Source organism: Thalassospira sp. CA1, assembly GCF_059052855.1.
In genome coordinates, this window is sequence record NZ_JBZCIA010000008.1 from 115,343 (window position 1) to 173,013 (window position 57,671).

General features: G+C 56.2%; 48 protein-coding genes (2 of these 48 running past the window's edge). 18 read left to right on the plus strand and 30 right to left on the minus strand.

Features of this window, described 5'->3' with window-relative positions:
- From AC5Q5A_RS14360 to AC5Q5A_RS14375, 4 genes are all read left to right on the plus strand, one after another.
- Positions 1 to 298 carry the end of a methyl-accepting chemotaxis protein gene (locus AC5Q5A_RS14360; RefSeq protein ID WP_493895698.1) on the plus strand. It extends 1,868 nt beyond the left edge of the window, so the window shows 298 of its 2,166 coding nt (coding positions 1,869-2,166); its start codon lies off the left edge, out of view; the stop codon is at positions 296 to 298.
- Between the two features lie 314 nt (positions 299 to 612).
- Positions 613 to 2,103 (plus strand): SulP family inorganic anion transporter, encoded by a 1,491-nt coding sequence (locus AC5Q5A_RS14365; protein WP_064780378.1) that lies wholly within the window; start codon positions 613 to 615, stop codon positions 2,101 to 2,103.
- A 25-nt stretch (positions 2,104 to 2,128) separates the two neighbouring features.
- Positions 2,129 to 2,983: a universal stress protein gene (locus tag AC5Q5A_RS14370; RefSeq protein WP_493895699.1), complete on the plus strand. Its 855-nt coding sequence runs from the start codon at positions 2,129 to 2,131 to the stop codon at positions 2,981 to 2,983.
- Between the two features lie 202 nt (positions 2,984 to 3,185).
- Positions 3,186 to 4,193 carry an alpha/beta hydrolase family protein gene (locus AC5Q5A_RS14375; RefSeq protein WP_493895700.1) on the plus strand — a complete coding sequence of 336 codons (1,008 nt, stop codon included), beginning with the start codon at positions 3,186 to 3,188 and terminating at the stop codon, positions 4,191 to 4,193.
- On the opposite strand, the gene AC5Q5A_RS14380 is transcribed toward AC5Q5A_RS14375, so the two are convergent.
- The 6 genes from AC5Q5A_RS14380 to AC5Q5A_RS14405 form a co-directional block, all read right to left on the minus strand.
- Complete coding sequence (locus AC5Q5A_RS14380) at positions 4,153 to 5,286, minus strand: helix-turn-helix domain-containing protein (protein ID WP_493895701.1); 1,134 nt, start codon at positions 5,284 to 5,286, stop codon at positions 4,153 to 4,155. The two genes, AC5Q5A_RS14375 and AC5Q5A_RS14380, sit on opposite strands and share 41 nt — an antisense overlap.
- 139 nt (positions 5,287 to 5,425) lie before the next feature.
- On the minus strand, positions 5,426 to 6,022 hold the full coding sequence (locus tag AC5Q5A_RS14385) for a hypothetical protein (RefSeq protein WP_338176802.1): 597 nt from the start codon (positions 6,020 to 6,022) through the stop codon (positions 5,426 to 5,428).
- A gap of 400 nt (positions 6,023 to 6,422) precedes the next feature.
- Positions 6,423 to 7,394, minus strand: a complete 972-nt coding sequence (gene hslO, locus AC5Q5A_RS14390; RefSeq protein ID WP_475351871.1) for an Hsp33 family molecular chaperone HslO — start codon at positions 7,392 to 7,394, stop codon at positions 6,423 to 6,425.
- A gap of 163 nt (positions 7,395 to 7,557) precedes the next feature.
- Positions 7,558 to 8,475 carry an ornithine carbamoyltransferase gene (argF, locus tag AC5Q5A_RS14395; RefSeq protein WP_008889025.1) on the minus strand — a complete coding sequence of 306 codons (918 nt, stop codon included), beginning with the start codon at positions 8,473 to 8,475 and terminating at the stop codon, positions 7,558 to 7,560.
- Positions 8,476 to 8,508: 33 nt separating this feature from the next.
- Positions 8,509 to 9,666 carry an aspartate aminotransferase family protein gene (locus AC5Q5A_RS14400; protein WP_008889024.1) on the minus strand — a complete coding sequence of 386 codons (1,158 nt, stop codon included), beginning with the start codon at positions 9,664 to 9,666 and terminating at the stop codon, positions 8,509 to 8,511.
- Between the two features lie 231 nt (positions 9,667 to 9,897).
- Complete coding sequence (locus AC5Q5A_RS14405; protein ID WP_008889022.1) at positions 9,898 to 10,707, minus strand: ABC transporter permease; 810 nt, start codon at positions 10,705 to 10,707, stop codon at positions 9,898 to 9,900.
- A gap of 94 nt (positions 10,708 to 10,801) precedes the next feature.
- On the opposite strand from AC5Q5A_RS14405, the gene AC5Q5A_RS14410 reads away from it, so the two are divergent.
- The 4 genes from AC5Q5A_RS14410 to AC5Q5A_RS14425 all read left to right on the plus strand — a co-directional run bounded on the left by AC5Q5A_RS14410 (position 10,802) and on the right by AC5Q5A_RS14425 (position 13,476).
- A complete protein-coding gene (locus AC5Q5A_RS14410; RefSeq protein ID WP_493895702.1) occupies positions 10,802 to 11,509 on the plus strand; it encodes a regulatory protein RecX in 708 nt (235 codons plus the stop codon).
- 58 nt (positions 11,510 to 11,567) lie between these two features.
- A complete protein-coding gene (gene arsC, locus AC5Q5A_RS14415; RefSeq protein ID WP_417835312.1) occupies positions 11,568 to 11,903 on the plus strand; it encodes an arsenate reductase (glutaredoxin) in 336 nt (111 codons plus the stop codon).
- A 482-nt stretch (positions 11,904 to 12,385) separates the two neighbouring features.
- Positions 12,386 to 12,754 (plus strand): CidA/LrgA family protein, encoded by a 369-nt coding sequence (locus AC5Q5A_RS14420; RefSeq protein ID WP_063085876.1) that lies wholly within the window; start codon positions 12,386 to 12,388, stop codon positions 12,752 to 12,754.
- Entirely contained in the window at positions 12,751 to 13,476 is a 726-nt protein-coding gene (locus tag AC5Q5A_RS14425) for an LrgB family protein (RefSeq protein WP_063085879.1), read from the plus strand. Before AC5Q5A_RS14420 ends, AC5Q5A_RS14425 begins: the two co-directional genes overlap by 4 nt.
- Before the next feature lie 58 nt (positions 13,477 to 13,534).
- On the opposite strand, the gene AC5Q5A_RS14430 is transcribed toward AC5Q5A_RS14425, so the two are convergent.
- Entirely contained in the window at positions 13,535 to 14,005 is a 471-nt protein-coding gene (locus tag AC5Q5A_RS14430; RefSeq protein ID WP_493895703.1) for a hypothetical protein, read from the minus strand.
- A 126-nt stretch (positions 14,006 to 14,131) separates the two neighbouring features.
- Here AC5Q5A_RS14430 and AC5Q5A_RS14435 point away from each other — a divergent pair, with 126 nt between their 5' ends.
- Complete coding sequence (locus AC5Q5A_RS14435; RefSeq protein ID WP_493895704.1) at positions 14,132 to 14,590, plus strand: MarR family winged helix-turn-helix transcriptional regulator; 459 nt, start codon at positions 14,132 to 14,134, stop codon at positions 14,588 to 14,590.
- Between the two features lie 102 nt (positions 14,591 to 14,692).
- On the opposite strand, the gene AC5Q5A_RS14440 is transcribed toward AC5Q5A_RS14435, so the two are convergent.
- From AC5Q5A_RS14440 to AC5Q5A_RS14450, 3 genes are all read right to left on the minus strand, one after another.
- Entirely contained in the window at positions 14,693 to 16,396 is a 1,704-nt protein-coding gene (locus AC5Q5A_RS14440; protein ID WP_493895705.1) for a methyl-accepting chemotaxis protein, read from the minus strand.
- 446 nt (positions 16,397 to 16,842) lie between these two features.
- Positions 16,843 to 17,589 carry a tRNA pseudouridine(38-40) synthase TruA gene (truA, locus tag AC5Q5A_RS14445; protein ID WP_493895706.1) on the minus strand — a complete coding sequence of 249 codons (747 nt, stop codon included), beginning with the start codon at positions 17,587 to 17,589 and terminating at the stop codon, positions 16,843 to 16,845.
- Positions 17,590 to 17,701: 112 nt separating this feature from the next.
- Positions 17,702 to 18,922, minus strand: a complete 1,221-nt coding sequence (locus AC5Q5A_RS14450) for an argininosuccinate synthase (protein ID WP_493895707.1) — start codon at positions 18,920 to 18,922, stop codon at positions 17,702 to 17,704.
- Positions 18,923 to 19,140: 218 nt separating this feature from the next.
- Between AC5Q5A_RS14450 and AC5Q5A_RS14455 the strand changes: the two genes are divergently transcribed.
- The gene (locus AC5Q5A_RS14455) at positions 19,141 to 19,860 is read left to right on the plus strand and encodes a M48 family metallopeptidase (protein WP_063085888.1); all 720 of its coding nucleotides are present in this window, start codon (positions 19,141 to 19,143) and stop codon (positions 19,858 to 19,860) included.
- Positions 19,861 to 19,909: 49 nt separating this feature from the next.
- Positions 19,910 to 20,539, plus strand: a complete 630-nt coding sequence (locus AC5Q5A_RS14460) for a LysE family translocator (protein WP_493895708.1) — start codon at positions 19,910 to 19,912, stop codon at positions 20,537 to 20,539.
- An 83-nt stretch (positions 20,540 to 20,622) separates the two neighbouring features.
- On the opposite strand, the gene AC5Q5A_RS14465 is transcribed toward AC5Q5A_RS14460, so the two are convergent.
- Positions 20,623 to 21,528, minus strand: a complete 906-nt coding sequence (locus AC5Q5A_RS14465; protein ID WP_063085894.1) for a LysR family transcriptional regulator — start codon at positions 21,526 to 21,528, stop codon at positions 20,623 to 20,625.
- Between the two features lie 187 nt (positions 21,529 to 21,715).
- Here AC5Q5A_RS14465 and AC5Q5A_RS14470 point away from each other — a divergent pair, with 187 nt between their 5' ends.
- Genes AC5Q5A_RS14470 through argE form a run of 4 tightly spaced genes read left to right on the plus strand, consistent with a single transcriptional unit; the run spans position 21,716 to position 26,016 of the window.
- The gene (locus tag AC5Q5A_RS14470) at positions 21,716 to 22,705 is read left to right on the plus strand and encodes a Bug family tripartite tricarboxylate transporter substrate binding protein (protein WP_008889011.1); all 990 of its coding nucleotides are present in this window, start codon (positions 21,716 to 21,718) and stop codon (positions 22,703 to 22,705) included.
- A gap of 60 nt (positions 22,706 to 22,765) precedes the next feature.
- On the plus strand, positions 22,766 to 23,296 hold the full coding sequence (locus AC5Q5A_RS14475; RefSeq protein WP_493895709.1) for a tripartite tricarboxylate transporter TctB family protein: 531 nt from the start codon (positions 22,766 to 22,768) through the stop codon (positions 23,294 to 23,296).
- Between the two features lie 16 nt (positions 23,297 to 23,312).
- Entirely contained in the window at positions 23,313 to 24,815 is a 1,503-nt protein-coding gene (locus AC5Q5A_RS14480) for a tripartite tricarboxylate transporter permease (protein WP_493895710.1), read from the plus strand.
- A gap of 22 nt (positions 24,816 to 24,837) precedes the next feature.
- Positions 24,838 to 26,016: an acetylornithine deacetylase gene (argE, locus tag AC5Q5A_RS14485; RefSeq protein WP_493895711.1), complete on the plus strand. Its 1,179-nt coding sequence runs from the start codon at positions 24,838 to 24,840 to the stop codon at positions 26,014 to 26,016.
- 1,267 nt (positions 26,017 to 27,283) lie between these two features.
- On the opposite strand, the gene AC5Q5A_RS14490 is transcribed toward argE, so the two are convergent.
- Positions 27,284 to 29,164, minus strand: a complete 1,881-nt coding sequence (locus tag AC5Q5A_RS14490) for a transglycosylase domain-containing protein (protein ID WP_493895712.1) — start codon at positions 29,162 to 29,164, stop codon at positions 27,284 to 27,286.
- 302 nt (positions 29,165 to 29,466) lie between these two features.
- Positions 29,467 to 31,392 carry a transglycosylase domain-containing protein gene (locus tag AC5Q5A_RS14495; RefSeq protein ID WP_493895713.1) on the minus strand — a complete coding sequence of 642 codons (1,926 nt, stop codon included), beginning with the start codon at positions 31,390 to 31,392 and terminating at the stop codon, positions 29,467 to 29,469.
- A 394-nt stretch (positions 31,393 to 31,786) separates the two neighbouring features.
- Here AC5Q5A_RS14495 and AC5Q5A_RS14500 point away from each other — a divergent pair, with 394 nt between their 5' ends.
- Positions 31,787 to 32,989 carry an aminopeptidase P family protein gene (locus AC5Q5A_RS14500; protein WP_493895714.1) on the plus strand — a complete coding sequence of 401 codons (1,203 nt, stop codon included), beginning with the start codon at positions 31,787 to 31,789 and terminating at the stop codon, positions 32,987 to 32,989.
- A gap of 122 nt (positions 32,990 to 33,111) precedes the next feature.
- On the opposite strand, the gene rfbC is transcribed toward AC5Q5A_RS14500, so the two are convergent.
- The 14 genes from rfbC to AC5Q5A_RS14570 all read right to left on the minus strand — a co-directional run bounded on the left by rfbC (position 33,112) and on the right by AC5Q5A_RS14570 (position 51,790).
- Complete coding sequence (gene rfbC, locus AC5Q5A_RS14505) at positions 33,112 to 33,762, minus strand: dTDP-4-dehydrorhamnose 3,5-epimerase (protein ID WP_493895715.1); 651 nt, start codon at positions 33,760 to 33,762, stop codon at positions 33,112 to 33,114.
- Positions 33,763 to 33,768: 6 nt separating this feature from the next.
- On the minus strand, positions 33,769 to 34,962 hold the full coding sequence (locus AC5Q5A_RS14510; protein WP_493895716.1) for a hypothetical protein: 1,194 nt from the start codon (positions 34,960 to 34,962) through the stop codon (positions 33,769 to 33,771).
- 85 nt (positions 34,963 to 35,047) lie between these two features.
- Positions 35,048 to 36,253 carry a polysaccharide pyruvyl transferase family protein gene (locus AC5Q5A_RS14515; protein WP_493895717.1) on the minus strand — a complete coding sequence of 402 codons (1,206 nt, stop codon included), beginning with the start codon at positions 36,251 to 36,253 and terminating at the stop codon, positions 35,048 to 35,050.
- Between the two features lie 90 nt (positions 36,254 to 36,343).
- A complete protein-coding gene (galE, locus tag AC5Q5A_RS14520) occupies positions 36,344 to 37,339 on the minus strand; it encodes a UDP-glucose 4-epimerase GalE (protein ID WP_064780357.1) in 996 nt (331 codons plus the stop codon).
- Positions 37,340 to 37,447: 108 nt separating this feature from the next.
- Positions 37,448 to 38,638, minus strand: coding sequence for a polysaccharide pyruvyl transferase family protein (locus AC5Q5A_RS14525; protein WP_008888997.1), 1,191 nt, complete (start codon positions 38,636 to 38,638; stop codon positions 37,448 to 37,450).
- Between the two features lie 38 nt (positions 38,639 to 38,676).
- Positions 38,677 to 39,999: a glycosyltransferase family 4 protein gene (locus tag AC5Q5A_RS14530; protein WP_063085926.1), complete on the minus strand. Its 1,323-nt coding sequence runs from the start codon at positions 39,997 to 39,999 to the stop codon at positions 38,677 to 38,679.
- A complete protein-coding gene (locus AC5Q5A_RS14535) occupies positions 39,986 to 42,181 on the minus strand; it encodes a hypothetical protein (RefSeq protein WP_493895718.1) in 2,196 nt (731 codons plus the stop codon). Before AC5Q5A_RS14535 ends, AC5Q5A_RS14530 begins: the two co-directional genes overlap by 14 nt.
- Before the next feature lie 61 nt (positions 42,182 to 42,242).
- The gene (locus AC5Q5A_RS14540) at positions 42,243 to 43,037 is read right to left on the minus strand and encodes a hypothetical protein (RefSeq protein ID WP_493895719.1); all 795 of its coding nucleotides are present in this window, start codon (positions 43,035 to 43,037) and stop codon (positions 42,243 to 42,245) included.
- Between the two features lie 20 nt (positions 43,038 to 43,057).
- Entirely contained in the window at positions 43,058 to 44,323 is a 1,266-nt protein-coding gene (locus AC5Q5A_RS14545; protein ID WP_493895720.1) for a glycosyltransferase family 4 protein, read from the minus strand.
- Positions 44,320 to 45,165 (minus strand): class I SAM-dependent methyltransferase, encoded by an 846-nt coding sequence (locus tag AC5Q5A_RS14550; RefSeq protein WP_493895721.1) that lies wholly within the window; start codon positions 45,163 to 45,165, stop codon positions 44,320 to 44,322. The genes AC5Q5A_RS14545 and AC5Q5A_RS14550 overlap by 4 nt, the downstream gene beginning before the upstream one ends.
- Positions 45,162 to 47,399, minus strand: coding sequence for a glycosyltransferase family 2 protein (locus AC5Q5A_RS14555; RefSeq protein ID WP_493895722.1), 2,238 nt, complete (start codon positions 47,397 to 47,399; stop codon positions 45,162 to 45,164). The genes AC5Q5A_RS14550 and AC5Q5A_RS14555 overlap by 4 nt, the downstream gene beginning before the upstream one ends.
- Before the next feature lie 70 nt (positions 47,400 to 47,469).
- Positions 47,470 to 48,264, minus strand: a complete 795-nt coding sequence (locus AC5Q5A_RS14560; RefSeq protein ID WP_493895723.1) for a calcium-binding protein — start codon at positions 48,262 to 48,264, stop codon at positions 47,470 to 47,472.
- A 332-nt stretch (positions 48,265 to 48,596) separates the two neighbouring features.
- Positions 48,597 to 49,979, minus strand: a complete 1,383-nt coding sequence (locus AC5Q5A_RS14565; RefSeq protein ID WP_120223726.1) for an HlyD family type I secretion periplasmic adaptor subunit — start codon at positions 49,977 to 49,979, stop codon at positions 48,597 to 48,599.
- Positions 49,976 to 51,790 (minus strand): type I secretion system permease/ATPase, encoded by a 1,815-nt coding sequence (locus AC5Q5A_RS14570; protein WP_493895724.1) that lies wholly within the window; start codon positions 51,788 to 51,790, stop codon positions 49,976 to 49,978. Before AC5Q5A_RS14570 ends, AC5Q5A_RS14565 begins: the two co-directional genes overlap by 4 nt.
- A gap of 328 nt (positions 51,791 to 52,118) precedes the next feature.
- Here AC5Q5A_RS14570 and AC5Q5A_RS14575 point away from each other — a divergent pair, with 328 nt between their 5' ends.
- Together AC5Q5A_RS14575 and AC5Q5A_RS14580 are read left to right on the plus strand one after the other, a co-directional pair.
- Complete coding sequence (locus AC5Q5A_RS14575; RefSeq protein ID WP_287443561.1) at positions 52,119 to 52,619, plus strand: MarR family winged helix-turn-helix transcriptional regulator; 501 nt, start codon at positions 52,119 to 52,121, stop codon at positions 52,617 to 52,619.
- Positions 52,616 to 53,821, plus strand: a complete 1,206-nt coding sequence (locus tag AC5Q5A_RS14580) for a glycosyltransferase (protein WP_493895725.1) — start codon at positions 52,616 to 52,618, stop codon at positions 53,819 to 53,821. The genes AC5Q5A_RS14575 and AC5Q5A_RS14580 overlap by 4 nt, the downstream gene beginning before the upstream one ends.
- A gap of 117 nt (positions 53,822 to 53,938) precedes the next feature.
- On the opposite strand, the gene AC5Q5A_RS14585 is transcribed toward AC5Q5A_RS14580, so the two are convergent.
- The 3 genes in view from AC5Q5A_RS14585 to AC5Q5A_RS14595 are tightly spaced (at most 26 nt apart) and all read right to left on the minus strand, a layout consistent with a single transcriptional unit that may run on beyond the window.
- Positions 53,939 to 55,330, minus strand: a complete 1,392-nt coding sequence (locus AC5Q5A_RS14585; protein ID WP_493895726.1) for an amidase family protein — start codon at positions 55,328 to 55,330, stop codon at positions 53,939 to 53,941.
- A 26-nt stretch (positions 55,331 to 55,356) separates the two neighbouring features.
- Positions 55,357 to 56,262, minus strand: a complete 906-nt coding sequence (locus AC5Q5A_RS14590; protein WP_493895727.1) for a 2-hydroxyacid dehydrogenase — start codon at positions 56,260 to 56,262, stop codon at positions 55,357 to 55,359.
- Positions 56,259 to 57,671, minus strand: the 3' portion of a protein-coding gene (locus AC5Q5A_RS14595; RefSeq protein WP_493895728.1) for an ABC transporter ATP-binding protein. It continues 207 nt past the right edge of the window; only the last 1,413 of its 1,620 coding nucleotides appear in the window; the start codon falls outside the window, past its right edge — the gene reads right to left on this strand; its stop codon occupies positions 56,259 to 56,261. The genes AC5Q5A_RS14590 and AC5Q5A_RS14595 overlap by 4 nt, the downstream gene beginning before the upstream one ends.

Genomic DNA, 57,671 nt, shown 5'->3' on the forward strand with positions numbered 1-57,671 from the left:
CGACATTTCCGAGGTCATTGATGAAATCAACTCGATCTCGAACACAGTGGCTCAGGCTGTCACCCAGCAGGGTGAAGCCACCAGCAATATCGCGCTTCGCGCCCGCGACACCGCACAGGGCACACGCGAAGTCCTCGACAGCATCAATGGTGTTCAAAGTGCTGCCTGCAAAAGTGAAAACGCAACCCGCGATGTAACCAACGCAGCAGATGAGCTTTCCGTTCAGGCGGCAAATCTGCGCAGCGAGATCGACCTGTTCCTCGCAGCGATCCAGATCGACGAGCGCGCCACCGGCTAGCAACATCGGCAAAAGTTTTGTGGCCTCCGCCAAACTGCGCCTGCCGGGACTTCAGTGCCCGGCAGTTTTTTTATCCGTCCGGCGCTTGCCAAAATGCCTTGGCAAATCCGTGTCACGGTTGTGCCAATCTTTAAATTGGTATAGGTACAGCCTGCTGCGACGCAGCAACGAACGGGATGGTCTTGGGGAGACCTGTCGCTGAATTTCCGGCTGACGGATCATGAAGACCGCCTGATGACATTCCAGCCCGCGGGACAATTGATTGCCAGATCTGGCAATTGCGCGGTCGGGCTTGACCGAGACGGAGATTTTCTGTGAATAGCGATTTTCTGCCGCGTTTGCGGGCTGAATGGCTTGGCAACATTCGCGCCGATGTGCTTTCGGGCCTTGTCGTTGCGCTGGCCCTGATCCCAGAGGCGATTGCCTTTTCCATAATTGCCGGTGTTGACCCGAAGGTCGGGCTTTATGCCTCCTTCTCGATTGCCGTGATCACCGCCATCTTTGGCGGCCGTCCGGGCATGATTTCGGCGGCCACCGCAGCCACCGCCGTTCTGATGGGATCGCTTGTTCGTGAACACGGGCTGGATTACCTGCTGGCCGCGACCGTTCTGGCCGGTGTCATTCAAATGCTGGCCGGTGCGCTTCGTCTGGGGTCGCTGATGCGCTTTGTCTCCAAGTCGGTCATGACCGGCTTTGTCAACGCACTCGCTATCCTGATCTTCATGGCCCAGCTGCCTGAACTGACCAATGTCAGCCCCATGACCTATGTGATGGTCGCAGGCGGCCTAGCCATCATCTATCTGTTCCCGCGCATCACCAAGGTCATCCCCTCGCCGCTGATTTGCATCATCGTTCTGACCGGCTTGTCGTTCTTTATCGATGCCGATCTGCGCACCGTGGGCGATATGGGTGCTCTGCCCGATGCCTTCCCGGCGATCTATTTCCCGGATGTGCCGCTGAACCTTGATACCTTCCTGATCATCCTGCCTTATTCGGCGGCGGTCGCGGCGGTCGGTCTTCTGGAAAGTCTGATGACGGCCCAGATCGTTGATGATCTGACCGACACCACATCGAACCGCACGCGCGAATGCTACGGCCAGGGGATTGCCAACTTCTTTACCGGCTTTATCGGCGGTATGGCCGGTTGTGCGATGATTGGCCAGTCGGTGATCAACGTCAAATCGGGTGGCCGTTGCCGCCTGTCGACCTTCCTTGCCGGTATCTTCCTCCTGATCCTGATTGTGGTTCTGGGCGATCTGGTGGCGATCATTCCGATGGCCGCCCTTGTCGCGATCATGATCATGGTGTCGATCGGGACATTCAGCTGGTCCTCGATCAAGGACCTCAAGGATCATCCGCGCAGCTCCTCCATCGTCATGCTGGCCACCGTGATTACGGTTGTGGGTTCGCACAACCTGGCCATCGGTGTTCTGGTCGGTGTATTGCTTTCGGGTATTTTCTTTGCCTGGAAGATCGCGCAGATTTTCCGTGTTACCAGCACGCTTTCGCCTGACAGCACGCACCGCACCTATGAAGTGCGCGGCCAGATCTTCTTTGCCTCGGTCGAAGACTTCACCAAGGCGTTTGATTTCCGCGAAGCGCTCGACAAGGTCACGATTGATGTCAGCCACGCGCATATCTGGGACATTTCAAGTGTTGCAGCCCTTGATATGGTCGTGCTCAAATTCCGCCGTGAAGGGGCCGAAGTCGAGTTGATCGGTCTCAATGAAGCCAGCGAGACAATCGTCGATAAACTGGCCATCCACGACAAGCCCGGCGCGCTTGAACGCCTGATGGGCCACTAGGGAAACTGGGAAAGGAAGACGATCCATGACACATCTGATCGCACTGATCGATGGATCAGGCTATTCGCAAAGTGTATGCGACCTGACCCGCTGGGTGGCAGAACGCACCGACGCATCGGTCGAACTGATGCACGTGCTGGGCCGGCGCAACACCGATTCCGAACCGGCTGATCTTAGTGGCAGCCTCAAACTCGGTGCCCGTTCGGCGCTGCTCAAGGAGCTGGCCGATCTGGACGAGCAGAAAAACAAGCTCGAACTCAAGCGCGGTCGCTTGCTGCTTGAAGAAGCCAAAACCGGGCTTGAGGAAAAGGGTGTCGCCACCGTGACCACCAAGCTGCGCCATGGCGATCTGATCGAAACCATTGCCGAGTTCGAAGGTGATGCCGATCTGATCCTGGTCGGCAAACGCGGTGAGGCCGCCGATTTTGCCAAGCTGCATCTGGGCTCCAACCTTGAACGGGTTGTGCGCGCCGCCAAGAAACCGGTGCTTGTCGCGTCACGTGCGTTCAAGCCGATCAACAAATTCCTGATTGCCTTTGACGGCGGTGAAAGTGCAATGAAGGCCGTGCGCCACATTGCATCGGGCAAACTGTTTACCGGTCTGCCCTGCACATTGCTTTCGGTTGGCAAACCCAATGACACCTTGCAGGAAAAGCTTGATGACGCGGCAACCATCCTGCGCAAGGCGGGCTACGAGGTTGATGCAGGCTTTGCTTCGGGCGAACCCGAAGACGTGATCAAGGACAAGATCGAAGCGGAAAATATCGATCTTCTGGTCATGGGCGCCTATGGCCATTCGCGTATCCGCAACCTGATCATTGGCAGCACCACCACCGAAATGGTCCGCTCCTGCCATGTGCCGGTGATGATGTTCCGCTAGCACCATATTGATCCGCGATCAAAGACCAAGCCCCGGCCAACAGACCGGGGCTTTTTTTTGTGCCTGAAAGGTCCTTGATCGCGATCAAGGACGCCAACAGCCCCCCGACCGGTAAAACTCTTCGCACCCTTTCATTTGGTTCGAAGGATCAAGCATGTTGCGTTTTACCCTCACCACGCTGGCCATCTTGGCGGCTTTTGTCATGTCCACCCCATCTCACGGCGCGCCCTATGCCGTTGGTTTCATGGAAACCACCATCGCCGCAAGCGATGGGAACCGCGCATTGGTTGGTGCAATCTGGTATCCGACCAGCGACACAAACCCAGCCGTACCTGTTGGCGAAAATCCGGTCTTTTTCGGTCAGATGGTGCAGCCTGATGCCGAAATTCAGGGCGGACGCCATCCCCTGGTCGTGATGTCTCACGGGTTTGGTGGCAACTGGCGCAATCAGGGATGGCTTGCCACGGCACTCGCCCGGGCGGGTTATGTGGTCGCCGCGATCAATCACCCCGGCACCACCAGCCGCGATGTCACCGCCGAAGTCGGATCGGCTTTGTGGCTCCGTCCACGCGATATCAGCCACGTGATCACATCGCTGATCGATAATCCCACATGGAAACCCTCCATCGATCCGACCAACATCACGGTAATTGGTCATTCACTGGGCGGATGGACGGTGCTGGAGCTCGCCGGGGCGCGAATGGACATGGATCGGATGGATATGGAATGCCAAGCGCATCCTGAATTCGCCGCCTGTGATGGCCTCGCGGAACTTGAGGTTGGCCGCACAATGGAAGATCGCGAAAAGCTGGCCGCCGACCTTAAAGACCAACGGATCCGTGGCGCCATCTCGCTTGATCTTGGTCTTGCCCGTGGTTTTACCCCGGAAAGTCTGGCGGCCATCGACATCCCGGTTCTGGTCATTGCCGCCGGTGCGCCCAACCCCAAAATCCCCAAGGGCCTTGAATCAGGTTACCTGATCGAACATTTGCCGGCCGATTTAACCCGTTACCATGATCTGCCCGGTGCGGCGCATTTCAGCTTCCTGCCAGAATGCAAACCAAATGCCGCGATGCTGCTTGAACAGGACGTCCCGGGTGATGGCATTATCTGTCTGGATGGCGATGACGCAACGGATCGATCAGACCTGCATCGACAGACCATCGCCCTTATTCTCGACTTTCTGCGCTCTCTGAAAACAGCTTCCTGATTGGACCGAACGGTTGATCGGCGGGTAATTGATCAGGATTTGGGTCCGCGTCGCGATAAGCCCGCGGACCCATCCCGGTCACCCGGCCAAATTCGCGGTTAAAGTTCGATTTGGTCTGAAACCCGCAGTCAAACATGATTTCGGTCACCGGCTTTTCGGTCGTTCGCAGCAGCATCTGTGCCTCTGCCACGCGGTACTCATTGACGACCTGTGACACATTGCGCCCGAACCGGCGGTTAATCGCCCCGGAAATCTGCCGTGCCGGGATCACCACACGACGCGCCAACCGATCAAGTGTCAGATCAGGATCGCGATACAGGTGTTGCGCGTGCATGACCTCATCGATTGCGGCAAGGATGGCATCATCCGCGGCGATATCGTTGTTGTCTTGCGGGTCGTCTTTGTGCTGCGCAAGTACGGGTTCGGTCACGCTATCAGTCAGCTTCGTGGTCTGCGGACTAAGTCGCTCCAACCGGACCATCAGCAACGCCAACACCACCAGAACAACCAGCTGCGCAGAGCCGACGATTGTTGCGACGTTTGTGCCCTGGGTGATGCTGAAATCAAGGGCGATCAACCCGTCAACAAGCCCTGAGAAAATCAGCGCCCCGCCAACCACGGCAACAATGCCCCGAACCGATCCGACATCGCCCAGCCGTGCCTGGGCAAAACGGTCTTCGCCGCGGCTGGCCAAAATCATCAGCGCCATACCATATCCGGTAAATTGTACCGCAATCAGGAAATCAACCTGGATATGCCATTTCCGCCAGGTCAGACTGGCGATGAAAATCGCCAAAACCGGGATAACATGCAGCCACCGCGATCTGGTTTGCGACCGATCCTCAGAACCGAGTGCGGCGAAGCACATCCAGGCGATGGGCGGCAACATCGCGGCAAACAACGGGCGCAAGAAACGGAAAACCAGCAGATCAAATTGCCAGCGCAGCCCGACCATGATTACCAGTGCAAGACTGGCGGCAACGAAGATCCGCATGCTCCGCCCGACCTGCCCGGCTGGCCCGCGCAGGGTCAGGCGCACCAGCAAAATCGCCAGCAACAAGGCAACAACAAAGGGCAACGGGATTTCAAACATAAGGCTTGGCACAATCTGGCAATAGGCAATCGTAACCTGATGTTTGTCCCGCGTGTCGCAGGTACGCGCAACAAAAAAGGCCGCGATGACAGATCACCGCGGCCTTTGGGTTTTGTTTAAATCCCAAACGGGACGTCGATCACCGCAGCAGGAAACGGCCCAGATTGTTGTTGATCTGGCGTTCCATTTCGCGATCAAGATCCATCAAAAGGGCCGTGGTGGCGTCATAGACCGCCTGTTCGCGTTCGGCGACCGACATCGATTCCGAAAGCGTGCGTGACCGTTCCGCCATTGCCGTTACCTCACCCTTCTGCATGCCATTGGGGTCGAGCAGCTCAAGCTTGGCCGCGACCTTAAGATCGATCTTGTCGGACTGATCGTCGGTAAAGACACCCTTGATGCCCTTGGTGGTTTTAAGCGTGTTCGAGGTCACCGAGGCCTCGGTCACGCTATAACGCAGCATGTCATTGGTGCCGGCCGTCTGGATGCGGTCATCGGGCCAGTTCATCGCCATACGGCCCAGATTGAACGGCAGGGACGACTGGATCGATCCGTCCTCATTGTCCGACCAGGCCGCAACCTTTTCAATCGGACCAGCCGCAAAGACAATCGGATCAAGATGGCGCCATGTCACATCGGGATAGGTCGCAACCGGGCCGCTTGTGCAAGCCGCCATCAGCGCAAGTGCCGCCCCGGCAACAACGGCGCGCAGGCCCTTGATGGACATAACCGTCATGTCTTCGATCTCCTTTGATCAATCACACAGATAAAAAAACAACGCCACCATGGCGTACAAATTCTTAGGGTCGAGACGCGTTCACTTCACTGCCCGGTCACCCGGATTTGTGCGGATATGCGGAGCAAAATCGCAGGAAGATCCATATCTTTCAAGATTTTGCGACAAAATAGCCCGTGCAAATCCGGGTGACCCGAAGGGCAACTGATCTGAGAGAAAGCCTCTGTGTCAAAGCCCTTGACCGGGGATCACCCCGCTCTGCGGGCTTTTCCTAGTTTTTTCTCTCATATCAGTTGCCGGGTCAGCGATGTGAACGCGTCTCGACCCTAGGGTGACGTTGCTTGATGATTAAGGCAAGGCTGTGACGAACAATTAAGCCCCGAAGCCCCTGAAGCCGCTACTAGATTTTCGGCGATGCCGCTTCGGGATCATCCGCCTTGAGCTGGCGCAGCTCGGCTTCGTTAAAGCCATAACGCGTGTTGCAGAACTGGCAGGATACACCAACCTCGCCGGTATCGGCTTCGCGCATCGAGAGCAGCTCCTCAAGCGGATAGGTCACAAGCGCACCTTCGATCTTCTCGCGCGAACAACGGCATTTGAACTGAAGCTGGGTCTGTTCAAACACACGCGGTTCCTCGTCATGGAACAGGCGCCAGATAAGGTCATGGGCCGAAAGCGAGATATCAACCAGCTCGTTCTCGGTCGCACTCGCCATCAGGATGGTCGATCTGTTCCAGTCTTCAGATACCTTTTCGGCCTCTTCCGGGGTGCTCGCATCGCCCGATGCGCTGACCGGCATTTTTTGCAGGAACAGCCCACCGACCCACCAGTCATCTGCGGTCTCGCCGCGATGCACTTCAAGCTTGAACGATGTTTCAAGCTGTTCGGACTGGCGGAAATAGGCTTCTGCACATTGCGCCAGCGTCTCGCCCTCAAGCGATACAATCCCCTGATAGCGCTCATGCTCGTCGCCCTGATCGACCGTAAAGGCAATATGCCCACGTCCCATCAGTTTAAGAACCTGACCGCGCAGGGCATCCTCGCCGCCTTCTTCGGCTGCGATCATGGCTTTGAGGCGTTCTTCATCGACCCGAAGGCAGGCGCGCACATTGCCATCGCTATCGACATCGACCACCAGCATGCTGATCGGCCCGTCAGAGCTGGTCTGAAGGGTAAACAGGCCTTCATATTTCAGCGAGGACGACAACAGCACGGCAAGGCCGATGATCTCGGACAGCAGATGGTTGGCAAGCGCAGGATAGGTGTGCTGCCCGATGATGGTCTGCACCGTCGGGCCCAGGCGCGTGAAGCGGCCACGGATGTTGGAATGATCCAGCGTAAAGGGCTGGCAAAAATCGACAGCAATCTGCATTTTCAGCTTCCGCGTTTTTACGTGTTGCGGGGCGTATAACAACTGCACCCCCGCATTGTCGAGGTGCATAAGGCAAACACCTGACAGCATAGCAAAGGGCGGCCAATGCCGCCCTTCAAATTCGATATGGCTTATTTAGGGGCCATAACCCGGATGGCAAGCCTTACGACGGCAAACCATTCAGGCAATAAAGCAAAACACCCTTTTGCGCATGCAGGCGGTTTTCCGCCTCGTCAAACACAACCGACTGTGGCCCGTCAATCACCGCGTCGGTGACTTCTTCGTTCCGATGGGCTGGCAGACAATGCAAGAAGATCGCATCATCCTTGGCCTGTGCCATGGTGGTTTCATTGATCTGATAGGGCGAAAGGGCTTCCATCCGGGCGTCGTAATCTTCATCGCCCATCGAGACCCAGCAATCGGTGACCACCACATCGGCACCGGCCAGCGCACTGTCCATATCGGTCAGGCGCACTTTGCCGCCTTCGGCATTGGCGGTTTCAATCAGACCCTGATTGGGGCGATAGCCCGCCGGGCACGCCATATCCAACGCAAAGCCGAATTTCGGCGATGCATGAATGAACGATGCCGAAACGTTATTGCCATCGCCAACCCAGGCAAACTTGAGGCCTTCAAGCTTGCCCTTGTGTTCCTTGACGGTCATCAGATCGGCCATGATCTGGCACGGGTGGCTTTGATCGGTCAGGCCATTGATCACCGGCACGGTGGCATATTGCGCCAGCTCATGCAGTTTGGATTCATCGGTCGTTCGGATCATGATCGCATCGACAAAGCGCGACAGAACGCGCGCGGTATCGGCAATGGTTTCCCCACGGCCAAGCTGGCTGCTATCGGCATCAAGGGTCACCACGTCGCCGCCAAGCTGGCGCATGCCAACTTCAAACGACACGCGCGTACGGGTCGACGGCTTTTCAAAAATCAAGGCCAAGGTCTTGCCCGCAAGCGGTTTTACCCCGAACGGGGCCTTCCCAGCCTTCTCGGAGTCGCCAAGGGCCAGAATATCCTTAAGCTCGCTTGCCGACATTTTGTCGAGATCGAGAAAATGGCGAATATCAGTCATAGTCAAATTTCCTTCCGCGCCCTTATTTGCGCATTATTTACCAAGGGCGGCAGCGGCTGCGTCAATGGCAACCAGCGCTTCGTCAACATGGGTTTTGGTGATGTTAAGCGGCGGAATGATACGCACCACATTGTCGCCTGCCGGCACGGTCAAAAGATTGAACTCGCGCAGTTTGGCAACAACATCAACATTGGCCGGTTTGGTTTTCATCCCCAACAGCAGGCCCATGCCACGCACTTCTTCGATAAAGCCCGGATGCTTGCGTGCAATCACCTCAAGGCCATCAACAATCAGGCGGCTCATTTCCAGAACATGATCCATGAAACCGGGTTTCAGGACCTCATCCAGCACCGCATTGGCAGCCGCCGTTGCAAGCTGGTTACCACCAAAGGTCGTGCCATGCATGCCGGGCGTAAAAGCAGCGGCTGCCTTTTCATTGGCAAGCAACGCCCCGATCGGGAAGCCACCGCCAAGCCCCTTGGCCGAGGAAATGATATCCGGCTCCATGTCCGACCATTGATAGGCAAACAGTTTGCCGGTTCGGCCAATGCCGGTCTGAACCTCGTCAAACATCACCAGCATGCCGAATTCATCGGCCGCCTTGCGCACACCCTCAAGATAGCCTTCCGGCGCACGGCAAATGCCGCCTTCGCCCTGGATCGGCTCAAGGATGATACCGCCTGTATTGGGCGTAATCGCGTTGCGCAGTTCGTTCAGGTTGCCAAACGCCACCCGGTCAAAGCCATCAGGCATCGGACCGAAACCTTCGCGGTATTTCTCGCTATAGCCGGCTGTCAGGGTGCCAAGGGTCCTTCCATGAAACGCATTGGTCGCAACCAGAATGCGGTTCTTTTCAGGATGGCCCGACACATACTGATAGCGACGCAGCATCTTGATGCCAGCTTCATTCGCCTCGGCACCGGAGTTACAGAAAAACACCGTATCGGCAAAGCTGTTCTCAATCAGCCGCTTGGCCAGCTTTTCCTGACCCGGCATCTGATACAGGTTCGAGGTATGCCAAAGCTTGCCAACCTGTTCGGTCAGTTTCGCCACCAGATGCGGGTGCGAATGACCGAGCGTATTGACCGCGATCCCCGACCCGAAATCAAGGAATCGTCGGCCGTCCTGCGCATAGAGATAAGGTCCTTCACCTTTCTCAAAGGCCAGATTGGCCCGCGCGTAGGTCGGCATGACGGGAGTAATCACTTTCTTATTCCTCAATTCGGGTAAAATTCACATTCCTGACCGATTGGTCAAGCTCCAGCGGACTGCTGGGAAGCCGAGGAGTATCAAGAGATTCACCGACCCTGTCAACGCCGCAAAAGCACGTACGACACTGATTTAAAAATGGTCATCAAAATGAAAAAGGACGGCATCCGCATCAGAATACCGTCCTTTGTGATTTGGCAATCGGATCGGCGCTTAGGCCTTAAGCTTGTAGCCGGTTTTGATCATGCGATAGCACAGCAGCCAAAGGGCCGCATTGACCAGGGCAAGAACCACCACACCGGTCATGATCGTGCCATCCGAAATCCCGGTAAAGCCATAACGGAACCCGTCAATCATGTAGAAGAACGGGTTGAAATGCACCAGAACCTGACCGGCTTCCGGCAGGCTTTCCGCACTGTAAAACGTGCCCGACAGGAACGATAACGGGGTCACGACAAAGTTGGTCACGACTGCGATATGGTCAAACTTCTCGGCCCAGACACCACCCGCAATCCCCAGAAGCGACAGCATCAGGGATGCCGAAATCCCGAAATACAGGATCGCCCAGATATTGTGGATCGCGACATCGACAAAGAACGACATGAAGATCGCGGTAACCAGACCAACGATCATACCGCGCGTTACCGCGCCAAAGGCAAAACCGGCAACCATTTCGCCTGCCGACAGCGGCGGCATCAAAACATCGACGATATTGCCCTGTACCTTGGCAATCGTGATCGAGCTTGAGGAGTTGGCAAAGGCGTTTTGCACCATGGTCATCATGATCAGACCAGGGGCCAGGAAGGTGGCAAACGGAATGCCATTGACCATTTCAACCGCACGACCAAGGGCCAGCAGGAAAACAGCAAGAAACAGCAGGCTGGTGACAACCGGCGCACCGATGGTTTGCAAATGCACATTCAGGAACCGACGGACTTCTTTGGCATAAAGGGTCCAAAGTCCAAGCCAGTTCACAGCCCCCATATAACGCGGGGCAAGAGCACGTTGCTCTGACTCGTTCATGGAATTTCCTTCGGAAAAATGCAGACAATTGCGCGTAAAATAGGGAGAGTGGGGGCATACTTGCAAGGGTGTGAATTCATTCATAGTGTCAGTCATGCACGACAAACATCGCCAAAGCCCGGAAACCAGCGACTCTGCGCGCGAAAAAAAGCCCGCCGGAAATGCGCGTTTTTCCAACCAGTCCGGCAAAAAGTCGAAAACCCGCTCGCACGAACCCAAACGCCCGCGCAAGGTCACCCGCGACTATCTGATGAATTATGCCACCTGGTATCTCGAACGCTTTGCCGCCTCGCGCGCCCGGCTTGAAACACTGATGCGCGGTAAAATCCGCCTCTCGGTCGCCGAACATGGCACCGACCCGGACGAAGCCGTTGAGTGGATGAATTCTGTTTTGTCGGCGTGCGAAAAGGCCGGTTTCATTAATGACGATGCCTATGCCAAGGGCCGGGCAAGATCCCTTCTCAGGCGCGGCAAGGCACTTCGCGTCATTGCCGCCGATTTGTCATCGCGCGGCATTGCCAGTGATCAGGTCGATGCCGCACTGACCGAACTTCGCGCCGAGGCCGATGACGCCGCCTATGAAGAAGTGCGTGGCACGGACCCAAACATTGCCGCCGCCGCCGTCTATGCCCGTCGCCGTCGCCTTGGCCCGTGGCGTCGACCCGACATCCGCGACGAAAAACGCGAAAAGGATATGGCCGCCCTTGCCCGTCAGGGCTTTGGCTATGACACCGCCACCCGCATCATCAATAGCGAGATCGAAGAGCTCGAAGACCTGCTCTCGATGATCGACGGGATTTGATTGCATCCGCAAAGACCGCTATCAATGAACAAATCCATTTTGATACGGAGACCCAACCATGATGGTCCGCATCTACCACAATCCGCGCTGCTCGAAATCGCGTCAGACTCTGGCCCTGATCGAAGAACAGGGCATCACGCCCGACGTGATCGCCTATCTCGACACCCCGCCAACCCCACAGGAACTCTCGGGTCTGCTCGATATGCTGGGCATGAAACCCGAAGACATCCTGCGCAAAAAAGAGGCCAAAGAAGAAGGCATTGCCGATCTGCGTGGGGACGAGCTGATCGAAGCCCTTTGCGCCCACCCGCGCGCCCTTGAACGCCCGATCGTGGTCAATGGTGACAAGGCCGTTCTCGGCCGTCCGCCGGAAAACGCGCTGGAAATTCTGTAACGCTACCGGCAACAGGTTCCCGCCTACGCGGGAACGATGGGATTTGGTTTATCGTCATGCCCGCGAAGGCGGGCATCCTTGCCGTGCTAAAAAGCAAACAATCTCAAACGCCTGTGCCCACCCGGCACGGGCGTTTTCTGGGTCAGGACCTACTAATTTGGTTCGAATGGTCGCTGAGATTTGTGCGGATACGCGAAGCGAAACCGCAGGAAGATACTTATCTTTCAAGGTTTTGCGACAAAGTAGGCCGTGCAAATCTCAGCGATCCGAAGGACAGAGTTTATATTTGCGATCTCCAGCGTCAAACCCCTTGCGCGGGATACCAACCCGCTCGGCGGGCCTTTCCTTGGATTTCACAAATATAAACTCTGCCATTCCAATCAAATTAGGAGGTCCTGACCCAAATTAATAAAAGTCGAACTTCCCGAAGCCTATTATGTCTTACGCAGAAAAACATGCATGTGCCTGTGGGGAGGTTTTTGATGATTGCTGCTTTTGCCCTGATCCTTGTCTGCCAGCTGTTTGGCGAAGTGGTCTCGGAACTGTTTGATCTGCCGGTTCCCGGTCCGGTCATCGGTCTGGTGCTGCTGTTTGTCGGTCTTCTGATCAAACGCAACCCGCCCAAGGTACTCACAGACGCGGCCGATAATCTGCTGATCCATTTCTCCTTGCTGTTTGTTCCGGCCGGGGTGGGCGTTGTCACGCAGATTGATCGTCTTAAGGGTGACTGGTTGCCGATTGCCGCCGCCCTGATCATCTCCACCCTGCTGGCCATGGTGCTGACCGCCCTTTTGATGTCCAAACTGCTGCCCAAAGCCAAACCGGGCGAAAGTCTGGAGGACGGGCAATGAACGAGACCGATATCACCCAGCTCTGGGTTTACCTGTCGGCCAAACCGCTGACCGGGCTGACCATCACGCTTGTCGCCTATGCCATCGGCTTCTGGCTGTATCAGAAAAGCGACCGCAACCCGATCTGTAATCCGGTCGTCATCGCCATTGCACTGATTGCGCTGTTGCTCAAAGTCACCGGCACCCCCTATGCCACCTATTTCGAAGGCGCGCAGTTCGTTCACTTCCTGTTGGGTCCGGCCACGGTGGCCCTTGCCGTCCCGCTGTTTCGTCAGACCGAAACGCTGAAACGTGCCCTTCCGGTCATCGCGTTCGGGGTTCTGTTCGGATCACTGGTTGCCAGTGCCAGCACGGTCATTCTGGCCTGGGCATTGGGCGCAAGCCCGGAAACACTGGCATCCTTGGCCCCGAAATCCGTGACCACACCGGTCGCCATGGGCATTGCGGAAAATATCGGCGGCGTTCCGGCCCTGACCGCGGTTTGCGTGATTGCCACCGGCATTGTTGGCGCCACACTTGGCCCGATGGTGATGAATATGGCCCGTCTTAAGGACTGGCGCGCACGCGGTTTTGCCATGGGGGTTGCATCACACGGCATCGGTACGGCGCGGGCGTTTCAGGTCAATGAAACCGCCGGGGCCTTTTCCGGCCTTGCCATGGGGCTGAATACCCTTGCAACGGCATTGACCATTCCGTTCCTGTGGCACTGGATATTTGGCTAAAGCATGTTGCATTTAGATTCTGCGAAGGGTCTGCGGATGAAGTGTGACGCATTGCGCGTCACACTGCCACGCTCGTTCTCACTGGGCGACGCATGCGCAGACCATCGCGGATGTTCAGGCCAATCAGAACAAGGTTGATCAGGCCCGCGAACAGTTCCAGCACCTGAAGGGTGATAAACAGATCATCCATCTGCCCGTTTCGGGCCAGTATGGCCAACCCAATCGCGCAGGGTACAAGAACAAGCAGTCCGTTTGCCGCGACCAACTTCATGCGCCGCAATTTCACGGCAACCAGCCCGGCGATTTGCCCCCGCGCCAACGCAAAGCCTGATCCCCCGGTGGTTGCAAGACACAGCACAAGGGCCAACAGGCTCCAGACAATTGCAGTTTTGACCATCACGATCTGATCGGTTGTCCCGAAAAGCTCGACCATGATGGTCGCCAGCCAGAAGCTGGCGATCAAGCAAAACGCCGCCCCACCGGCAACGCGGTGGATAATACGCAAAATCGGTTTTGAAATCGTGGACATCGTCATTTCTCCTGAGACAAGGATTGCGATGTGGCGCCACACGTAATTAAATAGCATACTATGCATTATATAGCATGCTATGTTTTATATAGCAAGCTATGTATATTGACCGAAACCGGAGTTCTCATGCCCCTGAAACGCACCCAATCGGCCGGATATATGACAAACTGGGCGGCCCGCCTGTTTGCACGCGCGATTGATCAAAAACTCAAACCGCTGGGACTAAGCAGTGGCTATCTGCCGGTTTTCTTTGCGCTGGCCGATGGCGCCACACGCACGCAAAAGCAGCTTGCGGCAGAGGTCGGAATCGAACAGCCAACCATGGCCGCCACCCTTAATCGCATGGAACGCGATGGGTTGATTGAACGTGAAAAAGACAATGAAGACCGCCGCATCACACACATCCACCTGAGCCCGTCGGCAAAGGCCAAGGCCCCGCAAATCCAGACCATCGTCAATGCTGTGAATGAACAGGCCCTTTCAGGGCTGAACAGTCTTGAAAAGCGTGTCCTGCTCGACGCACTTGGCAAGGTGACCGACGCACTCGCACCGGCAGAGGCCAAAACCAGCAACCACAACGCGTAACCAACCGTAAAGACTTCGGAAAAAAGCAAAACCTGACAAGGGCATGCCACGACACACCCTTGTCAGTCTGTTCGTAAAAGACGCGCTTTGAACGGAAACGTTCTATCCTGCGCGCAATTGCGACAGGAAGTTCGACACGGTCTTTTGCAGGCTATCGATCTGCTTGGCCATCGCACCAACATTCTGATCAAGTTCACTGGCGGCAGCCCCACTGCTAGCCGCAGCTTCGTGAATCTCGTTGATGTTGGCGACAACCTCGCTCGAGCCGGACGATGCACTGGTCGCACTGTTGGCGATTTCGTTGACGGCGGCGTTCTGTTCGCTCACTGCCGATGAAATGCCTGATGCGATTTCGCTGATTGATGAAATCGTATGCGTGACCTTTTCAATTGCCTCGACCGTGACCCTGGTCTCGCCCTGAATCGCCCCGATCTGCTGGGCGATTTCGTCAGTTGCCTTGGCGGTCTGGTTGGCAAGGTTTTTGACCTCTTGCGCCACAACCGCAAAGCCCTTGCCGGCTTCACCAGCACGGGCGGCCTCGATTGTCGCGTTGAGCGCCAGAAGGTTGGTCTGGGCCGCAATGTCGTTAATCAGGCTGACAACTTCACCGATGCGCTCGGCTGCTTCGGCCAGACCACCAACCATTTCGTTGGCCCGCGATGCCTCACCGACGGCGGTTTCGGCAATCGCTGTTGATTCGCGGACCTGATCACCGATGCCACTGATTGAGGCTGAAAGTTCTTCGGTCGCGGCTGCAACCGTTTGAACGCTCTGTGCCGAATCATTGGCGGCCTCGGACACACGTTGGCTTTGGGTCAGGGAATGATTGGCCGACTCACGCATCAGTTCGGTCGATTTCTGCATGCCGGTCGACGACTGGCGTACAGATGCAACGATCTGACCGATGGATTGTTCAAGTTCATGGGCCAGACGGTTGCGCTGTTCCAAACGTTCCTTTTCGGCACGTTTTTCGGCTTCCACCCGGGCGGCCTCGGCCTCACCCATTTTTTCCGCCGTTTCACGCCAACGCACAAGACCATTGGCAATCACGCCAATCTCGTCCTTGCGATCGGTAAACGAAACTTCTTCGGAAAAGTCACGTTCAACAAATCGGGAAATCGTCTGACCAAGATCACGCAGCGGTCCAAGCTGCCAGCGCAGCAACAGGAACAGCAACACAGCCGACGCGATGGCAACGATAATACCGACAATCGCGATCCGCAGTTCGATCTCTGTCGCCACTTCGGCAACCTGTGCCTTCTCGATCCCGACATACAGGATACCAAGCGTATCACCGGTCGGCGATTTGATCGGCGAATACTGCGTTACATATTGCGTGCCAAGAATAAGCGCCTCACCCCGAAACGTGTTGCCCGACATGATCGGCTGATAGGCCGCACTGCCCTTGCCCAGCATGGTGCCAACCGCACGCTGGCCGTCCGGCTTAATAATGTTGGTCGAAACACGCACGAAGTCCTGCTCCGCCGGGACAAAGGCAAACACGGTTGCCGTCTGACCGGTGGCGGCCCCGATCGAGTCAATCATTTCGTGTGATGACAGATCCGGAATTTCGGGAATGACGAGATCGGAGGTTTCACCATCCTCACTGATTTTCATGGAAAATTCGGGATAATTATCCTTGAAAATCATCGCAGCTACGCGAAGGTTCAGTTTCTGCGATTCAAGACTGTCACTTGCCACCTTGTCATCGATGCGCTGCATGATCAGCAAGCCCAGAAGCGCGATGCCCGCAATCAGGATCGCAACGGCGGCGAGAGCCACCTTGAAAATCAAACTTTTCGACATACTCACTCTCATTTCATCGTTGGTCACCGACGAGCCCCTCTAGCAACTAGATCGGCGGTTCAGCTTCTTCCCGGGTCTTGGTCGCCTGGTTCAGCAGAGATATAAGATATACAATCCTATAAATTAAACTTTAGTATAGAGCAATACTATCGTACAGACTTTTCGCAACCTGAACGCGAGTCAGGCAACTAAAGATTAATTAATAGTGTAATTACAGTTCGTTACCGATAGGTGAACACCTACCCATAAGATGAACAACCATATCAATAAGCGTCATATGGGGAGTGGCAGACAGAAAACCGAAAAAAATTTCGCCTGTGCGCCGCTTTTTCTACAACGAGGTCCGGGAAGGATGAAATGCGCACAGGTAATGCGCAAAGGTCAGGCTGAATATTCGTCTGCTGAATTAATTTCAGACGCTGAACGGATCTCGATCTGATCGGGTGTCAGTAATCGACCTTGACGAAATAAAGCCCGTCGGCCGGCGCGGTCGGGCCGCCGGCACTGCGATCCTTGGCCTCAAGAGCCGCTTTAACGTCAATCGGCTTCCAGGCACCCTTGCCGACCAAAACAAGTGTGCCAACCATATTGCGCACCTGATGATGCAGGAAAGACCGGCTTTCGGTGTGGACCCGGATTTCAAGCGGGTTTTCGATCCCGCGTGTGACTTCAAGCTTTTCCAGCGTCTTGATCGGACTTTTGGCCTGACATTCACTGGCCCGGAAGCTTGTGAAATCAAACGTCCCGATCAGGTGCTGGGCCGCTTCATTCATCGCATCAATATCAAGCGGCTTATAAACACCCCAGGCCAGCCCCGCCTCAAAGGTCAGGGGGGCGCGGCGATTGATGATGCGATACATGTAATAGCGTTTCTTTGACGAAAACCGCGCATGGAAGTCTTCCGTGACTTCCTCGCATTCCTTGATCGCCACCGGATCAGGTTTGAGGTGATGGTTGATCGCATTCATCACCGCTTCCGCCGGGTAGTATTTCGGCAGATCGAAATGCACCACCTGCCCCAGCGCATGCACCCCGGCATCGGTCCGGCCCGACACATAGACGCGCACGAATACACCGGCGAATTTTTCGATCGCAGTCTCAAAGACCTTCTGAACCGAAATCACTTCGTCCTGATACTGCCAGCCGTGATAGGGGCGGCCATCATATTCGACGGTACATTTATAGCGCTGCATGACCGATATAATTATCTGAACAGGTTAAGAGCCCGCTTATAGCTTGGCTTTCAAACGAAAACGAGGGGCAAAAATGCCCCTCGCTTGCCGCTCCACAATTGCTTGCGGAAACTTACTTCATGCCGTCGCGGTCAAAACCAAGACGCAGGCGAAGCGCATTCAGCTTAATAAAGCCTTCTGCATCGCGCTGGTTGTAAACGGTGTCGGCCTCGAACGTGACATGCTCTTCGGAGTAGATCGAGTTCGGCGACTTGCGGCCGGTGACGGTGACGTTACCTTTGTACAGATCAAGGCGCACAACGCCGTTCACGGTACGCTGGGTCTCGTCGATCAGGCGCTGCAGGGCCTGACGTTCTGGCGACCACCAATACCCGTTATAGATCATCTCGGCATAACGCGGCATCAGCTCGTCCTTGAGGTGACCGGCGTTACGATCAAGGGTGATGCTTTCCATCGCACGGTGTGCAACCGACAGAATGGTACCGCCCGGGGTTTCGTAAACACCGCGCGACTTCATGCCGACATAACGGTTTTCGACCAGATCCAGACGACCGATGCCGTTCTTGCCGGCAACTTCGTTGAGTTTGGTCAGCAAAGTGGCCGGGCTCATGCGTTCGCCGTTGATCGCAACCGGGTTGCCCTGTTCGAACTCGATCTCGATCGTGGTGATCGCATCGGGTGCGTTCTGCGGGGAAACGGTGCGCTCGAACATTTTTTCGTCCGGCTTGACCCACGGATCTTCCAGCGCCTTGCCTTCATAGGAAATGTGCAGAAGGTTCGCGTCGGTCGAATATGGCGGCTCATCGCCACCAAGCTTGTCAGCCGAAATCGGAATCTGGTGTTCGCGGGCAAAGTTCAGCAAAGCAGTACGCGAGTTCAGCTTCCATTCGCGCCACGGTGCGATGACCTTGACGTTCGGCTTAAGCGCGTAATAACCCAGTTCGAAACGGACCTGGTCGTTGCCTTTGCCGGTCGCACCGTGGGAAACGGCATCTGCACCGACTTCTTCGGCGATTTCGATCTGGCGCTTGGCAATCAGCGGACGCGCGATCGAGGTACCGAGCAGGTAAACACCTTCATAAAGGGCATTGGCGCGGAACATCGGGAAGACGAAGTCGCGGACGAATTCTTCGCGCAGATCGTCGATGAAGATCTGTTTGACGCCGAACATCTCTGCCTTTTTGCGGGCCGGTTCCAGCTCTTCGCCCTGGCCGAGGTCGGCGGTGAAGGTCACGACTTCGCAGTTATATTCTTCGCGAAGCCATTTCAGGATGATGGAGGTATCCAGACCGCCTGAATAGGCAAGGACGACCTTTTTGACCTGATCGCTCATGGGAGTGACGCCTTTCTTCTTCCGATGTAATGCAGGGCGCGGCACCTAACGCCTGCGTCCTGTCGGGGCTGCAACCCATATGTCGCAAATCGCCCCTAGACCTTGAGCGCGGAGTATAGGAAAACACTACTAGGGGGCAAGACCCAAGATGGGCTTGGCCCGAAAAAGGCACAAAAAGATCGCACTTTTTGCCTCTCTTTTGGAAAAATCCGCGCCGAATGCTCAAGAATACCGAAGAAACCGAGATCGATATGCCCAAAATCGGCCCGCTGCCGGTGCGATTGCGGCCAAGTGCGCGCGCGACGCGACTCAAATTGCGCATTGATCCGGCATTTGACGGTGTCGAAATCGTCGTACCCAACGGGGTCTCGCGCAAAATGGCGATTTCGATGCTCCATCAGCATGGCGATTGGGTGGCGGCCCACATGCAACGCCTGCCCGAACGGGTGCAATTCATGCCCGGTGCGTGGATTCCCTTTATGGGCCATGACCACGCCATCCGTGCCGTGCCCGATGCCAAACGCGGAGTCTGGGTCGAGGCGGGCGTGATCTGGGTCTCCGGGCAGCCCGAACATACCAACCGCCGGGTGACCGATTTCCTTAAGAAGCAGGCCAAACTTGAAATCGCCCCGCGCGCCCATGCCTATGCCGAACAGATCAACAAAAAGGTCAATCGTATCTCGCTCAAAGACACCCGGACGCGCTGGGGCAGCTGCTCATCCTCGGGCAATCTGTCGTTTAGCTGGCGGTTGGTGCTGGCGCCGGAAGATGTGCTTGATTACGTCGTCGCCCACGAGGTCGCGCATTTGCAGGAGCTTAATCACTCCGCACGTTTCTGGGCTGTGGTCGATGATTTGTATGGCCCCTCGAAAAAACAGCAACACTGGCTCAAGAAACATGGCGCGGCGCTTCATCGCTACGGTGCTGGAAGCGCGTAAATATTGAAATGTGAGGAACCCTCACATTTATTCCCAAAGGACATACCCCTTGCTGATCCCGTTGGAAACCCTTGCGATTTTCATTCCCACTGCCCTGGCGCTGAACATGACGCCGGGCAATGACATGCTGTTTTGTCTGGGACAGGGGATCAAATCCGGGCCGATGGCGGGCAATGCGGCAAGCTTCGGGATTGCTACAGGCGCGTTGATCCATACCATGCTTGCCGGGCTTGGACTGGCGGCGCTTGTCGCGGCGCATCCGGTCGCACTTGATGTGCTGCGCTGGGCGGGGATTGCCTATCTGGTGTGGTTGGCGATTGGCGCGTTTCGAAGGACGGATCAGCGCCTGAAACCCGCACAAACCAAGCGTTCCAGCGCCTTTACTGCCTGGCGCGACGGGATTGTCGTTAACCTATTGAATCCCAAGATCATTGTCTTTGTGCTGGCGTTTATTCCGCAGTTTGTTGATGCGTCGCGCGGGTCGGTGTTGTTGCAGTTCCTGATTTTCGGGCTGATTTTGAATATCGGCGGGACGATTATCAATTGTCTGGTCGGCAGTTTTGCCGGGAAAATTGGCCAGGTTCTGTCGCGATCAGAGAAGATTGCGCGCGCCTTTCAGATCGCCACCGGCTGTATCTTTTTAGGCCTTGCTGCCAAGCTGGCCTTTGACCGGAAATAATGAATAATCAGGGTCATTATTCAAATTCAGTGAATAATAGGCCGATTCCGGAGTATCGCCCCAAATAGGGCCAAATCAAATCCTCATACAATACAGCCGCTGGCGCGCAGATTTGGCAATTCAGCGCGCAGGAATGCGAGAAACCGTTTTTCCACCGCACTCAGTTCACGTGACGCGGTAAACAGGGCCACATCCCATTCGATGGTCGGGGTCAGGGTGCGGGCGACCACCTTGTTGGTGTCAACCAGAAGGGCTGCGAACGGGTCACTGACCGAAATGCCGACATTGCGTTCGACCAGGCGCGAGATCGTGCGGATGGTGCGGGCCTCGACCGCGATTTTGCGCGGCCAGCCGGCAATCTGGAAAATATAGTCGATCTTGGTGCGGAGCGGCGAACCAATGGATAGTTCGACAAAGTCTTCGCCGCGCAGCAAATCGATATCGATGGTTTCGAACTTTGCCAGCCTGTGATCGACCGGCATCAGACAGACGGCACGCGATTGCGCAAGTGGGGTGATCACCACATCCGGGTCCTGAAGATCAAGGGTAATGCCGATGCCAAGATCGCACTGCCGGGTGGCAATCATGTCGAGCATCCCTTCGAGGCCCGTATCGGTAATACTGATCGAAACCTTGGGATGGGCCTGTTTGAACTTCGCAACAACATCAAGCAGATAGGTATCAACATAGATCGGCTGGGCGGCGATGCGGATCGCACCCAACTGATCATTGGCAATCGCACGCGCCTGGGTTTCGACCTCGCGAAAGGCATTGAGTGATCGCAACACGGTTGCATGAAACTGCTGGGCCTCGGACGTCGCGATCAGCTGGTTGCGTTTGCGGGTAAACAATTCAAACCCGACCGATTTTTCAAAATTGTTCAACAGCCGGCTGACCATCGGTTGCGAGATATTCATCGCCTGGGCCGCGCCCGTCACAGAACCGTGGGTCATAAAGGCATTGAAGCTTTCGAGTTCGCGCAGTTTCATCGTGCTTCCCCAAATCCGGATTTCGACCACAGAACGCCGTTCAGTATGTAAATTAGTTATACTGGAATTAATTTTTTGCGTCACCGGTTATAGTTTGTCTATGCAAGAAGGCACAAAAACAAAAGACAGAGTGAAAACCAGTCTGAGCTTCGGCAATTCTGCCACCACCACCCAGGGAGACATGAAAATGTTTCACAAGCTTAAGAAAGCAGCCGGGATCGCTGCCGCAATCCTTGCAACCACATCCATGATTTCGACCGCGCAGGCAGACGCCTATCCTGAAAAAGCCATTACGCTGGTCGCACCTTATGGTGCCGGCGGTGCATCTGACCTGGCCGCCCGTGCGCTGGCAGAAACCGCAAGCAACTATACCGGCGGCCAGCCGGTTGTTGTGGTCAACAAGACCGGCAATGGCGGCATGAATGGCGCGCGCTTCGTTTCCGAAGCCGACCCGGATGGCTATACCCTTCTTCTGTCGCGTGTCGGCATGGCGCTTTATCCGGCCGTGTATACCGACAGCCCGGTTGGCTGGGATGCCTACACCTTCCTTGGCATGCTTGAAGCAACCCCGATGATTTTGGCTGTTAACGCCAATTCCGACATCCAGACCATCGACGAGCTGATTGCCAAAATCAAAGACAGCAACGGTGCCACCACCTATGCCGCATCCGGCCCCACCGCGATTGACGGCTTTACGGTTCAGGCATTGCTGTCTGACGTTGGTCTTGACCCGCTGACCGCATCCACCCTCGTGCCATATAAAGGCGGCTCTGCTTTGGCCGCTGCCCTGCTTGGCGGTCACGTTGATTTCCTTGCAATTGCTGCTGGTTCGCTGATGCCCCACATCGAAGCCGGTAAAATGCGTCCGCTGATGGTCTATTCGCCGAAACGCATGGCATCCCTGCCGGATGTTCCGACCGCAAAAGAACTGGGTTATGCCCAGGCCGGTCAGGTTGGCGGCTGGAGCGGGCTGTATGCGCCCAAAGGCCTTCCGGAAGACGTCGTTGCCAAATGGACCGAGATCCTTGGTCAGGTTGCGACCGATGAGCAGTGGCTTGACCTTGCCGAGAAGCGTGGTTCGACCTCGATCATCGGCGATGAAGATCCGGCTGCCTACGTCAAAAGCCAGTTCGAGCTTTATAACGGCATGGCCAAGAAGTTCGGCTACATCCAGTAAGCGTTAGGCCCTGACCCTACCAACATCGTTTAGTTCAGACTTTTGATGCGAGACGGAACCATGAACCAAAATCGTGATTTCTATGCCGGACTGGTGGCAACGGTGTTCTTTGCCGTCATCCTGTTCGTTCTGATCCCGATCTATGTGAAGGTTCCGTCTTTCATTCCGGGCTTTGCCCCGCCACCTGACATGTGGCCGCGCGTGGTCGCGGTGATCGGGCTGGTGATGGGGGTTCTTGCGCTTGTTCTGGCATTCCCGAAAATGCGTGAAGCCAGCCGTGACCGGGTCGAAGGATTTGGCAACCGCATCCTTGGCAACAAGACCCATCTGGTGCGTTTTGCCGGTATCCTGTTCGTGTTTGCCGCCTTTGTGTATGGCATGCCACTGATCGGGTTTGTCCCGGCGACGGTTTTGTTGCTTGGCGTGCTGTTCATCATGACGGGCAATTTCGAACGCAAGTTCTGGATGATCGGCCTTGCGGTCATTTTCCCGGTTCTTTTGTATCTGCTGTTTACCGAAGTCACGCATACGCCCTTCCCCAAGGGCAAGCTGTTGTCGGCGAACATTTCCCACCTGACCACCCTGATCTGATTGAGAGTTCATCGTTATGTGGAATGAATTGCTTTACGCCTTTCAGGAGGTGGCAACGTTACCGAATTTCCTGGCGATGTTTGCCGGGATCTGGGGCGGCGTGATCATTGGCGCGATCCCGGGCATGACCGGGACCATGGCTGTCACCCTGGCACTTCCGTTTACGTTCTATCTGTCGCCGGTTACGAGCATTTTGCTGCTGGTTGCGCTGTATAAAGGCTCAACTTACGGCGGATCAATCTCGGCCATCCTGATCAAGACGCCGGGGACCGCATCGGCCGCCTGCACGGTGCTTGACGGCTATCCGCTGGCACGCGCCGGCAAGGGTGGCAAGGCGCTGAACATGGCGTTGATTTCAAGCTGCATCGGCGATTTCATTTCCAACATTTCGCTGTTCTTCCTCGCCATCCCGCTGGCGACATTTGCACTGCGTGTTGGTCCGCCGGAATTCTTTATGCTGATGGCGTTTTCGCTGACCATTGTGGCGAGTATTTCGGGCCGGTCGCTGGTTCTGGGTATCATTTCGGCCTGCCTTGGCTTGCTTTTGGCAACCGTTGGCGAAGACATGTACGGATCGTTCCGATTTGCGCTTTCCGAAGACATGAAATCGGGTCTTGGCATGGTGCCGGTTCTGATCGGTCTGTTTGCCCTGCCGGAACTGATCAAGATGATTGTGTTCCGCCCGGAAGATAATGCGGCGGCGATGAAACTGGGCGATAACCGCCTGACCCTTGCCGAGTTTCGCGGATCGATCAAATCGATCTGTCGCGGGTCGATCATTGGCGTGATCCTGGGCGCAATTCCGGGCATCGGCCCGTCGACCGCGGCGTTCTTTTCCTATAGCGAAGCGCGCCGGACCTCGAAAAATGGCGACAAGTTCGGCGAAGGCGAGATCGAAGGCATTGCCGCGTCCGAATCTGCCAATAACGGTGCATGCGGGGCGACCATGATCCCGCTTCTGGCCCTTGGTGTGCCAGGGGACGTGATTACCGGTGTGATGCTGGGTGCGTTCATGATCCATGGCCTGACCCCCGGCCCGCTTCTGTTCCAGAACAATCTGGGCGATGTCTATGCGCTGTTTATCGGCATCCTGTTTAGTTCGGTCTTCCTGTTTGTCGCTGGCAAGGCAACAGCCGGTGCCTTTACCAAGATTTCGCGCATTCCCCAGACGCTGCTTTTGCCCTGCATTCTGATCCTGTGCGTTTATGGCATCTATTCCATCGGGGCGAGCCCGTTTGATGTCACCGTCCTTCTGGTGATGGGTGTGGTCGGCTTTGCCATGATGTTGCTCAACATCCCGGCGGCCCCGTTCCTGATCGCCTTTATCCTTGGCCCGATGTTTGAAGACAATATGCGCCGGTCGCTTGCGATTTCGCGCGGTGATCTTGGTGTCTTCTTCCAGTCATGGATTTCATGGGGCTTCTTTGCCCTGACCGTTCTGTTCGTCATTCTGACCATTCGCCGCGAATGGAAGAAATGGCGCGACAATCGCGATGCCACCAAAGCATCTGCGCATTAAACCGAGTAACAAGAAGATAAAAATGTCCAAACCAAACATGTCCCGCCTTCATCATGCCATCGATCTGCTTGGCAAACTGGTGGCGTTCGACACGACGAGCAAAAACTCCAATCTCGGTCTGATCCATTTCGTCCGTGACTATCTGGCGGAATACGGCATTGAGTCGACACTGTTCCACGATGAAACCGGGCAGAAGGCCAACCTTCTGGCGACCATCGGCCCCAAAGGGGTGCCGGGTATTGCGCTTTCGGGTCATACCGATGTGGTCCCCGCCCTTGAGACCACCTGGGTCAGCCCAGCATTTGAGCTGACCGAACGCGATGGCAAGCTGTTTGGTCGCGGTTCAGCCGACATGAAAGGCTTTTCGGCCTGTGCGCTGGCGATGATCCCGGAACTGGTCAAACGCGACCTTGAAATCCCGTTTCATCTTTGCCTGTCCTATGACGAGGAAGTCGGCTGTATCGGTGTTGGATCAATGGTCGATCATCTGGCGAAAATGGACACGCCACCGCGTCTGGCGGTGATTGGCGAGCCGACCAACATGAAGGTGATTAACGGCCAGAAAGGCAAATATTCCATGCGGGTTGGCGTGACGGGCACGGCAGGACACAGCTCGTTTGCGCCTGATCACGTCAATGCCATCGAATATGGCGCACGCGCGATCAACCTGATTGCCGACAAGGCCCGTGAATTTGAAGAAAACGGCCCGTTTGATGCAGACTTCACCGTGCCGCACAGCACGATGCTGACGACCACGATCAGTGGTGGTACGGCGACCAACGTCACCCCGGAATATTGCGAGTTTACCTTTGAAATTCGCCATCTGCCCGACCATGACGCCGAAGCGGTGATTGCCGATCTGCAAAACACCATCATGGACACCCTTGATGCAGAGATGAAGGCCAAGGCAGACGACACCGGGTTCACATTCGAGAAAATCTTTTCCTATCCGGGCATGGGTGATTGCACGGATGCGGAAGCTTTTTCCTATGTCAGCAACATCATCCCGGAGATTTCCGGCAAGGTGTCATATGGCTCGGAAGGTGGGGTGTTTGAAAAACAGGGCAACATCCCGTCGATCATTTGCGGCCCCGGCAGCATCGAGCAGGCCCACAAACCCAACGAGTTCATTGAAATTTCGCAGATCGAGGAATGCCTGGACTTCCTCGAAGCGCTCACAGATCAGGCTGCTGCAGCCTGATCTCACCATGACGACGCGCCACCCCGCACCGTCAGTTGGTACCCCGCAGTAGAATGTCTCCCAACCCGATGCTGCACCAACGGGGTTCTGACAGGTGAGAAACTCCCGGCCACATCTCCCCTGATGTGGTCATAGCAAGCCAACTTGAAGACCGGCTCGTTTATCGATGCCGGTCTTTTTTTGTGGTTTTAGCGGAAATAAGGAAGAATAAATCTATCGCCTTTTTCGTAATAGAGTTGCAGCGCCCCGTCATGGAGACGGGACGCTGCCTTAGGTTCACTCGTGCCTACCAACTAGAGACCCAGCAGTGCAATAACTACCATGATCACGAAGTAAGCAATTTGAGTTATCTTGTGAATTACGTCTAATCCGTTGTTATCGCGACGCAAATACTATCCATAGCCTTTCAATCTACGACAACAACAAGAGACAACAAACCAGATTGGCTTAGAAATTGGGTTGCATCCCAACCCTGCTACAAGTAAATTTGTAGATGGAAGTTTACTTGTTGTCTTGCCATTGTCTAAGTGGGTCAACAAGAAACACTTGAAGCGAGGGTTGTTAGAGCAGCTCTCGCTTTTTGCTTCTCGACTAATATTTTAAAGCTCGTACTTCACAACAGTCCACTAATCTTTGTGGTTGACAGTAATTTTCAAACAACATCTAGCATCAAAGATTATTCAGTGAGATCCGTTGTTAAGATCGAAGCTACTAAACAATTTGTTAATCTTCTCTGAATCGGTCCGGGAGCCGCAGAAAAGCTCGGTTCCAGGTGACAGGCTACTCACATCAACTACAGTTTGTTAATAGTTTAGAAACTTTTCAGTGTGGGTTAACACCAACATGTTGTGTGCGTCCGATTGAAGCGGAACAACTCCTTACCCGTAGAAACGGGGAAAGATATATTTTGGTAGCAAGCTAAACTTGAAGACCGGCTCGTTTATCGATGCCGGTCTTTTTTGTGAACCATCCACAGGGAATACAGGCAGTTTACGAATGTCCTGAATTACTCAGCCACGTTGAGCATATTCACCCATATTCGAACCTCGTTAATAGTGACGTGCACACGAATTATTCGGCAACGTCATTCCGGGCGAAGCGGAGCGTAGACCCGGAATCCATGCAGCGTTGCAACCACCGTGGATTCCCGCCTTCGCGGGAATGACGGATGAGATGGGATGGGACGGGACGGAGTGGGCAAAGGGCTTGAACGAAAACAGGCGGCCTTAAGGCCGCCTGTGATTTCGTCAAAGACACTTGAGGTGCCTTACTGCTTGGTGTTGCCTGAACTGTAGCCGGCGGTGAAGTCGCGCCAGCTGTCGTCTTCGCCGATCTTTTTAGACCGCGCGAGTGCGGCCTTGCCAAGCGATCGGACCGGGATGTTTTGGTGGGCGTGCAGCATGAAGTCGCGCCAGAGGGCGGCCGGAAGGGCACCGCCGGTGACCTGTTCATCCATCGGGCTGCCATCGTCATTGCCCATCCAGATACCCGCCACAAGATCGGAGCTGTAGCCGATGAACCAGGCATCGCGGTAATCCGATGTCGTGCCGGTCTTGCCCGCCGACGGGCGGTCGATGATGGCGTTGCGCCCTGTGCCCTTGGACACCACGGCGGCCAGCATGTTGTTCATTTCCCCGGCATGCAGCGGGTTCATCAGGCGGACCGGGAAGTCATCAGAGCGTTCATACAGCACTTCGCCACCCTTGCCGGTGATCTTGCTGACCGCGTGCGGGAAGACGGCAAAGCCGCCATTGGCAACAATCGCATAGGCACCGGTGAGCTCGAGCATCGAGACTTCGCTGGTGCCAAGGGCCAGGCTTGGTTCCGGTTTGAGTTCCGACGAGACGCCCATGTCACGCGCCTTCTGAATGACCTTGTCGAGGCCGACTTCAAGCGAGAGCTGGACCGCGATCGAGTTGTTCGAGGTTGCCACCGCATCGCGGATCGACATGGTACCGTGGTGCTTGCGATCGAAGTTGCGCGGCTCCCAGCCATCAATGACAATCGGCCCGTCACGCATCCAGTCGTTCGAGCCAAAGCCGTTTTCAAGCCCGGCGAGATAGACAAACAGCTTAAACACCGAGCCCGGCTGACGGCGGGCCTGTGTCACACGGTTATACTGGCTTTCGTAGTAGTCACGACCACCGACCATGGCACGCACGGCCCCATCGGGGGTCATCGCCAGAAGGGCGGCCTGACCGACATGGTGTTCCTTGGCCCCGTTACTGGCGAGCGCACGCAGAAGGTTTTCTTCGGCGATGGCCTGAAGACGGGAATCAAGCGTGGTATAAACCAGAAGATCCTGATCGACATAGCCGACATAATCTTTCACACGATCAAGCACCCAATCGGTGAAATAGCGCACACCCGGCCCTGCCTGTGCAGCACGTGCGGTGCGCACCCGGGTCTGTTTGGCCCGTTCGGCGCGTGCCTTGGTCAGCGCACCGGTCGATGCCATGGCTTCCAGCACGACATTGGCGCGATCGGCCGCAAGTTTGGGATCGACCATCGGGTTATAGCGACTTGGTGCCTTGGGCAGGCCAGCCAGAACGGCGGCTTCATACAGGTTCAGACGCCGCGGGTCGGTGCCGAAATAATGGCGCGCAGCGGCATCAATGCCATAGACGCCCGATCCGAAATAGATGCGGTTGAGGTAAAGCGAGAGGATTTGTTGCTTATCGAATTTGAATTCCAGCCAGAGGGCCAGAAGCACTTCTTCGATCTTGCGGCCAAAGGAGCGTTCCGGTGACAGGAACAGGTTTTTGGCCAGCTGCTGGGTGATGGTGCTGCCGCCCTCGGCAATGCGGCCGGCGGTCAGGTTGGTCCAGGCAGCACGCGTGATGCCGACAATATCAATCCCGAAATGGTCATAAAACCGGCGGTCTTCGATGGAAACAAACGCCTGACCGACATAGTCGGGAAGGTTGCGGACCTCGACCGGGTTGCCATAGCGGTTGCCATAGGCCGCGAGGTTTTGGCCATCAATACTGATCACACGGATGGACGGTTTGCGTTCACTGGCGACATCAAAGCTGACCTTGTCGGGCAGACCATAGCCGTAATAGGCAACAACCCCGCCGCCCAGAACCATGACCCAGATCGAGCCGAGCACGATGAATTTGGCAATGGCTTCGGGCCCGGGAATCATATCGCCCAGGCGGGCAAAAAGACTGCCGCCTTTCTTGCCCGAACTGCTGACGCGCTTTTTCGGCTTTTTGGAACCTGTCGCGCCTTTACGGACGCTCTTTTTCCTTTTGAATTCTCTTTGGGCCACAAAAGCACCTATCGGTCTGGTCCGGGCCGTGCACACGCCAACCGGCCCGTCATATCCGCACAACCCCAAAGTGCGTCTGACAGGCGATAGCGCCGCATTTTCCGGCGAATTTCAATTTTTATGTCCCAACCGAGGAGGGAGTCCCCCGTCTCCCCGTTTTGCGACGGTTTTATCCGTTATTGTCCGTTTGCACTGTCAACTTGACCCATTTTCCACAGATCCTTGACGCCATCGCCGGCGCGACGGCGTTCAGACGATGCACGGACCATGGAACGGATGGGCAAACCATCATGCGCTTCCAGCATAAATAACCGCCACAAAGACGCAAGTTCTACCTCGCCGCGGACATCCATCTGTGACCGATTGTCATTCCCCGCCCAGACGGTTGTGATCAGATCAGACGAGAACCCGACATACCATGCATCGGTGCGGCCACCGGCCACCGTGCCGTAGCCGGCAAACGGACGATCCAGACGCACTTGCGGGTCGGTGACACTGGCAAACAGAACGTAAGATGCCTGAATCCCCTCGTCGGTCAGGCGTTTTTCCTGCACTTCCTCGACGCGCTGATAAACAGGGGGGGTGCTATTATCGCCCGTATAGGACACCCGGTTGATCAGGGTCATCTGGGGTGGTTTGCCGGAATTTTGCGGCAGGGCATGAATGGCTGTGACGTCACTGATTGTTACCGGATCAAGGCCGACGACGGTTCTGATATCACTCGATAGCGGGCTTTTGATGCCGATATTGTGGGCATATTGGCGGACATTCAACAGACCAAAGTGATCGGCAAGGTTGGTTGGCACCGTGTTGACATCACGCACAAATGCCTCGCGCAGTGAAATCATGCCCATATAGTCGTGATCCGGGTTGATCGGACGCCAGCCGCCCACCGCCATGCGGTTATCGCGCACCCATTGGGCCGGATCGCTGTTTTCATTGAGCGCATAGTAATAGGTCGCGATCTTGATCATCCGCCCGGGCGAATGGCGGACGTCGGTGACCCGGTTGCGCTGGAAGGGTGAATACTTCAATCCACCGATCAGGGCGCGAATGCGGCCTTCGGGGCTGATGGACAGCAATCCCGTCTGTGACGCGCCGCGCGGTTTAAAGCGCAGTTCGGCGATTTCCGGCACAATTTCCTGTGCCAGATTTTGAATTTTCCAGTCGATGCTGGTGAGCACATCAATGTCGCGGCTGCTGTAGCCGACAATGTCGGCGACTTCTTCGAGCACCATATCGACGACATAGCCCGACAGGACGTTTTCCTCGTACTGCACATCAAGTTTCGGTTCGAGCAAGGTCAGGGCCGACACGCGATCAGCCTCGATAAACTTGTACTGTGCGAGACGGGCCAAAATCTTGTTGGCTTCTTCGGCGGTTTCGCGCGGATAAAACAGCGGGCTGAAGGTTTCAGGGTCGCTGATGGCGGCGGCCAGAACAGCGGCCTGATGCAGGGTCATGCGTTCGGCAGGCCCGCCATACCAAAGACGCGATGCCGCCGAGATGCCAAAGATGCCGCGCCCGACATAGGCGCGTTCAAGGTAGCTTCGCAAGATGGTTTTCTTGCTGAAACTCCATTCCAGCCAGAGGGCGACAAGAAATTCCTGGATGTGGCGGCCCGGGCCGCTGTCCTTGGTTTTAAAAAAGCTGCGCGCGACCTTCATCGTGATGGTTGAGCCAGGCGCATCTTCGGTGCTGAACATGCGCGCAACATCCGCACCCGAAACCCCCAGATGATCAAAAAACGTCGGATCGGTGGCGGCAACAAAAACGTTCTGAACCCGTTCGGGCAAGGTGGTCAGCGAGACATCCTGGCTATAGTGGCCCTTGATGGTTTCAAGCAGCGCACCGTCATACCCCAGAATACGGACTTCGGGGCTGCGGACCATGTTCCGGCTGAGATCAAGGTTGGACTTGATGGTAAACAGGCTGCCGAAGATGGCAAGGAACAGCAAGGAGAAGCTCAGGCCGAACACGATCATGCGTTTGCGGCGCTGACGTTTGCGGATCTCGCGCAGTTCCTTTTCGGCGATGCGTTTCATCGCTGCGTTGGCTGCTGTCCTGCCGCCTTGTTCGTTGTCGTCGTTTTCTTCTGCCACGCCGAATATCCGTTATTGCTCGCGGTTTTTGCTTATTCTCTGACAGTAAAGCGCCAAGCCGTTAATAAAGTACTTTAAATCGCCAGATTTATCATACGAACGTATGGTAACGCCGCTCGTAAGAGATGTGATGGCGGCGACCATATCCGAACGTGCGGCGGGTGACTGTGATCAATGATATGGCGATGCAGATTTTGCTTGCCAACTTGCGCCCATCTCTCAATATGTCTCGGTGGGCAGGCGATGGCGTCGCCAGCGTGAGAACGATCTGAAGCACGCGCCCAATCCATCACCAACCATATCCTGAACGCCGGGATCTTGCTTTGTCGTTGTCATGACAGGGGGAGGTCTTTGTCCCTTTGCATACGCAACGCGTAAAAAAGGGAACGCGCTTATGGATCGCCCGGAATTTTACCGTTTTCACCAAGGTGACCGCGTGCTGCCGTTTGAGGCAGCCGAATATGACGCCCGTCTTTTGGGCTTGCGCAATATCATGGCCGAGACGGGCATCGAGGCCTGTGTTTTCACCTCCATGCACAACATCGCCTATTATTCAGGCTTCCTCTATTGCGCCTTTGGCCGGCCTTACGGGCTTGTCGTCACGGCATCTGAAAGTGTCACGATCAGTGCCGGGATTGATGCCGCCCAGCCGTGGCGGCGGTGCCATGGCGATAACATCACCTATACCGACTGGGCGCGAAACAATTACTGGCGCGCGATCCTGTCGGTGACCGGGCCGGGCAAGGTGATTGGTTACGAAGGCGATCACCTGACCCTTGTGCAAAAGGCGCTTTTGGATGAGTTCCTCAAGCCCGCCAGCAGTCAGGATATTGCGCCCGCCACCATGCGCCAGCGCATGCATAAATCCCCCGCCGAGATTGCCCTGATCCGTCATGGGGCGCAGGTCGCCGATGTCGGTGGCTATGCCATCCGCGATGCGATCAGGGAAGGCGCGCGCGAGATTGATGTTGCCATGGCCGGGCGCGATGCGATGGAACTTGAAATCGCCAAGCGGTTCCCGCATGCGGAATATCGCGATACGTGGGTCTGGTTCCAGTCAGGCATCAATACCGACGGGGCGCATAACCCGGTGACGGCACGCAAGCTTGCGCGTGGGGATATCCTGTCGCTTAACACGTTTCCGATGATTTCGGGTTATTACACAGCGCTTGAACGCACGCTGTTTGTCGGCGAAGTCGATGAGGCCAGCCTGAAAATCTGGGAGGCCAATGTCGCGGCCCATGAATATGGCATGAGCTTGCTGAAACCCGGTGCGTCCTGTGCACAGGTGACAGAGCAGATCAACACCTTCTTTGCCGAGCGGGATTTGCTGCAATATCGCACCTTTGGCTATGGGCACAGCTTTGGCGTGCTGTCGCATTATTACGGGCGCGAAGCGGGGCTTGAGCTGCGCGAAGATATCGACACCAAACTTGAGCCCGGCATGGTGATCAGCATGGAGCCGATGCTGACCATTGCCGAGGGTACCCCGGGGGCCGGCGGATACCGCGAGCATGACATTCTGGTGATCACCGAAGACGGCAATGAAAACATCACCGGATACCCGTATGGCCCGGACTTCAATGTGGTTGGTTAGGTAAGGATAGCGTGTTTCAAGAAATGGGCCCGATAACGGGCCCATTTCCCGATTGAGTGCGCATCGGACAGGGAGACTGGATGGGCAACCCGTGCGCACCCAATACAGTCACGGTGGGCCAATCACGATGGATTGGCACTTAAGACCGTGACATTCGCGCGGTTGAGATTGAGGGGTGTGAAATCGTGATTTGGCGGCGTGCGCCCCATGGGACCAAGGGCCTCAGGATCCAGATCGGACAATAGAGGCTGTCTGCTGTCCTTTTCGGACACCACCGGCTGCTGGCCGTAAAGCTGCCAGTCGATACCAAGATCGGGATCGTTCCAGGCAATGCCGCGATCATGGTCGGGACTGTAATAGTTTGATGCCTTGTACATGACATGGGTGTCGGGCTTGAGCGTTTTGAAGCCGTGCGCGAAGCCTTCGGGGATCCAGAGCTGGTACCAGTTTTCAGCACTGAGTTCGATCTTGATGTGTTGACCAAAGGTCGCGGAGCGCGGGCGGATATCGACCGCAACATCAAGGATCGCACCTTGTGTCACGCGGATCAGTTTGCCCTGGGCATAGGGGCTAGTCTGGAAATGCAGGCCGCGGATGGTGTTGATCGGAACGCTGATCGAATGGTTTTCCTGAACCAGATCAATATCGCCAACCACCTCGCAAAAATCGTCATAGCGAAAGGTTTCGGCAAAAACACCGCGTTTGTCCCGATGTCGGTTGGGCACAAACAAAACCGGACCTTCGATATCAAACTCGTTAAATTCGACAGGCATTGTTCATTACTCCTTGATCGAGATCGGAACACGGATCAGTTGGCGCGGCACACGCCAGCGATCCTTGTAGGGTTTCGGGACAAGACGGACGAAAACCAGGCTGGCTTCGTCATCAACCGTGCCAAACAGACGATCTGTGCTGTCTTCGTCGATGATCGACGGATAGGCCGAAAAAGTTTCGCCCTCTGCCGCGTCGCGTTGCAAAGGCTGGCGATAGAGCAGTTTGGGTTCCGACCAGTTTTTAAGATCCGTCGAGGACGAATAGAAAAAGCCGGCAATATCGGGTTCGCCCTTTTTGCGGATGCGATGGAGGTAAACCGTGATGAAACTGTTTGAACCTTCGTGGCGGACCAGCCCGCGGATGGAAGAAACACCCACCGGCCCGACGCGCGCACATTCGGTTTCGCGTGCCGACCATCCCTGATCGGTCAGGGTTGCGGCCAGCTCGAAGCTTGAGCCGTTCCAGACATCCCATCGTTTGGGATCATCAATCGGGGCGCGCACCAGACAATTGCGCGACTCTTCCCAGTTATCGGCACGACGCCAGACAATGGCGTAGTAGTAGTTCTGCCAGGAGATGATGTTGGTCACCGTCACATAGCTTGGCGCGCGTTTGCGATCATCGCGATAGGGTTCGGGCGGGGGGAACGGTGCGTGCCGGGGCGGTTTGCCGAGATAGTCAAAGGTCTTACCACCGTCACTTGATTTCAGCGTCACCAGACCATTGATCCAGCAATCGGTGCGCTTGGTACGGCCCTTGCACGGCATGTCATGGCGATAGGGCATGAAACTGGCACTGCCCAGCGCATAAACATCGCGCCCATCACGGGTATAGATCGCCTGAAGCCAGGTGCGGTCATCAAGCAGTTCCGGGACCGCCTTGCCCGCGGCCTTGAAGCGGCTGTCGCAATCAGGTTTCAGGCTGTTAAAGCCGTAACCGACAAACGCCCGGTTCTGAAAGTTCGGGGCAAACAGAACCATTTTGCCCTGATTGTTGCGAAAGGCGCGTGCTGGTGAATCTGGCAGATGGTGGTTATCACATCCGGTGACGTCGCTATCAAAGATGACGGTTTCCGTGCCAGAGACAGTTACCTCGGCGGCCCGTAAATCCGGGTTCCAGCCAAACATACCCCCGACCGACAAGCCGATCAGGAATGCCGAGAGACCTGTGATGCGTTTTGAGAAACGAAGTGTGCCCAAGGTTTCACCCGCCAGATTTGAAATCAAATGAGAAAGTGTGGTGCGTGGCGTTACTGGGGGTTACGCCACGCACCAGACAGCAAGGTCACGCCGCCTCTGCGACGTATGGGGCCGGGGTACTGCCCAGACGGTGTGCCATGCTGTTTTCTTCAAGGAAGTTTTTCAGATCGCCAAATCGCTTCTGATAGGTCTGCTCAAACAGATCGAAATCGGCGTTATCCCAGGCTTCCTCGAACGAGAATTTGTCCATGTAGCGGCCATCCACGAACGGAATGCCAAGTGTGCGGACAAATTCGCGGGTGCGCGTGTCATAGGTGACATAAAGGGCCGGAACTTCGTTGGCCAAGGCCAGCAAATTGCCATGCAGGCGATAGCCGGTCACCGCATCAAGGTTCTGTTCGGCCTGTTCAAAATCCGCGACACTTTCAAACACCGAAAGCGATGATTTATAAAGGTCCAGCAACGGATCCCTGGGGCCATAGAACCACTTTTCCGCGGTCAGTTTTTTGACGGCCTCGTCCATGACAGACGCGTCATTTTCGACCTGTTTGGAGCGCGCGTAATAGATCTGCTTTTCTTCAAGTTCGCCGGCACACAGGATTTCCGTGTCATAGCGTTCGGCCAGTGTGCGCAACATAAAGCGTTGCTGGGTCTGGAAACCGTGCGTCTTGCGGCGCAGGGTAAAGCCCAGCCTTTTGATCGATGCGGCATCAACCCGGCGCAATTTGAGTTCCGGTTTGCAATGGCGGAACGCCGTCGGGCAGCCAAAGATGCGGACATTTTTGATCCCGATCGAATTCAGCGCCTTTTTCGACAGATTGCCGCGCACGCCAATCGATGCCGAGCGATCTGCAACCAGGTTCAAGAAACGCCGGGTCGATTCATTGACATATTCGTCGGAATTGTCGGGAACCTGAACACCGATGCCAAAGGCAATGACGGGGACCTTGGTTTTTTCAAGAACGGCTGTGATCGGGTCCCATTGACCGTTGGTGTTGATATAGTTCGATCCGCGCAGAAAGATGTAATCCAGCCGATTGATCTGTTCGATCTGGGTTTCCGAAATATTGCCGTCTGAGGGCACATAGATCGGAAAAAGTTCGGAATAATCGAGAATGCGCAGCGAGGAATCATAGACAAAGCAGTCACCGATATTGGTGAATAACGTCTTTGCCTTTTCCGGCGCATTATAGGTGTGGGTGACAACACCAAGATTGCCCTCAAGACGGCCAGCGGGCATCAATACGCCAATACGGGGCTTGCGCCCCCCGGTGGGGAGTTCGGGTGCCATTTTATGCTCCTGCGTGTTTGGTTCGTGTCATTTTTGACGTTGTTTCGAACCGTTGCTCGTGTTTGGAAGTGCAGGTCTTGCGAGGTGCGTTTAAGCCGCACTGACCTCGCGGGATTTAAGGCTTTGTTCCCAATCAAGGGCATGGCGCACGATGGCATCCAAGTCATCATGAACCGGGGTCCAGCCGAGTTTTTGGCGAATACGATCGGCCGCAGCAATCAGGGCTGCCGGATCACCGGGGCGACGGTCGGCAAGTTCGACTTCGAAATCAACGCCAGACACCTTTTTGACCGCACCGATCACTTCGCGCACCGAGAACCCGCGCCCATAACCGCAATTCATCACGTCGCTTTCGCCGCCGCGTTCAAGATATTCGAGCGCGAGAACATGGGCATTGGCGAGGTCGGACACATGGATGTAATCGCGAATGCAGGTGCCATCGGGGGTTTCGTAATCTTCGCCGTAAATGGCCATTTGCGGACGCGTCCCTGTTGCCGCCTGGCTTGCGATCTTGATCAGATGGGTTGCCTTGCGCGATGTCTGGCCGGAACGGCCTTTGGGATCAGCCCCGGCAACGTTGAAGTAACGCAACGCGACATAGCGCAAATCATGGGCGATGGCGGCATCGGCCAACATCTTTTCGGTCATCATTTTTGATGTGCCATAGGGCGAGATCGGCTTAAGCGCGAAGTCCTCGTTAATCGGGGTGGCTTTTGGTTCGCCGTAAACCCCCGCGGTCGAGGAAAAGATGAAATGCTTTACGCCGCTATCCACGGCAACTTGCAACAGCGCACGCGAATTGACCGTGTTGTTGCGGTAATATTCCAGCGGATAGATGACCGAGTCCGGTACAATGATCGACCCGGCAAAATGCATGATCGCCGTCACGTCATGTTCGGCGATGACGCGACGCACCAGATCTTCGTCGCCACAATCACCTTCAACGAAGGCCGCCCCGGTTGGCACTGCCCAGCGATGCCCCTGACTTAGATTGTCCAGCACGACGACATCGCGCCCGCCATCGAGAAGTGCCAGTGCCGCGTGACTGCCGATATACCCTGCGCCACCTGTTACAAGTACAGTCATTGCCGTGTCTCCTTGTTGATGTTGCCTGTTTTGGTTCAGGCTGCTTTGGAAGGCACGGCCGCCCGGCGATCCCGATCCGGGTCGCCAGAACGGCCATACCGGGTGGGATCACGCGACCTTTCGCTGAGGCTGCGTATCAGCTTTCATGACATCGACCATTTTGTGATCGATGTTGTTTTCGGTCAGGAACTGCGCCATTTCGCGATAGGTCTGGAACCAGGCGCGGTTGAACTTGTCGAACAGATCCTGATTCCAGTAATCCTCAAGCACGAATTCCTTTTCCGAGAACACGTCATAGGACGGGATCTGATAGGTTTCGGCGAACTCGACCGTGCGGCTGTCATAGGTGAAGTAAATCGACGGAACACCGTTGGACAGCGCCATCAGATTGCCGTGCAGGCGATAGCCCAGCACGCAATCCTTGGTCCGGACCAGATCTTCGTAATCGGATACGACATCGGAATAGAACAGCTTCTCGCGATAGAGGCGTTCCATCGTGTCATCGAGATACCAGTTCTTGACCCAGTCGTTGTTTTTGAGCGCCTGCATGGCTTCTTCGCGCTGGGCGTTGCTGCCAAAGACGAGTTTTTTCTCTTCGGGTTCGCCCTGGGCCATCAGGGTCATGTCATCGAACCGGTCGGCGAGATGTTTGACCAGATCACGATGGAAGGTGAGATAGCGTTTGATGTCCTGGGCATAGGCCGGGGACACTTCACGGCGCAGCGTAATGCCGACATTTTTGACGCTATCAAGCGAGGGCAGCTTGATGCGCATGTCGGGATTGTTTTGCCTAAACGCGGTCGGGCAGCCGACAATGCGGACATTGGTGATGCCAAGATCCCAAAGAACCTGTGCGGTATAGGCCCCGCGCACACCGATGGAAGTGGTGGAATCGGCCATCATCCGCAGAACCGTTTTGGTCTGTTCGGACAGTTCGATCTTGCCTTTGACCGGGGCCTGCGCACCGATGCCAAAGCCCAGAACAGGCAGCTTCAGGCGTTTGAGAACGTCGATGGTATTGCGCCAGTCCATATCGGAATGGATGTAGTTCGACCCGCGCAGGAAGACATAGTCGTATTCCTCGCGAAGGCGGTCGATGTCTTCCATCTTGGGATCGGCAATCGGCAAGACACCAAGCTTGTCGTAATTCATCAGTTTGAGCGATGAATCGAAGACAAAGGCATCCCCGATATTGTGGTAGTGGTTGATGCTCTTTTGAACATCCTGATAGTTGTACCATCGGACGCAGTCGTGGTCGTAGACTTCGCCTGACGGGATCATTACGAGAACGCGCGCCATGTTGTCTCTCCTTGGTTGATCACGTTTTTGTTCTGAATTCATGCCGTGCTTGCCACGGTTTGCGGGCTCGCAGCCTTTGCAGACATACGGCGCGTTTCCAGAACCTCCCGATACTGCGCGAGATGTTGCTCGGCGCATTCCTGATAGGTCGTCACGCTTGGTATTCCCTCGCGCATCCGATCCCAGATCTTGTTGTCGCTGAGAACTTCGATCATCCGATCCGCAAGGTCTTCGGCACTTCCGACCCGGAAATGCAGACCATTGACACCGTCGGTGATTTTTTCGGCCATGCCGCCAATGTTGGAACAGATCATCGGACGCCCGTGGAAGAAGGCTTCCTGGATCACCACCGGCGAGTTTTCCCACCAGATCGAGGGAATGATCGTCCAGTCGGCGAGTTCCATCAGCTTGGGCATTTCGGTATTCTGATAGGCCCCGTAAAAGCGGACGCGTTCGCCGGCCTTTTCGATCAGGTCATGGACCTTGTCCTGATATTCCTTGGGTTGGCGATCAAGGTTGCCGCCAAAGATCATCAGCCGCGCATCATCGCCCCAGATTTCATCAGGCACACGCCCGACCGCATCGAGAAGGATGTCAGCGCCCTTGAACATCGTCAGTTGCCCGAAGAAGGCAAAGCGCGACCGGCGCGGCTGGGTTTTGGAAAGCGGGCGGTCCTTGGCCCGTTCATTGATGTCGAGACCATTTTCGATCACCGACATCTTTTCGGCCTTCATGCCCCAGTCAATGAAGCGGTTGGCGAGAAATTCACTGGGCGAGACATAGTGATCGGCCAGTTCCAGCATCGCCTTGATGAAGCGTTCACGCCGCAGGAACGACGCCGGCGAGATATTGGGGAAACAGCCATTGCAATCAATGGGACTTGCCCGGTTGCACAGCTTGGTTCCGCCGCTTTTGATCATCTGCCCGTGATTGTGGCAGATCGTCAAAAACTCGTGGAAGGTAAAGAAAATCGCGGTTTCGGGCAGGGCTTCGCGAATGGCATAGATGGTTTCGAGCCCAAGCCCCAGATAGTGGTGGAAATGCACGACATCGGGTTCGTAATCCTTCACAAAGCGCAGGAAATCCCTATCAATTTCATCCGTGCTGCCGTTTGACAGCAGGAAGTGATCATAGTTTTCGGCGTGATAAAGGATTTCGTTTTCCTTTTGCCGCAGGCTCATCAGGGCCGAGGCCCCGTGACGCGGCACGGGATTGCCAACGCGGGCGAGATAAAAGCTTTCGACCCCGTCGAGTTTGTTCAACCCTTTATGCAGGTTGTAGGAGGCCACTTCGGCCCCGCCCAGCGAGATGCTGGGATGGCCGTGCGAAATAACGAGGACGCGTAAATCAGTCGACGGCATTGTTGTGGCTCCGCAAGTTTGAAACGACCAATGACCAGCGGCGATCAAACGCCCAGCGGTCAAGACGATTGGATAGTTCCTCCCAGGCAGGGGCTTTGCTTATGGATTGTTCGCTGCCCAGTACTTCGACATCGGGGATCCAGTAGGATGGCGTCCCCGCCATGCGCAGCTTGAGTGCAAGGTCGAGGCTTTTTTCCGCCGGACCGATATAGCCACGGGTAAAGCCGTCACTGTCCTTGAAGGCCTTGCGCGGCAGGATGCAGCATTCCAGCGTACCGGCACTGACTTCGCTGGGTTGGGCATCGGCAAGAACCGCGCAAGGGTAGCCGACATAGCGATCCGACAGATACTGCCCGCCATTGGCATTACTGTTGATCCAGGTTCCGGCCCAACGGACAGAATCGTCTTCAAACAGGATGGTCGGCGATACGAGAACCTTGTTGCCGCGTTTGGTATAGGCGGCATGCAACTGATCAAACCAGCCATCATCGCGCGGCAGAATATGTGCCGACACCAGCCCGACTGTTTCGGAATTGGTGGCATCCACACCGACTTCGAGCGCATCGCAATAGTCTTCGACCCCTTCGGCGAAAACGATCCGGGTGTTGAGTTTGTAAAAGGCGGCAAGGCGCAAGATTTCGCTGCCAACCTGATCAAAGCTTTCGACCGGCCCGGCAATGACAATCGGCAGATGGCGGGTCGCGCTATCCAGTCCCAAAAGGGCAATGGTGACGCCGATATCATTGATCGTGTCATCGACACCGACCACAAGGGTCACCGGCGCGTCTTCGTCAAAATCGCCGATATCATGGATATCCACCGCATAGGGGCGCTGTGCCGTCATGGCCTGTAACATCGGGCCAAACTGACGTTCGATACTGTTCGAGGCCGTGACCGACCGCGGATCAAGCGAAGGCAGTACCCGTGAAAGGGCCTGACGGGCGGACGCACGCGTCGGGTTCAGCGGGCAATAGGCCGGAAAGGCATCACTGATGCCCAGTTCAAGATAGGTTGCCTGATCGGATGGCGGGGTGACGTCCAACGGGCAAAACACCAAAAAGCCGTGATTATTCCGGGCCGGGTTCATGCCAGAGAACATCGGATCATTGGCAAAGGCATCGGTCACATCGGCGCGTGACTGGCGCGTCCAGTGATCGTCAATACGGACGACTTCACCACCAACCCGCAGTGACACATCCTTGACCGCACGGTCGGGATCAAGCATCCAGCCGGAAATCAACACCCCGCTTCCTTCGATCAGAAGAGAGAAATCGATGCCGATGCGGACCGGGCGATCGAGCTCGGATACCGTGTCGCGGCCATCAAAACGATGTGCGGCCATTTTAAGGGCATGCAGGATTTTTTCCGGTGCACGCACACGATCAAGGACTGATCGAATATGGGCCGGGACATCGGGTGGTGCGACCAGAACGCGGTGCTGATACACCTCGATCGAGTACCAGGTGTCGCGGCCACGGAAGTAAACCCGTTTGAGTTTTTTCGGATTGATCGGCTTATCGCCCAGCATCAGGCCGGTTACACCGGATGCCTCGTCGCCCAGATCATCGCGCTGGAAATCGGCGCTGGTCAGTTCCGCCAGTATCGGAGAATCCGCCATGGCAATGACACGGGTGCGTCCGGTGGGGAAGCCGCTTGACCAGCCCTGAATATAAACATCACCTTCTTCGAGCCCGCCGAGTACTTCGATAAAGCCGTTGCTGCGCGCGGCACTTTGCACAAGTGCGGCCACCTTGCTGAGGCGTTTTTTATCGGGATCCCCCGCCAGCAGGGCTTCGATCAAACCATCAATCACCGTGGCGAAGGCCGGGCCGGATTGATCGGCAACAGAGGACAGAACCGCCTCAATGCGTTGTTGACGATTGTCTATGCGGTATTCACGCGGCTTGCCCGCGCCGCGGAACAAGGCCGTTTTCAAACGACGTGCGGAGACATCCTTCATCGGCAAGAGGGCCACAAAGCCATAGGCGTTGTCGGGTTCCGCATCGTGGCGGCGCCATGAAATGATGGAAGCCTGGACTTTGGCGTCAGACTGGCTGTTGAGGTAAATATCAATCGTTGCCGGCAGGGCATTTCCCACCCCGACCATCAAAGCCAGACCTTCATCGACCAAGGCGGCGACGACGGTTCTGCCATCCAGTGGCATTCCATGCTGTTCGGTCATGCCCGGGCCTCCTTGTGTTTACGCATGTGTTTCAAAGCGAATGATTGCCGTGCCATGGCGATCACCAGACAAAGGCGCCGATTGCCAACCCGGTGGTCACGCCAATCAGGCAGGACAGGATCAGCAACGGGGTTTTGAGATCATTGGTGTGGCGTGCGGTCAGGGCCGAAAGCCGTTCGTCAAAGCCACCGAGTGACTTGTCAAAGCGCACCAGAAAGACTTCGAGTTCATCGACCCGGCTTGAAAGTTCTTCCTGACCGTTTCGCACCAGTTTCACGCCGGCCTCGATGCCATCATCGGCGGACGCCAGTTCGTCCATGCGTTTAGATGCGCTGACCAGACGTTTGGCGGCTTCGCGCTGGCCGTTTTGCAAGATGTGCTGTGCGGCCAGCAGGCGATCCAGACGATCCAGAATTTTGCCAAGCGGGGCATTGAGCGCCGTGTGGGCTTCCTGTTCGCTTTGGGACGGGATGCGCAGCGTGATTTCTTCCTTGGTGCCGGGCATGACGGCACAGACCGTCAGACTGTCGACACTGGCAACCGCGGCATCGGGCAATTCGACCTCGAACGCGTGTTTTCCATCGCCGATACCGTTGCGGCGCAAATCGACACGTTCATTTTCGGCGGTTTCGCGCAGCAGGGCATGACCGTTCAGGCGCACGACCACCTCGATCCGGGCATCCGGGCTTTGCGGCGACCAGACCCAGCCATAGAGGCGGTTCTGATCAATGGCATCAACCCGCCCTTCGAGGGTCGGTGCGGTTTGTTCGGCATCTTGCGCACCTGTTGACGCCGGGGTCCGGGTCGAGGTCGGGGGCGGGGTTTCTTCCATCGTCTGTTTTTCGGCAACAGCCATAGTGGCCTCCTTGTTAAACGTCAGGCGGCAACAAAATCAGGGCGAACCATGCGGCGGATCATCGCCAGATATTGCTCGGCAACATCGTCAATCCCGGCCGGGGGCCGGACATGGCCCGACAGTTTTTTCCAGAGTTTCGGATTGGTTGCGCAGTCCTTCATAACCCGGGCCAGTTCGGCCGGGTCATCGGGGCGGACATGAATGCCGTCATGGCCATGGCGGATCATTTCGGCCATGCCGCCAATTGAACTGGTGATCACCGGGCGGCCATGCTGGAAGGCTTCCTGAATGACCAGAGGCGCGTTTTCCCACCAGATCGAGGGCACAACGACCCAGTCGACCCGTGCCATCAGATCGGGAATATCTTCGCGTTGATAGGCGCCGATATGGCTTACCTGCGGGCCGCTTTGTTCGACCAGATCGGCGATGCGACTGGTGAACTGATCGGTCTGATACAGGGCCGCACCATGAATGCGCAGATTGAAATCGACCGTGTCCGAGGCAAGGATTCGCCCGGCTTCAAGCAGGACATCCGCGCCCTTCCACGGGTTGAGATTGCCGAAATAGCCAAAGACATTGGGCATGCCGACCGCCCCGATATCGCGTTTGGGCGCGGCGGGGACAGTCGGGCGACCATTGTTGATCACCGAAATCCTGTCGGGGTTGATGCCCCATTCGATATAGCGATCGCGAAGGAATTCACTGGGCGAAATGAAATGATCAACCGCGCGCAGATGGTTGCGCAGATTGACAGCCCGCATCGCATGTTGATCAGGCGTAAAGCCATCAAGCCCGGACAGACGCCCAGTGGCATCGGCCTTGGTATAGCGGGTTTTGGTCCCGCGATGGATCATCAGGCCGTCATTGGGGCAGATCTGATAATAGTCATGCAGGGTCATCACGATCTTGCAGTTCGGCAGAACACGGCGGATCAGCATCGGCAATTCGATGCCCCACAGGACCAGATGATGGATATGCACCACATCCGGTGCCCAGCTTTTCAAAAGGCGCGTAAAATCCGGGGCCACCGCATAAAGATCGGTCTGGGACATGTTGAAACGGTCAAAATGCCCGGCCCAGAACAGCATTTCATCGCCAGCATCATTGATCGCCTGAAAACTTGTGCCCGGGCGGCGTTCGCGATGAACATCGTTGGTCGCCCCGATGAAAAGCGCATCGCATTCCGCGCGCTTATAGGCATGAAACAGATCATGGGCGAAAATTTCAGTCCCACCCGGATGCAGATCGGGGTGATTATGGGCAAGCACCATTATCCGGGGATTCATGCGGTCCTCCGTGGTTTCTGGGCAATCAGGAAATCCTGGTAATGGGCGGCCGTTTCGCCGCGCCAGGTGCCAAAGCTTTTGGTGTGGATATCGAACCCGGCCCCGGTCAGGGCACCCTCAAGAAACGCATCGTCAAAACCGACGGCCGCCATCGGGTTTTCACCGCGCAGGTGCCAGCAAGGCTGACCTTCGGCTTTCTCAAACCCTTTGAGGCGGGCATCGCGGTCGGGATTTGACGGGTCGTCATCTTCGCGGATGACAAATGCGGTCAAGAACAGCCGACCGCCGGGGCGCAGCACGCGAAAGACCTCGGAACAATAGGTTTCGATTTCGTCTGGCGGCAGGTGGGTCGCCACCGAGATCATTGCGGTGAAATCGAATGTTCCGTCCTGAAAGGGCAGTCGCATGCCACGCCCGCTGATTTCGCCTTCGGGGTTGTAGAGTTCGTTCCTGATGTCCGAACACTCAAACCGGAAATTCGGATAGGCTGGCGTAATGGCGCGCTTGCACCACTCAATGCCGCCGCGCACCGGATCCATGCCGCGATAGATCGCCTGTTTCGGGTTGAGAAACTGTGTCAGGGGGACGGCAATCCGGCCGATGCCACAGCCGATATCAAGAACATCCTCGGTGGTTTTAAGCCCGGCCATGCGCACAAAATGACCAAGGAATTCCGCCCCGATGGCGCGGTAATCGCCATCGCCGACAAAGACGTCTTCTTCGGGCGGGACCGGGAGGAAACGGTTGGAAATGATCTGTTCGCACAACCAGGAAAGCTGGGTATCAGCCATATCGGATGTCAGCGGGGACTGGTGTTCGGACAGTGCAAGAACCTGACTCATGCCGCTTCTCCGTTGGGGGTTTTTCGCGATCGGTTTTGCGGCACACCGTTGGTGTGAAGATCTTCGAGCGCATCGGCCCAGCGCGACGCATGCAGCCAGGCGTTATATTCGGCAGCCACCCCGCGCATGTAATCGGCATGGGTCGAGATGGATTTGCGCTCAAAATGATAGAGGCTGACATCGGGGACGTATTTGATGTCGAAATCGGCCTTGCGAATTTTCAGGCAAAGGTCACTGTCTTCGTAATCGCCAATGACATAGTCCTCGGTAAAGCCATCGACCGCGTCAAAGGCATCGCGATGGATCATCATGCAGGCACCGGTAACGCCGGGGACCGAGCATTCAATATTGGCATCCCGGAACTGGTCGGGCATGCCTTTGTGATAGTGATAATTCAGCCACTTGCCACTTTCATTGCGGGCAAAATACATCCCGGCATGCTGGATCGAGCCATCTTCAAACAGAAGTTTCGGCCCGACGACTGCGACCTCATCCGGACCGCCCATTTTTGACGCCATCCCCTGGGCCCAGCCGGGCGTATGGGGGATCACATCGGAATTGAGCATCGCCAGATAATGGCCGTTTGCGTTCTGCGCACCGGCATTACATGCGCGGGCATAGCCGCCATTGCGGGTCATGACGACCAGACGCATCGGGATGCCATAGAGAACATGCAGACCGCGCAACAGATGTTCGCATTCTTCGGCCTGTTCGGGGGAGTCGAGTACAAAGACAAGTTCGCAATATTTCGCGACCCAGTCATCACAGGCAAAGGCGCCGATTTGCGCGCGCAGGAAGCCAAGAACACGATAGAGCGGCACAATGATCGAGACATCCGGGTCATCATACGGGGAGCCGATATCAATCACCCGGTCGACCTTGGCGGATGCCATCAGTTTTTGCTGCAGATCGCCAATCACCGGTGCCAGACAGTTTTCGATAATCTCTGACGTCAGGTGTTGCGGCGGGACGGCGCGCAGAATACGAGCACGGGCCTCGGCCGGGTCAATCGGCTGGGCGGGGGGGACCATCAGATGACGATTGCCCGATTTCAGGCGCATCAGGCTTCGGGGTTGAAGGATGGGAACCGGGCTTTGGATATCCTGATAAAAGCCGACAAAGCCGGTTGCCGGAACTGTCTGGCCATCGTCCTGCACGTTGCCCTGATAGCGATAAAATCCGTCGCCGAATGGATGGGCGATACCGTTGCTATCGAGAAGATCGATGCTGGCAATCATATCGACAGGATCGCGATACCAGCCGCCAATCAAGGTGCCGCGCGCGGTCGTGACCGCAAGATCGACTTCGCCACTGGGAAGCGATCCGCCACCTGAGACGCGCTGGCTTGAAAGCGGACAGCGGAGCTGGAATTCAATCGCGGCCTTGCTCGATTTCATGTCGGCACGGGCAAGCGACCCGATGATGTATTCGCGCAAATCCGCATCTGATTTGCCCTTGGTTTGCCACCAGCGCGCCAGAGACGGCAGGGTTGAGACATCGGGCAGATGACGAATGGCAAGCGTGCGCACGCCCGTCACGACCATATAGGCCCCGGATGCGGTGCTTGGCTGGTCGGCAATCATGTAAACCAGTTTCTGCCCGCGCGGCCCGGTCTTGCTGACATGGGGAAGCTGCGTTAAGCGCTTGAACCCCGAGGGGGCGACGATGAAGACGGCCTCGATATCGTGAAAGGCATCGGGCAATGCGGTTGCCAGCAGGATCTTTTCACCGGAAAGCTTTGCGACCGCCTTCGCCGGTTTGGGCCGATCGACAATTTCGGCAACCAGTTGAAGAAGGAAACTGTTGTAGCTTTTGGACAGGCGCAGTCGAAACAGGCTGGCCCACATGCCCAGAAGGGTCGAGACCAGCGAAAGCCGCCCGGCAGGCGTCACCCCGTTCAGCAGCGTTGATGCACTGGCAAATTCAAAATCGCCATCGGGATCGATTGTGATCTCGTCCTTGCGGCCCAGCGTTCCGGCCTCGGCCAGAATTGTGATCGGTTCATCCTTGGGGCGGCGGATGACGCGCAACAACCGGGTCCCGCCCCCGTCAAGTGGCAACCGCAATGTGGCCTGCGGTGAAATCGCAGCACCATCAATCGTTTCAAGCCGGGGAACTTCCCACAAACGGGTGGGTGTATCCCAACTTAACAACAACGTATCAGGGTTCAGCAGGCAAACACCGGGCGCTTCGCCGGTCGTCCGCACTGCATCGGACGAGGCAAATTCAAGCATGACAATCTTTCACTAACTTGAAGTTCAGGACGGGTCGCCCGCAGCCGAAGCTGCGGACGCCGCCAACGGATTACTGGACGCTAAAGAAGCTGTCCGGATCGTCCTGTACGTCTTCGGCATCGACATTGTTGAGGGTGATGGAATCCCCATTGCCAAGATCGATGACGGTGTTGGCACCGACTTGCGTTGCACGCGCAGCGACATCATCGGCACTTGCGATGCCGGTGTCGTTGATGTTGCTGCTAATGGAAAGCATGTCTTCGCCAGCCTGGAAGTCGAGGATGACGTCGTTGCCGCCGCCCCCGGAGAAGACAAAGGTGTCTGCACCGGAACCACCAGACATGATGTCATCGCCTGCGCCGCCTTCGAGGACATCGTCCCCGGAGCCGCCCAAGAGAACGTCATTGCCCTCGCCGCCCTGGAGAACATCGTTTCCAGAACCGCCAAGCATGACATCATCACCGGCACCGCCGAGCATGATGTCGTCGCCACCGCCGCCGATCATGACATCATCGCCAGAACCGCCGTCGAGGACGTCGTTGCCTGATCCGCCAAGCATGATATCGTCACCCGATCCACCTGACAGAACGTCTTCGCCAGAGCCACCTGAGAGCAGGTCGCTGCCGGCACCTCCGATCAGTGCATCGTCACCCGATCCACCAAACAGAAGATCATCACCTTCGCCACCAACGGCAACATCGTCGCCCGATCCGCCGAACAAGACATCATCGCCTTCTTCGCCAAACAGCACGTCATCATTACCTTGTCCGAAGATTGTATCGTCTCCGCCACGTCCGAAAATGACGTCACTGAAACGAGATCCGAGAAGCGCATCATCAAAGGCGCCGCCTTCGAGAGTTGCCATGTAATCCTCCTTCGTGTCCCAACATTAATGACATCGTGGGGATATTTCCCTCACGAGAGGATGGCCGTTCCCTCTGGACGTTCTGAGCCCCGTGGAAACGACCACTCAGAAATCCTATATTTTTTTATTTTGTCATTGGAGGGTATTGTCGTGGTTTTATTTTGTCAACATTATGACTTAGTTTGAGATTCATTACATTTATTGTCTGAATACTAGTTCAATTTTACTTATTATTTGGTTCAAAATTCGATCTATACTTGAAAAGAAAAGGGTCAATCCGGCACGAAACCGCGAAAGACCCCAAGTTAAATCCGCATGTCGCGGGGGGAGGATTACTCTTCGCGGAAGGCCTTTTCCATGCTTTGGGTGATGGGATCGATCAGGTAATCGATGGCCTTGCGCGGGGTTTTCAGAACCAGAATGTTGGCTGGCATGCCCGGACGCAGATTGATGTCATCATGTTTTGCCAGTTCGGCCGGATCAATCGCTGCGCGCACGATGTAGTAAGACGCATCGCGCTGTTCATCGACGGTTTGGTCAGCGGCAACATAGCTTACCTCGCCATTCAGGGGGGCCAATCGACGCTGACTATAGGCGGTCAGGCGAATTTGCGCCTTTGATCCGACCTGGACCGAGTCGATGTCCTGTCGGTTGATCCGTGCTTCGATCACCAGTGGTTCATCTTCGGGGATGATATCCATGATCGGTTCAGCCGGACTGATCACACCGCCGGGGGTCCTGATCTGGATATTGGCGACCGTTCCGGCCTGGGGTGCACGCACTTCGAGGCGATCAAGCACGTCCTGACTTGCGCGGATGCGTTGGGTGACATCATTGAGCGCAAGCTGGGCTTCCTGAATTTCCGTTGCGATATCGCTTTGCCATTCCATTTCGATCGAGGCGAGATTGATCTCGGCTTCGGCCTTTTGCTGTTGGGCGGCGGCACGCTGGGCTTTGAATTCGCCCATATCACCGACCAGATCCGACCAATTATTTTCAATCTCGACCAGCTGGGTGCGGGTGGCGAAGCCTTTTTCGGCCAGTTGGCGAATGCCCTGAAGCTGTTCGGCGACGAGCTTTTCCTGACGTGTGCGGGCCTTGATCTGTGACACCAGTGCCTCGGCTTCGGCCTCGAACTGTTCGATCTGTTTGGCCTGGGCATCACGTTTGGCGGCATAGACTTCCTTGCGCTTGGCAAACAGGCGTTTTTCATCGCTGAGGATATCGGCGACATACGCCTCGTCACTGGCGAGAAGTTCCTGTGGGAAGGTGATGTTTTCCTGCCCGCGCTGTTCGGCGCGCAATCGGGCAAGCTTGGCCATCAGGCCAAACCGTTCGCCGCGCAACTGGCCGAGTTCCGACTCGCTGCGTGTGCCATCAAGAAGGGCAAGGGTCTGGCCCGCGGTGACTTTTTCGCCTTCCTCGACCAGAAGCTGTTTAAGGATGCCGCCCTCATAGTGATTAACCACTTTCTTTTTGGAATCGACAATCACCGAGCCGGTCGCGACAGCCGCACTATCGAGTTCGGCGGTAAAGCCCCAGGTCAGGAACCCGCCAAACCCCAGCACAATGACGAATAATCCGGCCAGGATCGGCTTGCGCAGGCTTTGGCGCGATGCTTCGCGTTCTTCCGAGAGGATCTGGTGCCAGGCGACTTGCGGTTCTTCGGCCGGGAGTGCCGCGCCACCGCCTTCAAGATTAATGACACGGGTCATGCCGCACCTCCGTTTTCATGTTTACGCTTTACCGGGGGCAGACTTTTGATGTCGTCGCTTTCATTGGACAGATTGCGGATCACGTCTGTTCGTTCGCCGAACTGTTTGACCCGTCCGTCCTGCATCACCAAAAGCTTGTTGGCATATTGCATGATGCTTTGACGGTGCGCGATCAGCACCACCATTGCACCGGAATCCGCAGCCTGGCGCACCGCACGGATCAGGGATGCTTCGCCCTCGGCATCAAGGTTGGCATTGGGTTCATCAAGCACCAGCAGACGCGGCCAGCCATAAAGCGCGCGTGCCAAAGCAATGCGTTGTTGCTGCCCGCCAGACAGGGTGTGGCGACCGGCACCAATCGGGGTGTCATAGCCCAGCGGCAATCGCCCGATCATTTCATGCACGCCGGCTGCACGGGCAGCCTCGATCACCTTGCGCGGGCTTGCGTCGCGCATGCGGCTGATATTGTCGCGGATGGTGCCGTTCAGAAGCGATACCGATTGCGGCAGGTATCCGACCATGTCGCCAAATGATCCGCGCTCCCACAGATAAGCATTATGGCCGTCAAGATAGACACCGCCCGTCGCAGGCTTTGCCGTGCCAACCAGCAATCTTGAAAGGGTTGATTTACCGGCCGCAGACGGCCCGACCACACCCAATATATCGCCCGGCGACAGTTCGAAACTGATCCCGCGCAGCACCGGCACATTTGACCCCGGCACGGCATAGACCAGATTATCGACAACCAGCGGACCTTCGGAACGCGGGGTTGGTTTGATTTCGCGTTCGGACTGGCTTTCTTCGAGCATCAATCGAATGCGTTTCCACGATGAAAACGCCCCGACCCATGCCCGCCAGTCGCGGGTGACATTATCAAACGGCAACAACAGCCGCCCCATGATCACGGTCCCGCCGATCATGGCACCCGGCGTGGTTTCGCCCTGAATGACAAGGTAAGCGCCCATGGCCAGCACAATGATCTGCATGCCAAACCGGGCTGAACGGGTGATGGAATACATGCCCTTGCTGCGCACGTTGCCGACATCAAGCAATTCGCTGGCGTGGATTTGTGCCTGACGCCAGCGGAGCGCAAGGGCTGGCATCATGCCCATTGCCTCGATCACTTCGGCGTTTGAAACCGTCGATCCGATATCGCCGATATTGCGCAGATTGGCGTCTGTTCCTTCCTTGGTGACCTGACGGACCATCACATCACCAAGCAGGCTTAACCCGATCAGGGTCAGAACCGCCACCAGCCCGGCAATCCCGTAATAGGGATGCAGGGCAAACATCACGAAAAGGAAAATCGGCGACCAGATCGCTTCAAGCGGGGCGGCGATGGTGGTGCCGGTGATGAAGTTGCGCAGATCAGAAAGGTCGCGCAGGACCTGGGTGCCGTGCAGCGATCCCTTTTCCAGTGCCACACGCATGGCCGCCGAAATTGCCGGCAGGTTCAACCGGCGCAAAAGCGACTTTGCCATTTCCTGAAAGACAAGCGCGCGCACGAAATCAAGGATGCCATAGAGAATGATCGCACAGACCGCGATCACCAGAAGCAAAAGCAGGGTATCTGTGCTTTGACTGTTGATCACGCGGTCATGCACCTGAAGCATGAACAGCGGCACGGTAAGTTGAAGGATATTGATGAAGCCGCTCATGACACCGGCCCATCCGAGCCCGCGCACGAACGTAAAGCGGGCCTCGCGAATGACCGATCTTGCATCAAGTTCGGGCCGGGCTTCCTTCGCATTCACGGGCGAATTCACAGGCGAATCCACCGGTTTTGCCAGCTTTTTGCGGCGAAATTGCATCGAAAATCATCCAATTAAGCAAAAGTCATAGTTTTTCCGCAATCTAATCACATAGTTGCGATGACAGGATGATCTACAATAAAATTAAATATGTCGATCTCATGTTGATGATTAGACAATGTAAAAATATTAACAATGGAAGTAATTCAAAAATAAAAACACTTTCGAATTACTTCCGGACAACGAGCAAACCTGCGGGAAGAAAGAGGCGTTCGGAAAAATTGTTCAAGAACAACGTCTTGTTATCTTCCCCAATACGAAATTTGTGTCAGGGCAATCGCGCCTTGGCATCAACTCTCGCTTGGGACCAGATAACGGATCGAAACTCATGACCGTCACTCATCTTGAACTGGCAAATACCGTCGAGCGGATCTATCGGCGGTTTGCGGATTTGTTACGGGTAGATCTCATTCGACTCGGAAAGGATGACATCAGCCCGGCGCAAGTGGCGCTGCTTTTTACCATTGGCGAAGATGAACTCTCGGTGCGCGATCTTCTTGATCGTGGCCACTATATGGGTTCAAACGCGTCTTATAATCTTAAACAGCTCGCGGAATCGGGCTATGTCGAACGTCAGGTCATGGCGCGGGACAGGCGTTCTGCCCGTTTGAAATTGACCCAAAAGGGCCATGAACTCTGTCAGGCATTGCACGAATTCCACGAAGAATATCACGACGCCCTGACCAACAATCTTGAAGACCAGCAGGAGATGGAGACAGCGCTGCGTACGTTGCGCAGACTGGAAGAATTCTGGACACAGACGCTCAGGTACGGGGGTGTTCCCATCAATGGGTCCGTCGCCGTGCAGGAGGCACGAAACAGACGATGAAGATTGTCCTCGTTCATCGTCATGGACCGGGACAGTTTGTACATCTTGCCTGCCATCTGGCCGATGCCGGATGGCAGGTTTCCTTCCTGTGCGAAGCAATGAATGTGCGCCTGCCCGGCATCCGGACACTCCGCCAGCCTGTCACAGCCCCACCGCCCGCCATACCGTTTGCGCAATATCATCAGGATGTGGGTCTTAAGGCCGCCAGAACCCTTGAAAGCCTTGTGCGCGAAGAAGGCGCACCGGACATTGTTTACGGCCATATCGGTTGGGGCAGCATGATGTTTGCCCGCGACGCTTTGCCCAAAACACCCCTGATCGGTTATTGCGAACATTATTATCACGCCACCGGGCGTGACGTGGGCTTTGACCCTGATGATGAAATCACGCTGGCGAAACGTGCCCAGCTTCGCGTGCGCAATGCCGCCCAACTGACGACACTGGATCAGCTTGATGCCGCGATCAGCCCGACCAAATGGCAGAAATCGGCGTTTCCAGCGGCCTATCACCACAAGATCGGCGTCTGCCATGACGGGATTGATACCCACCGCTGCCAGCCAAATCCAAACGCCAGCCTGACCTTGCCCGATGGGCGGGTACTTACCGCGCGTGATCAGGTGATTACCTATGTCGCGCGCGATCTTGAACCCTATCGCGGGTTTCCGACCTTTATGCGTGCGGCCGCCAAACTGGCCCAGCAAAATCCGGATGCGCAGTTCGTGATCGCCGGGGGCGATGGCGTCAGTTACGGACAGGCGCGCAAGGACGGGCGAACATGGCGTGATGTGATGATGGCAGAAACGCAGATTGATCCATCACGCATTCACTTTCTGGGCCAGATCCCCCATGACCAATTGATCCGGATGTACCAGATCAGTTCGTTGCATGTTTACCTGACATATCCGTTTGTTTTGTCGTGGTCGGTGCTGGAAGCCATGGCGTGCGGGGCACCTGTGATCGCCTCGGACACCGGGCCCTGCCACGATATGATCCGCGATCGGCAGAACGGATTTCTGACCGATTTCTGGGACAGCGATGCGCTGGCAATCAAGATGGCGTTCTGCCTTACCCATCGTGACGACCTGACACCCCTGCGTGAACGGGCCCGCAAGACGATCCTTAATCACGTTGACCTTCGACGGTGTCTGGATCGGCAAACGACCCTGATCGAGAATATGGCGTCGGGCAGAAAAAGCCGGTGATGGCATCATATGCCAAAAGCAAAGCCAAAGATGAAACTTACGTCGCCTTTGGCTTTTGCATATTCGCCTCAAGCTAAATTAGTTGATTACTTAAATAGAAATTCAAACGGACAGTAATCACATCGTCATCTGCGGCAGACCAAAGCCCTGTTCAAGCACCTCGCCACCTGTCAGGCAGATGTCTTCGCGCCAGGGGGCGGTGACGAGTTGAACACCCGACGGGACATTGTTTTCGACACCCGAGCAGATCGAAATCGCCGGAAGCCCCAGCAGCGGGATTGCGATTTGCGGCAATTGCGCATTCCAAAGGCGGGTCAGGGTCGCGGGACCTTCAAGGTCCTCGTCCTTGCAAAATGGCAGTTCGGCCGAAACCGGCATCAGGACGACCGGATAGTTTTCAAGGAACGCGCGCCAGTCGCGGATCAGGGCGGAACGGCGCAGGAAGAGCTTGCTAAACGTGTCCTTATCAATCGCGGCGGCGCGATCGGCGTAATGTTCGAGAAGGGCAATCGCGCCCGGATCGCCTTCGGCCCGGGCGGCTTTCAGTTTGGCTTCGTGATCATCCGAAAGCCAGAGGTCGATCTGAAGATCAACGGCCTCGCGAATTTCGGGGATTTCCGGGGTTTCGACTGTCCAGCCTGCGGCGCGGAAAATCTCGGCGGCACGTTCTAGATCGGCCAGAATGCGCGGATCGGTCTCAATGCCGCCGGGATGGGTGACAAGGGCGACACGCTTGGCAAAGTCGGGGCCGCGAAGCGGCATCGGCACACTCCAGGGATCATCGGGGGAATAGCCCGCCATGCCTTCAAGCCCAAGCCTGAGATCATCAACCCTGCGTGCCAGCGGTCCTGATACCGCCATCAATTGTGCGCCAATCGGACGATCACCGCCGGTCTGATTGAACATCGGAATGCGACCATGGGTCGGGCGCAATCCCTGAATGCCACAGGCATAGGCCGGGTAACGCACGGAACCCGCGATATCCGTGCCATGGCCGATATGCCCCAAGCCCGCCGATGTCGCGGCACCCGCCCCGCCCGAGGACCCACCCGGTGTGAGGGCCGGGTTATGGGGATTAAGCGTCGTGCCATGCACCTTGTTGGAGGTAAACCAGCGATAGGAAAAGGCCGGTGTGTTGGTGCGGCCAATCACAATCGCGCCCTTGCTGCGCATGTTGCGCAAAAACGGGCTGTCTTGGGTTGCGATCAAATCCGAAGCCAGCGTCGTGCCATTGGTGGTGGCATAGCCCGCCTGATCGGAGATGACCTTGATCGTGACCGGGACGCCCGCCAAGGGACCGACAGCATCCCCGGCCTCGATGCGGGCATCAAGCAGCTCTGCCTCTTGCATGGCGTCATCTGCGCAATCCTGAACGATGGCGTTGATGGCCGGATTGACCCGCGCCACACGATCAAGCATTTGGCGAATGACCGAGGTGGCGCGCATTTCCCGGCGTTTGATGCGGCGGGCCAGTTCGCGGGCAGACAGGGAATTCGGATCGCTGGTCATGTGGGGCGCTACCTTATGGGTTTGGGTTAAGCTGTCATCGGCTCGGACTGAAGCTGGTTCCGGCGGATGGACAGAACGGTCGCCTTTGGTTCGCAAATGCTGGCGACATGGGGGGTGACGAAAACCTTGGGATGGTGCCAAAGCGGATGTCCGGTTGGCAGAGGCTCAGTTTCAAACACATCGAGCGACGCGCCCGACAAATGCCCCCGATCAAGGGCATCAACAAGGGCGGTTTCATCGACCTGCCCACCCCGGCCCAGATGGATCAGGGCGGCACCCTTTGGCAGTTTTGCCAGATTTTCTGCACCCAAAAGTCCCTTGGTCTGATCGGTGAGCGGCAACACATTGATCAGAATGTCGCTTTGGGCGAGAAAATCATCAAACCCGCCATCGATATAATGCGTTACCCCGTCTTCGGGCGGCTTTGGGGCGGATCGGGAATAGCTTGCCACCGGATAGCCCAAGGCCACCAGTGCCCTTGCCACCGCACGGCCCATCAGACCAAAGCCCAGAACACCAATGCGCCGTGCACGGGGAGATAGTCCGGTCAGCTGGCGTTCCCAGTGCGCGATTTTCTGATTAGCAAGAAGATTGCCCATATTGCGATGGTGCCAAAGCACATGGAAGGTGGCGAAACCGGCCATTTGAAGCGCCTGATCCGGGTCTTCAACCCGATGGATCGGCACCCCCGGTGGCAAGGACGGGCATGCCATGATGGCATCAATACCGGCCCCCACCGAATAGATCGCGCGCAAGTTTGGATAGCGCGTAAAGGCGTCCGGCGCCGGGACAAAGGTGACCATGAAGCTGACATCTTCGGGCCGGTCGATCTCGCCGGGCAGACGCAGGTCCAGTTCGGGTGCCAAGGCATCGAAATGCGGGCCATAAATGCCCCGCAAATCGATTTTGCTACAAGACAGAACGCCAATCATGCGGGCACTTCTTCGGTTTGGGCCCAGTCCGCACCGGGCACGGCGGCGAGAAGTTGACGGGTATATTCCTGTTTCGGGGCCAGGAAGATTTCATCAACCCGACCAATTTCAACCAGCTTGCCCTTTTGCATCACGGCAATGCGATCACATAGCTGTGCCGCAACCCGCAAATCATGGGTGATGAACAGGATCGACAAAGACAGCCGTTCGCGCAAATCGCGCAACAGATCAAGCACCTGTGCCTGGATCGATACATCAAGTGCCGAAACGGCTTCATCGGCAATGATCAGTTCGGGCTCCATGGCAAGTGCACGGGCAATCCCGATGCGTTGACGTTGCCCGCCGGAAAATTCGTGCGGATAGCGCATGGCGGCATCGGCACCCAGGCCGACAATCTCAAGCAGTTCGCGGGCTTTGGCCTGTGCCTTTTCCTTGGGCACGCCGCGATTGATCGGCCCGTCGGTCAGGGCGCTCATGATCCGCTGGCGCGGATTAAGCGATGCATAGGGATCCTGAAAAACCATCTGGACCTTGTTGCGCTGACGGCGGAGTTCTTCCTCAGACAGTGCGGCAAGATCAACCCCGCCGACCATGACATGACCGCCATCCGGCGTCACCAGCCGAACTGCCGTGCGGCCCAATGTTGACTTGCCCGACCCGGACTCGCCCACCAAACCAAGGACCTCGCCACGCGCCACGGTGAGCGAGACATCATCAACCGCATGAACTTCACGCACGGGCTTGAACAAACCGCCACCCGTCCGGAAAGTTTTACGCAGATTTTTGATTTCAAGCGCCGGTGTATCGCTTAGTTCGCGTGCCTCCGGAAGTTTTCCGGTTGGAATGGCATCAAGCAGACGTTTGGTATAGTCGTGCTGCGGATTATCAAGAACCGATGCCGCATCACCGCGCTCAACGACCTTGCCTTCGCGCATGACAATCACCTGATCGGCGATTTCGGCGACCACACCAAAGTCATGGGTGATGAACATCACCGCCATGCCGCGCTTTTTGCGCAGATCGAGAATAAGCTTCAGGATCTGCGCCTGGGTGGTGACATCAAGGGCAGTTGTCGGTTCATCGGCGATCAGGAGTTTGGGCTCCAGCGCCAATGCCATGGCGATCATCGCACGTTGGCGTTGCCCACCTGAAAGCTGGAACGGATAGGCACGGATGATTTTTTCCGGATCGGGAAGCCCGACTTCGCGCACAAGGTCCAATGCACGTTTGCGGCGTTCGGACTGGGTATAGAGACCGTGTGCAGCGAACACCTCGGAGATCTGATCACCGATGCGCATCAACGGGTTGAGTGCGGTCATCGGTTCCTGAAAGATCATCGCGATCTGGGCACCGCGCAGGGCCTGCTTTTCAAATTCGGGCAGGCGCAAGACATCGCGGGCTTCGAACAT

What these genes read in the sequence shown, in the direction of transcription:
- AC5Q5A_RS14370 (WP_493895699.1), top strand. Translation starts at nt 2,129, where the DNA reads ATGACACATCTGATCGCACTGATCGATGGATCAGGCTATTCGCAAAGT.
- AC5Q5A_RS14375 (WP_493895700.1), top strand. Translation starts at nt 3,186, where the DNA reads ATGTCCACCCCATCTCACGGCGCGCCCTATGCCGTTGGTTTCATGGAA.
- AC5Q5A_RS14380 (WP_493895701.1), bottom strand. Translation starts at nt 5,286, where the DNA reads ATGTTTGAAATCCCGTTGCCCTTTGTTGTTGCCTTGTTGCTGGCGATT.
- AC5Q5A_RS14385 (WP_338176802.1), bottom strand. Translation starts at nt 6,022, where the DNA reads ATGACGGTTATGTCCATCAAGGGCCTGCGCGCCGTTGTTGCCGGGGCG.
- hslO (WP_475351871.1), bottom strand. Translation starts at nt 7,394, where the DNA reads ATGCAGATTGCTGTCGATTTTTGCCAGCCCTTTACGCTGGATCATTCC.
- argF (WP_008889025.1), bottom strand. Translation starts at nt 8,475, where the DNA reads ATGACTGATATTCGCCATTTTCTCGATCTCGACAAAATGTCGGCAAGC.
- AC5Q5A_RS14400 (WP_008889024.1), bottom strand. Translation starts at nt 9,666, where the DNA reads ATGCCGACCTACGCGCGGGCCAATCTGGCCTTTGAGAAAGGTGAAGGA.
- AC5Q5A_RS14405 (WP_008889022.1), bottom strand. Translation starts at nt 10,707, where the DNA reads ATGAACGAGTCAGAGCAACGTGCTCTTGCCCCGCGTTATATGGGGGCT.
- AC5Q5A_RS14410 (WP_493895702.1), top strand. Translation starts at nt 10,802, where the DNA reads ATGCACGACAAACATCGCCAAAGCCCGGAAACCAGCGACTCTGCGCGC.
- arsC (WP_417835312.1), top strand. Translation starts at nt 11,568, where the DNA reads ATGATGGTCCGCATCTACCACAATCCGCGCTGCTCGAAATCGCGTCAG.
- AC5Q5A_RS14420 (WP_063085876.1), top strand. Translation starts at nt 12,386, where the DNA reads ATGATTGCTGCTTTTGCCCTGATCCTTGTCTGCCAGCTGTTTGGCGAA.
- AC5Q5A_RS14425 (WP_063085879.1), top strand. Translation starts at nt 12,751, where the DNA reads ATGAACGAGACCGATATCACCCAGCTCTGGGTTTACCTGTCGGCCAAA.
- AC5Q5A_RS14430 (WP_493895703.1), bottom strand. Translation starts at nt 14,005, where the DNA reads ATGTCCACGATTTCAAAACCGATTTTGCGTATTATCCACCGCGTTGCC.
- AC5Q5A_RS14435 (WP_493895704.1), top strand. Translation starts at nt 14,132, where the DNA reads ATGCCCCTGAAACGCACCCAATCGGCCGGATATATGACAAACTGGGCG.
- AC5Q5A_RS14440 (WP_493895705.1), bottom strand. Translation starts at nt 16,396, where the DNA reads ATGTCGAAAAGTTTGATTTTCAAGGTGGCTCTCGCCGCCGTTGCGATC.
- truA (WP_493895706.1), bottom strand. Translation starts at nt 17,589, where the DNA reads ATGCAGCGCTATAAATGTACCGTCGAATATGATGGCCGCCCCTATCAC.
- AC5Q5A_RS14450 (WP_493895707.1), bottom strand. Translation starts at nt 18,922, where the DNA reads ATGAGCGATCAGGTCAAAAAGGTCGTCCTTGCCTATTCAGGCGGTCTG.
- AC5Q5A_RS14455 (WP_063085888.1), top strand. Translation starts at nt 19,141, where the DNA reads ATGCTCAAGAATACCGAAGAAACCGAGATCGATATGCCCAAAATCGGC.
- AC5Q5A_RS14465 (WP_063085894.1), bottom strand. Translation starts at nt 21,528, where the DNA reads ATGAAACTGCGCGAACTCGAAAGCTTCAATGCCTTTATGACCCACGGT.
- AC5Q5A_RS14470 (WP_008889011.1), top strand. Translation starts at nt 21,716, where the DNA reads ATGTTTCACAAGCTTAAGAAAGCAGCCGGGATCGCTGCCGCAATCCTT.
- AC5Q5A_RS14475 (WP_493895709.1), top strand. Translation starts at nt 22,766, where the DNA reads ATGAACCAAAATCGTGATTTCTATGCCGGACTGGTGGCAACGGTGTTC.
- AC5Q5A_RS14480 (WP_493895710.1), top strand. Translation starts at nt 23,313, where the DNA reads ATGTGGAATGAATTGCTTTACGCCTTTCAGGAGGTGGCAACGTTACCG.
- argE (WP_493895711.1), top strand. Translation starts at nt 24,838, where the DNA reads ATGTCCAAACCAAACATGTCCCGCCTTCATCATGCCATCGATCTGCTT.
- AC5Q5A_RS14490 (WP_493895712.1), bottom strand. Translation starts at nt 29,164, where the DNA reads ATGATTCCCGGGCCCGAAGCCATTGCCAAATTCATCGTGCTCGGCTCG.
- AC5Q5A_RS14500 (WP_493895714.1), top strand. Translation starts at nt 31,787, where the DNA reads ATGGATCGCCCGGAATTTTACCGTTTTCACCAAGGTGACCGCGTGCTG.
- rfbC (WP_493895715.1), bottom strand. Translation starts at nt 33,762, where the DNA reads ATGCCTGTCGAATTTAACGAGTTTGATATCGAAGGTCCGGTTTTGTTT.
- AC5Q5A_RS14515 (WP_493895717.1), bottom strand. Translation starts at nt 36,253, where the DNA reads ATGGCACCCGAACTCCCCACCGGGGGGCGCAAGCCCCGTATTGGCGTA.
- galE (WP_064780357.1), bottom strand. Translation starts at nt 37,339, where the DNA reads ATGACTGTACTTGTAACAGGTGGCGCAGGGTATATCGGCAGTCACGCG.
- AC5Q5A_RS14525 (WP_008888997.1), bottom strand. Translation starts at nt 38,638, where the DNA reads ATGGCGCGCGTTCTCGTAATGATCCCGTCAGGCGAAGTCTACGACCAC.
- AC5Q5A_RS14530 (WP_063085926.1), bottom strand. Translation starts at nt 39,999, where the DNA reads ATGCCGTCGACTGATTTACGCGTCCTCGTTATTTCGCACGGCCATCCC.
- AC5Q5A_RS14535 (WP_493895718.1), bottom strand. Translation starts at nt 42,181, where the DNA reads ATGACCGAACAGCATGGAATGCCACTGGATGGCAGAACCGTCGTCGCC.
- AC5Q5A_RS14540 (WP_493895719.1), bottom strand. Translation starts at nt 43,037, where the DNA reads ATGGCTGTTGCCGAAAAACAGACGATGGAAGAAACCCCGCCCCCGACC.
- AC5Q5A_RS14545 (WP_493895720.1), bottom strand. Translation starts at nt 44,323, where the DNA reads ATGAATCCCCGGATAATGGTGCTTGCCCATAATCACCCCGATCTGCAT.
- AC5Q5A_RS14550 (WP_493895721.1), bottom strand. Translation starts at nt 45,165, where the DNA reads ATGAGTCAGGTTCTTGCACTGTCCGAACACCAGTCCCCGCTGACATCC.
- AC5Q5A_RS14555 (WP_493895722.1), bottom strand. Translation starts at nt 47,399, where the DNA reads ATGCTTGAATTTGCCTCGTCCGATGCAGTGCGGACGACCGGCGAAGCG.
- AC5Q5A_RS14560 (WP_493895723.1), bottom strand. Translation starts at nt 48,264, where the DNA reads ATGGCAACTCTCGAAGGCGGCGCCTTTGATGATGCGCTTCTCGGATCT.
- AC5Q5A_RS14565 (WP_120223726.1), bottom strand. Translation starts at nt 49,979, where the DNA reads ATGACCCGTGTCATTAATCTTGAAGGCGGTGGCGCGGCACTCCCGGCC.
- AC5Q5A_RS14570 (WP_493895724.1), bottom strand. Translation starts at nt 51,790, where the DNA reads ATGCAATTTCGCCGCAAAAAGCTGGCAAAACCGGTGGATTCGCCTGTG.
- AC5Q5A_RS14575 (WP_287443561.1), top strand. Translation starts at nt 52,119, where the DNA reads ATGACCGTCACTCATCTTGAACTGGCAAATACCGTCGAGCGGATCTAT.
- AC5Q5A_RS14580 (WP_493895725.1), top strand. Translation starts at nt 52,616, where the DNA reads ATGAAGATTGTCCTCGTTCATCGTCATGGACCGGGACAGTTTGTACAT.
- AC5Q5A_RS14585 (WP_493895726.1), bottom strand. Translation starts at nt 55,330, where the DNA reads ATGACCAGCGATCCGAATTCCCTGTCTGCCCGCGAACTGGCCCGCCGC.
- AC5Q5A_RS14590 (WP_493895727.1), bottom strand. Translation starts at nt 56,262, where the DNA reads ATGATTGGCGTTCTGTCTTGTAGCAAAATCGATTTGCGGGGCATTTAT.